Source organism: Corynebacterium guangdongense (assembly GCF_030408915.1).
Classification (GTDB): domain Bacteria; phylum Actinomycetota; class Actinomycetes; order Mycobacteriales; family Mycobacteriaceae; genus Corynebacterium; species Corynebacterium guangdongense.
Genome location: NZ_CP047654.1, coordinates 1,358,334 through 1,414,624 on the forward strand (window position 1 = coordinate 1,358,334; position 56,291 = coordinate 1,414,624).

Here is a 56,291-nt window from a genome sequence, read left to right on the forward strand (position 1 = left end):
GGAGGGGGCGTGATATCGCTCATCAGGGGTGCCATTCTACTTCCGTATAGTGAGACCTCATGAGTCGACTACCCTCCCCGGACGATCCGCGCTGGTTACTCAAGACAGTGTTCTCCCGGTGGCGGTGGACCGGCCCGGCCGCCGTCCTGATGACCGTCGGTTTCCTCATGAACGGACTGACCCCCGTCATCATCGGCCGGGCCATCGACGAAGCGATCGCCCCCGGCGACGGCCAACGCCTGCTCCTGTGGATGGGGGTGCTCGTGGGCACCTTCGGCACCAACATCGTGCTGACCTACTGGGGCCGACGGCTGATGCAGCGCGCGATCCTCGAGGTCGGCCACGACCTGCGTATGGCGGTTACCGACCGCGTCCAGGATCCGAAAGGACTGGGCGGGAACAAGCGCACCGCCGGGGAGCTGCTGTCCATTGCCTCCGCCGACATCCAGCGGGTGGCGGACGCGGTCTTCATGACGGTTTTCCCCTTCGCCGAGGTCGCCTCCATCGTCTACGTCGGCGTCGTGCTGCTGGGCATCCACGTGCCGCTGGGGGTCGCGGTCCTCATCGGTGGACCGACCGTCGTGTGGATAGCGCTGAGGGCGTCGACGCCCCTGCGTACCGCGTCCGGACGCCGGCAGCGCTCCCTGGCCACGGCCTCGGGCATGGCCACCGACGTGGTGCAGGGGCTGCGCATCATCAAGGGGCTGGGCGCCGCCGACACCGTGCGCACTCGCTACGGCCGGCTCTCCGACGAGGCCTACCACCGCACCATCGGCGCCAACGCGGCCCAGGCCAGGCTCAACGCCGTGACCGAGTCGGTCGGCGCGGTCTACGTCATCGCGGTGGCCGTCCTCTCGGGCTTCCTCACCGTGCGGGGGACGATGTCGGTCGGTGAGCTGATCACCGCCATCGGCCTGACGCAGTTCATCATCTTCCCCATGACGATGCTCGGACGAAACTTCGCCAACCGCTGGGCCCCGGCCCAGGCCTCGGGCGAGCGCATCCGGTCCGTCCTCACCGCGCCCGCGCGATTCAGCGAGGAGGCCGAGACCATGCCGCCGACCCCGGCCGGGCTCACGGTCATCACCGCCGAGGCCCCCGACGACGTCGTGCTCTGCTCCCGCGACCGGGTGGTGGTCGCCCCCCACGGGGCGCACCTCTTCGAGGGCACCGTCGCCGAGAACGTGCACCCGGACCCGGCGCGCGCCGGGGCGGCGCTGACGGTGGCCTCCGCCGACGACATCCCCGGCGGGCCGGGGCGCGAGGTCGGGGAGAACGGGCGCAACCTCTCGGGCGGCCAGCGCCAGCGCGTGGCCCTGGCCCGAGCGGTCGCCAGCGACGCGGAGGTGCTCATCCTCCAGGATCCGACCACCGCGGTGGACTCGGTGACCGAGCAGCGCATCGCCCGCCGCGTCGCCGAAGCCCGCGCCGGGAGGCCGACCATCGTCTTCACCGACGCCCCCGCCTGGAAGGCGCAGGCGCAGCGGGTCTGGGACACCGTCCAGGAGGTGGCCCGATGACCGTGCCCGACAAGCAGTCCCTCCGCTTCCCGCTGGCCGACGCCGCGCAGGTCCGCGCCCAGCTGTGGCGCCAGCTCAGACGCTGTCCTGGCGCGGGCCGGCAGAGTCTCGGCGCCCTGCTCCTGCTCGTCATCGGTTCAGCGGCCAACATCACCGTGCCGCTTCAGCTGGGCCGGCTCGTCGACATCGTCATCGCCGACGCCCCGGGCACGACCGCCCGGCTGTGGACGGCGGGCGCCTGGCTCGTCGTGGCCGCGGTGGTGGCGGCGTCCTTCTCCGCGGCGGGCTTCTACCTGGTCTCGCGGGTCAGTGAGCGGGTGATCGCCAACCTGCGTGAGGAGATGATCGGCACGGCGCTGGGCCTGCCCGTGCACCGCGTGGAGGACGCCGGCAGCGGTGATCTGGTCTCGCGCTCGACCGACGACGTGGCGCTGCTGTCCTCGGCGGTGACGGAAACGGTCCCGCTGATCACCAACTCCGCCTTCACCCTGGCGGCGACGGCGGTCGCCCTGGTCGCCCTGGACTGGCAGTTCCTGCTCATCCCGCTGGTGACGATCCCCATCTACGTCGTCTCGGCCCGCAGCTACCTCCGGAACGCGCCGGGCCGCTACGCCCGGGAGCGGGCGGCGGTGGGTGAGCGGGCCCGGCGCGTGCTCGAGGCCATTCACGGGCGCGAGACCGTGCGCGCCTACCGCTGGGAGGAGCGGATGCACGACAGCGTCCAGGCGGCGTCCCGGGACGTCGTCGACAAGGGCTTCCTGGCGCGGCTGACGATGATCACGCTGCAGATCACGATGACTTTCGCGGATTTCGTGCTCGTGGTCCTCGGCCTGGCCGTCGGGTTCGTGACGGTGTCCTCGGGCGATCTCAGCATCGGCGCGGTCACCGCGGCGATGCTCATGCTCATCCGCCTGCACGGACCGGTCGCGTCGATCATGCGCGTGCTCGATTCCATCCAGTCCGGTTACGCCTCGCTGGCGCGCATCGTCGGGGTGACGCTGGATCCGCCCCGCGCGGTGCCCGACGCCGGAGCGCCCGCTCCGCGCGGTCAGGTCGACATGAGGGGCGTCTCCTTCTCCTACGGCGGCGGCTGGGCGGTGCGCGACATCGACCTGGGCATCCGCCCGGGTGAGACCGTCGCCGTCGTCGGCGCCTCCGGAGCGGGCAAGACGACGGTCGCCGCCCTGCTGGCCGGCCTGCGGGTTCCCGACGAGGGGCAGGTGCTTCTCGACGCCGTCCCGGTCACCGAACTCTCCGACGCCGAACGCGCCGACCGTCTGGCCATGGTGTCCCAGGACGTCCACGTCTTCTCGGGCACGCTGCGCGAGGATCTCTCCCTGGCCCGGCCCGGGGCCACCGACGAGGAAATGATCAGCGCCCTGGCCGCGGTCCACGCCGACTGGTTCGAGGACTTCCCGGAGGGGTTGGACACCCAGGTCGGCGGCGGCGGCCTTCAGCTCGAGCCGGTGGAGGCGCAGCAGCTGGCCCTGGCGCGCATCGTCCTGCTCAATCCCCGGGTGGTCGTGATGGACGAGGCCACCGCGGAGGCGGGCTCCGCCGGCGCCGGCGACCTGGAGGCGGCGGCCGAGCACGTCACCCACGGGCGCAGCGCCCTGATCGTGGCGCACCGGCTGGACCAGGCGGCCCGGGCGGACCGGGTCCTCGTCATGGACGAGGGACGGATTGTGGAGTCCGGGCCGCATGAGGAGCTGGTTGCGCGGGGCGGTCTGTATACGGAACTATGGGACGCCTGGAGTATCGGGCGGGGCGATGAGGCCTCGAGCGAGCCAACATCAAAGGGGAGTACGTCGACGTGATGTCACCGTGGGCGAGGGGCGGGTCGGCGCGGCGGCGGGTGGCGCTGTCCGCGGCGGCGACCGCCGTCCTGTTCGGCGTCGTGGGATGCGGCGCGAGCGACTCCGCGGGCGGCACGCCGGAAACGCTGACGACGGTCAGCCACTGGTCGGAGACCAGCAGCGCGGCCACGACGGCGACCTCCTCCCCGGAGGCGGCCACCCCCGCGCCCACCACGACGGCGCCGGAGCACCCGCCCATCGCGGCCGGCGAGTCGGCCAACGTCGAGGTCCGGGTCGGCGAGCGCACCCGCACCTTCATCCTCTCGGTGCCCGAGGGCTACTCGAGCAAGCAGTCCTGGCCCGTCATCTTCGTCTTCCACGGCAAGGGCGAGCGCCCGGAGCACCTGCGCGACTACACCGGCCTGGACAGGGCCACCGCCCTGGTGGTCTACGGCCAGGGCGTCGACGATTCCTGGGCGCCCGCCCCCTACGCGACGACCACGCTCGACGAGGACCTGGACTACGTCCGGGCGACGCTGGACAAGGTGCGGGAGCAGTACCACGTCGACGAGGAGAAGACCTACGCCACCGGGTTTTCCAACGGCGGGGGATTCGCCGCCGCCGTCGGCTGTCACATGACCGGGGAGTTCGAGGCGGTCGCCCCGGTCGGCGCCGCCTACTACAAGGACGTGTTCAAGGGGTGCTCGAAGGAACCGATGCCCTTCTTCACCATCCACGGCACCGCGGACGACGTCATCCACTACGGCGGCGGCAACCGCCACGAGACGGACTACTACAGCGTCGACGAGGTCCTCACCATCATGCAGCAGCGTAACGGCTGCTCCGGCCGGGGCTCCATCACCCCGGAAAACGAGGCCGCCCTCTACGTCTCCTTCGTCGACTGCGACACCCCGCTGGAGTACGTCCGCAACGGCGGCGGTGAGCACCTGTGGCCGGGCACCGGCCGGGACCGGAACGCGAAGATGCCCGACGGCTACGCCACCTACCGGATCCTGGAGTTTTTCGGCGTCAACTGGATCTGGACCCCGGAGACCCGCTGAGCCGTTTCACCCCGACACCGGAGTGAGGTGCCGGTAGAGTGGCGGGCATGGACGACCCCCACCACGATTCCGCAGCTTCCGCCTCCGGTGACGCGACCGGCCGGACGGCCGTCGTCGTCTACAACCCGGTGAAGATCGACGCCCAGCTCCTCGAATCGATGGTCAGGTCGGCCGCCGACGCCCATCAGTGGGGAGAGGTCCGCTTCGTCGAAACCACCGAGGACGACCCCGGCTACGGCCAGGCCCGGGAGGCTGTCGAGGCCGGTGCGTCGATGGTCGTCGCCTGCGGCGGCGACGGGACCGTGCGCTCCGTGGCGGCCGGTGTCCGCGGTTCGGCGGCGGCGCTGGGCATCATCCCCGCCGGGACGGGCAACCTGCTGGTGCGCAACCTCAAGCTGCCCCTGGATCAGCCCCGCGCGGCGGAGGTCGTCTTCGGCGGCCAGGACGACGCCATGGACATCTGCGTCGCGCAGGTCACCCGCCCGGACGGCAGCACCGAGGAGATCGATTTCGTCGTCATGGCCGGCGTCGGCATCGACGCGCAGATGATCCTCAACACCGACGACACGCTCAAGAAGCACATCGGTTTCCTCGCCTACGGCATCGCCATCCTCAAGTCCCTGCGCGGCGGCAACCGCATCAAGATCCTGCACCGCATGGACCAGGGCAGGGAGTACCGCACCAGCGTCCACTCCGTCATCGTCGGCAACTGCGGCGAACTCATGGGCAACATCGCGCTGCTTCCCGACGCCAAGGCGGACGACGGCCTCCTGGACGTGGTCGCCATGCAGCCGAAGGGTATTTTCGGCTGGTTCCAGATTTTCGGCAGGCTCCTGCGGCAGGCGGCCCAGAAGTTCGCCCAGAAGGCGCGCAAGGGACGCCGCCCCGTCACCGGCACGAACCAGGACCTCAAGTCACTGCAGTACGTGACGGGCACGTCCTTCGAGGTGACGCTGAGCGCGCCGGAGGATTTCGAGGTGGACGGCGACGAGGCGGGCCGGGTCACCGCCTTCACGGTCACCGTCGATCACCTGGGCCTGAAGGTGCGCGTCGACAAGCCCGCCCCGCCGGAGCATCCGGGTGAGCCGCGGGAGTCGGCCGACCTCGCCCCGGGGTACGGCGTCGAGCACTCTGACCTCGATGAGCCTGCCGAGTAGCCTGGTCCCCATGAATTTTCCTGCGCTCGAGGGCGTCGGTGGCGTCCTGCTGGTCATCGGCGCCATTGTGGTGGCCGCCGCCGTCACCGGTGTCCTGACGATGGTGCTGGCGGTGGTGATGCGCCGCCTGCTCGGCGTCCCCGTCGGCTGGCCGCGCACCGTCGCCGTCGCGGCGCTGGTGGTTCTCTCGACCGCGGGAATATTCGGGGCCACGCTCTGGGATCTCTCCGTCACGGTGGAGGGGGTCTTCACCGGCGTCAACTTCGGGTCGACTCTGCTCATCCTCGCGATCGCGACGATGTGGATGCTCGCCTTCGGCTCCGCGGCGCTGACGATCCTCGAGATTCTCGCGCCGACCGGTTCCCTGCCGAACCCCCTGCGCGTGGCCGTGGGGATGCGCGGGCGCCGCCACCGCAACCGACGCTACCGGCAGGTGATCTCGATCTTCGCCCGGCACGGCCTGGCGGTGCCGTTCACCCGGTCCCGTGATTCCGCCACCGAGGAGGTCGCCCGCCGATTCCGGCGGGCCCTGGAGGAAGCCGGCACGACCTTCGTCAAGCTGGGCCAGAACCTCTCGACGCGGAGCGACGTCCTGCCGGCTGCCTTCACCCGTGAACTCTCCAAGCTGCAGTCGGACGCGACGCCGGCGCCCTGGCCGGACATCGCGCAGGCGCTCCAGACGGAACTCAAGGACGACCCGCAGCGGCTTTTCGCCTGGATCGACCGCGAGCCCTTGGCGGCGGCGTCCATCGCCCAGATCCACCGGGCGACGCTGCTCGACGGCACCGAGGTCGTACTGAAGATTCAGCGCCCCGGCACCCGTGACGAGGTGATGCGCGACACGGACATCCTCGTCGAAATCTGCGACTGGCTCGACCTCAACACCCCCTGGGGCGCGGACATCGGCATCGCTGACCTGGCCCGCAGCTTCAGCCTTTCGCTTCGCGAGGAGCTCGACTACCGCGTGGAGGCCCGCAACATGGAGGACATGAACCGGGTGCTCGCCGACGGCCCGGTCATCGCCCCCACGGTCTACCCGGAGATCTCCACCCAGCGGCTGCTGGTGATGGATTACTTCGACGGCGTCACCGTGGGGCGGGGCCTCGAGGTGCTCGCCCAGCTGCCCGCCGAGACCCGCGCCCGTCTGGGGGAGGTTCTCATGACCTCGGTCATGCGCCAGGTCATGGAGTCCGGTATCTTCCACGCCGACATCCATCCCGGCAACGTCATCCTTCTCCAGGAACGGCGCGGCTGGCGCCTGGGCCTGCTCGATTTCGGCGTCGTCGGACGGATCGACCGGGGCACCCAACAGAATCTCACCCGAATCTTCGCCGCCATCGACACGGGGGACACCGGCATCCTCTCAGCGTCCGTCCTCGACCTCGTCGGCCGACCGACCGGTTTCGATGAGCAGGACTTCAACCGGCAAGTGGGGCAGATGCTGGCGAAGTACCGTTCGGGCCTCGGCGGTTCGCTGACCGGCCTGGTCACCGAGATCATGTCGGTGGTCGCCGATTTCCGTCTGGCCATCCCCGCCCCGGTCGCCTTCGCGATGCGCAGCCTGGCCGGGACCGAGGGCACCCTCAACCTCATCGACCCGGAGGTCAACATCGTCGAACTGGCCAAGCGTGAGGGCACCGCCACGGTCAAGCGCTGGCTGCGGCCGGGCAACCTGCGCGACAGCGTCGAGGCCACCGTCATCGAGACCATCCCGATGCTGCGCGAGCTGCCCCGCAACGTCAACGCCACGCTCGGCGATCTCCACGCCGGACGCCTGACCATCAACATGCGCTTCTTCAACGACGAGGGTGATCGCTTCTTTATCACCAGGCTCCTCCAGCAGATCACCCTGGCCGTCCTCTCCGGCTTCAGCATCCTCGGCGGCGTCGTGCTGATGACCTTCGGCGAATCCGGCCCCATGGTCACCACCGACATGTCCTTCCTGCAGGCGGTGGGCTTCATCGTCCTGTTCGTCGGCTTCATTCTCGCCCTGCGGGTGGTCACGGCCGTGATCTTCCGCGAGAGCGACCACACGAAAGCGTTCCTACGGCGATGAACGGACCGGCCCTGCTGTGGCTCCGAGACGACCTCCGCGTCCACGACCACGAAGCACTGATCGCCGCCTGCCAGGCGTCGACGACCGTCGTCGCGGTGTGGATCCGGGAGGAGCGCGCCGACGACGAGGACGGGCCCCGGCCACTGGGCGCCGCCGCCCGCTGGTGGGCGCACCGCTCCCTCGAGGCGCTGCGTGGGCGGCTGGCCGAGTTTAACATCCCGCTGGTGTTCGCCCGCGGCCGGGCCGACGACATCATCCCCCGGCTCGCCGGGGACCTCGGGGCCGCTGAGGTGCACTGGCACCGTCGCTACGGGCCCCGCCCGCGCGCCCTCGACGCCCGGGTAAAGGCCATGCTGCGGACCGCCGGCGTCCCCGCACATTCGCACCCGGGATTCACCCTCGTCGAACCCTGGGAAGTGCAGCCCACCACGGGCGCCGACTTCTACCGGGTGTTCACCCCGTTTCACCGGGCCGCGCGGCAGGTGCCCCTCGGCGATCCGGCGGGCCCTCCCGCGCCGCGCCCCGATCTTCCGGTCGTCGAGTTGGGACTGCTGTGCACCCTCGACGAGCTCGGTCTGCTCGACGGCACCGCCCATTCCGCGGGTCCTCACCTCCCTCGGTGGTGGGAGGACACGGTGCAGCGCCACTGGCGACCCGGCTGTGCGGCCGCGGACCAGGCGCTGGCGGAGATCGACCTCGGCGTCGACGGTTACACGACGTCCCGGGATCGGCCGGCTGACCAGGATTCCACGACCAGGCTCAGTCCGCGATTGCGCTTCGGCGAGCTCAGTCCCCGTCAGGTCGTGGCGCGGGTCGTCACGTCTCCCGACCTGTCCGTGGAGGACCGGGAGGCCTTCCTCCGCCAGCTCTACTGGCGGGAGTTCTCCTGGCACCTGGCTTATTGGCTCCCGGGCATCGAGACCGAACCCCTGCGGGCGGAATTCACCGCCTTCGACTGGGAGCCCGACGAGGAAACCGCGGAGGCCTGGCGACGGGGACGCACGGGCATCGCCTACGTCGACGCCGGGATGAGCCAGCTCTGGCAGTCCGGCTGGATGCACAACAGACTCCGCATGGCCACCGCGTCACTTCTGATCAAGAACCTGCTCCAGCCGTGGCAGACCGGTGAGCAGTGGTTCTGGGACACACTCGTCGACGCCGACGAGGCCAACAACCCGGTCTCCTGGCAGTGGGTGGCAGGCAGCGGCGCCGACGCCGCCCCGTATTTCCGCATCTTCAACCCGGAGCGGCAGGCTGAGCGCTTCGACCCGGACGGGGCCTACGTCCGCCGGTGGCTGCCTCCCCACTGGGTGGATGAAGCGCTCGTGGACCTGAAGAAGTCCCGACAGGAGGCGCTGGCGCGCTACCAGCTGATGCGCGCACGGGCCGCCCACCTGGGCCAGGCTTCCGGGGACGACAGGTAGCCTGGGGTCCATGAGTGCCCGTGACACAGACCGCTGTTCCGACGTCGTCGTGGAACCCCTGCCGGGTTCCGCCAAGCAGGAATCGCTGTATGTCGTGCTCGAACACCCCGGCGGCTGGAGCCACGACATCCTCGACGGCGACACTTTCGGCGAGGAGCTGACCGCTCGCCTCAAGGCTTTTCTGAAACGGAACGGCGCGGGGCTGCAACTGGCCCGCCACCCCGGACGTGACGGCCACCGGATCACCCGGCCGCGACTCTTCCTCGTCTGGGCGGAGCTCGGCGTCACCGAGATGATGGTCGTCGACGGTCCGGGAGACATTGTCCGCCTCGACCTCAGCGGGCCGGGACGCAACGCCGGGTTCGGGGCGCAGGAGATCGACCAGCCGCTGATTCTCGTCTGCACGCACGGTAAGCGAGACGTCTGCTGTGCGATCAAGGGCCGACCGTTGGCCGCCACGCTCGCGGACGCCGCCCTCGACGTCAGTCCCATCCCCATCGTTTGGGAGACCTCGCACACCAAGGGACACCGCTTCGCGCCCTCGATTCTTTTGCTCCCCTGGGGCTACAGCTACGGCCGGCTCAACGAGGAGGCCGGCCTGGCGATGCTCAACGCCGTGCGCTCCGGATTCTACTTCTGGCCCGGCAACCGCGGCCGAGGTCTCTACGGCCCCCGCGGCCAGGTGGCGGAGTTGGAAATCGCTCGGCTGCTGCTGGCGGAGGGGGAGCGGCTGCGCTTCGGCGAACTGCAGGCCGAGGACGAGGTCGTCACGCACAGTGACGGCAGGCGGTGGCGCGTGGAGCTCGCGGAGCAGGAGGTCCACGGCCTGGTGGCCTCATGCGGAAAGCCACCCAAGGACGGGAGAGTCTGGGTGGCTTCGTCGGTGGCGGAACTGGATTAGCGGTTCGCCTTCGGGCGGATGAGGGAGCCGCCGAGGATGAGCAGGGGCCCGATGACCAGACAGGCCAGGCCGGCCCAGGTGGCGATGGTGCCGATCAGGCCCCAGCCGTAGACGTTGAGCAGCGTACCGACGAGCATGTTGCCGTTGAACATCGTGTCGAAGCGCAGGGCCTTCAGACCCGCGGCTTCCCGGGCCGTCTCGTAGTCGGAGGTGGGGTCGGCGATTTCCTTGGCGGTCAGAGCCGCGACCTCCTCCTCGGAGGCCTTCGGATGGTCCGCGGCGATCTCGGCGGTCAGAGCCGCCTCGACCTCACCGTAGGCGGCGCCGATACCGGAGTAGGTGGCCTGCTCCGCAGGGAGGCCGGCGGCCGCGCCCGCAGCGGCCATGTGGTCCTGGATGTAGCCGGCGTAGGCCTTGGCGTGGTTTCCGTCGGCCATCTGGAGGTCGGCGTAAGGGCGCAGTTCGTCAGCGGTCTGCTGATCGATGCGCTGGGAGGCGAGCTGGGAGTCGATGGCCTGCTCGCTCGGCATGGTGATGTTCTGGCGTGCCATTTCTTCGGCGATGAAGCTGTCGGCGAAGCGCCCGCCCCAGAGGGCACCGACGCCGACGACGAGGACGATGGCGCCGACGATTAGTGCGAGGGTGCGGTACACGGTGGCCGCGGTGGACGAGCCGGCCGTGGCCAGCGGGGTGGAGGGGGACTGGCGAACCGGTGCGGCGGATTTGGTGATGGTCATACTTTAAAGTTAAGGAGCAAAAACCATGCAATGCAACATTTGTGACGCATCTCTCTTGGGGAGGATTTTAGCAGTACAAGCGGTATATTTACTGAATATCGATAAACCTGCAGGTGGGCAACGGCACCCTAAGCGGTGTCCGATTGGTTTTGGATCCCCGTCCGGTGGGTGCCCGGCCCGCGGGCGGCGACGCGCATCGGCAATGTCAGGGCCGAGCGCGCCGGGCATTTCCCTGACCTGGATTCCCGAACGGGTACCCTGTGCTTTCGCTGGAAGTTTGTTGTGGAATCATCTTGTGTGTCGTATCGATCGAACACAAGGCGATTATTCATGACCTTCGACACCTTCATGCAGTACGCGGAGCCGGCCTTCGTCGAGGAGATCGTGCGCATCGCGGTCTGGGCCAGCGCCGGCCTGCTCAGTTCTCTGTCCGCCGCCGGGTCCGCGGCCCCGCTGCTCGAGGCCGTGCTTCAGTCCGCCGTCGTCAATTAGGCGGGCTCACCGCCCGGACAACTGCGGGGTCGGTCACCTGTGGCGACACCCGTGGACCCGGTCGGGAGGGGGTGGGCGCCCGGCGGGAATGACCCGGCGGGCGCCCACCCCCTCATCTTTGGGCAGGGCCTTCATCCCGGAAAATAAAAAGAGGCCATGGAAACCAGTGGTTCCCATGACCTGTAATTGGTCGGGCTAACAGGATTTGAACCTGCGACCCCTACACCCCCAGTGTAGTGCGCTACCAAGCTGCGCCATAGCCCGTCCGTTGCCCCTGAGGTGCAACTTCTTCAGGTTACAACAACGTTATTCCCGAGGGCGAATCCGCAGGCCACACGGGGGCACACGCTAGGAAACCTCTCCGGTGCCGTAGCGCCAGGCCCCGTCGGAGCCGCGCTGAAAAGTGGAGCGCTCGCGCTGGGATCCCACCGCCCCGCCCTTGTAGAACGCTTCGAACTCGACGACGCCGATGTCGTCGAGCGGGCCGCCGGCCACGATGTCGAGAATGTCGAGCCGGTAGAAGCGAATGGGGGAATCCGTCAGGTCGAGCTCGGCCGGGCGGGTCAGCGGGTCCCAGGTCCGGAGCAGGTAGCCCTCGTCAGCGGTGACGAAAGCGGTGAAGCGGGACCGCATGAGCGCCTCGGCGGTGGGGGCGTTCTCGCCGGCATGGTAGCGCCCGCAGCACTGCCCGTAAGTCAGGCCGGTGCCGCAGGGGCAGCGGGAATCGGAGTCGAGGGCGCTCATCAGCGCACGTCCATGATGTCGGCGTTGCCCGCCAGTCGCTGGATCGGGTTGGACCTGGCGGCGGCCAGCAGCTCGGCACGGTCGGCGTCGGAGATCTCTCCGTCGATGGTGATGCGGCGCTCGAAGGTGGTTCCGTGGACGTGGGCGACGCGCACGCGGACGTCGTCGAGCTCGAGCCGCTTCCGCGCGGCCAGGCCCTGGATCTCTTCGCTGGTGGCGGCGGCGACCGCCATCATGAACAGGTCCATCGGGGAGTGACCCTGGCCCTTGCCGCCCTCCTTGCGGGGCCGGTCCGTCGGAATGCGACCGTAGGCGGAACGGGCGTCGGTGCCGAATTTCTTGCCGCGGGCGCTGTGGGTGACGATCAGGCCCGGCTCGATCTCGTTGGGCACGTACTCCGCGACGAGGTACTGCTCGACCCAGTGGCCGATGATGTCGGCGGCACGCACCGCGCTGCCCTGCCGGGTGACCAGGTGGTCCGCCCTGTCCAGCGCCACCAGGGACTTGGGGTAGCGGGTGATCTTGAAGATCGTCTGCGCATTGTCGATGCCCACCGTCTGGTCGATCGGCGAGTGGACGAGCATCAGCGGCTTGCGGATCTGCGGCAGGTAAATCTCCGGGTTGGTCTCCGCCAGGTCCTCGAGAAACCCCCGCGAAATGGTCAGTTCCTGGCCACCGAGGACGACCGGGACGGAACCGTTCTCGTCGGCCTCGCCGATCTTGTCCGCGTAGTGCAGGACGGAGTGCGCCGGATCGAAGGGCGCACCGATGGTGGCGATGGCCCGGACGTTGCGCAGCGCCGGGTCGGAGCCGGCCTTGAGCACCGCCGCACCCCCGAGGGAGTGCCCAACCAGCAGCTGTGGGGCGGAGTAGTTTTCCTCCAGGAAGCGGTAGGCCGCCTTGACGTCTTCGACGTTCTGACTGAAGGAGGTGTCCGCGAACTCGCCCTCGGACTGGCCGAGGCCGGGGAAGTCGAATCGCAGCGTGGCGATGCCGTACTCGGTCAGGCGCTTGGACACCCGGGAGGCGCCCGGGGTGTGGCGGGAGCCGGCGAAACAGTGCGCAAAAATGGCGAAGGCGACCGGGGGAGTCGACGGGAAGTCGATGGTCGCTGCCATCTGTAGGCCGGTCGAGGACGGGACCTTCAGGTTCACTGATTGCACGGGGCGAGCTCCTTTGGGCGGGCGGGAGGATGCGAGGAAATGCATCCTCCAGGATAGGTCCACAATAGGACAGGTTGGGGCGCGGCTCCCGTGCGCCGCTCAACTACAGTCGATGGGACAGCAAGAACCCGCGCCGATGACGGAGCGGGGCGTATCCCCGGTGGGAAGGACGATAGTGGGAGCATTCGACTGGTTCTGGAAGGCCATGGGCGCCCAGGGCGACCGTAACGACAAGCGCTCGAGGGGGCTCGTCGACGACGCCGAGGCGCGCGCCGAGGAGCTTTCCGGGCTTGACGACGCCACCCTCGCCACCCTCGCGCGGCAGACCGTCGACGACGGCGCGATCACCGACAAGGCCACCTTCCTGGGGATCCTTTCCGTCGCCTCGACCCGGACGCTCGGAATGAGGCCCTTCACCGTGCAGCTCCAGGCCGTGCTGCGCCTGCTCGAAGGCGACGTCATCCAGATGGCGACCGGCGAAGGCAAGACCCTCGTCGGCGCGATGGCCGCCACCGGATTCGCGCTGACCGGTCGTCGCGTGCACGTCATCACGGTCAACGATTACCTCGCCGGCCGGGACGCCGAGTGGATGGCCCCGCTGGTGGAGTTCTTCGGGCTGGGCGTCGGCTCGATCACCGAAGACAAATCCGCCGACCAGCGACGCGAGGTCTACCGCCGGGACATCGTCTACGGCCCGGTCAACGAAATCGGCTTCGACCACCTGCGCGACAACCAGATCACCCACCGCGACCAGGCCGTCCAGGCGCCGGCCGAGGTGGCGCTGGTCGACGAGGCCGACAGCGTGCTCGTCGACGAGGCCCTCGTCCCGCTGGTGCTCGCCGGATCCGAACCGGGCATGCGCGCGACCGGTCAGATCACCGCCGTGGTCGCGCACCTGGAGGAGGACACCCACTACACGGTCGACGACGATCGCCGGAACGTCTTCCTCACCGACGAGGGCGCCCACGCCGTCGAGGAGGCCCTCGGACTGGACTCCCTCTACAGCGACGACAACATCGCCACAGTCCTGGTGCGCGTCAACCTCGCGCTGCACGCCCGGGCACTGCTGATCCGCGACGTCCACTACCTCGTGGACGAGGGCAGGGTACAGCTCATCGACGCTTCCCGAGGCCGCGTCGCCGACCTCCAGCGCTGGCCGGACGGACTGCAGGCCGCGGTGGAGGCCAAGGAGGGGCTCGCGGTCTCGGACGGGGGACGCATCCTCGACCAGATCACCCTGCAGGCGCTGATGCGCCGCTACCCGATGCTATGCGGCATGACCGGCACCGCGGTCGAGGCCACCGACCAGCTCAGCCAGTTCTACGGGCTGGGCGTGTCAGTCATCGAGCGCAACAACCCGCTGGCCCGCTTCGACGAGGAGGACCGCGTCTACGCCACGATGAAGGAGAAGAACGCCGCCCTGATCCGGGAGATCGTGCTCATCCACGAGACCGGGCAGCCGGTGCTCGTCGGTACCCATGACGTGGCCGAATCCGAGGACCTGGCGGCGGCGCTGCAGGAGCGCGGCATCGAGGTCAACGTGCTCAACGCCAAGAACGACGCGGAGGAGGCCCGGATCGTCGCCGAGGCCGGTGACGTCGGGCGGGTGACCGTCTCCACCCAGATGGCCGGCCGCGGCACCGACATCCGCCTCGGCGGCGCGGACGAGAGGGATCGTGCCGAGGTGGCCGAACTCGGCGGCCTCGCGGTCATCGGCACCGCCCGTCACCGCACCTCCCGCCTGGACAACCAGCTCCGTGGCCGCGCCGGGCGTCAGGGCGATCCCGGACTGTCGCTCTTCTTCGTCTCCCTGGAGGACGACGTCGTCGCCTCCGGCGGCGCCGGCGAGGAAATCTCCGCCCGACCGGACGCGGACGGGCGCATCGATTCCCGGCGCATCCGCGACTTCGTCGCCCACTGCCAGCGCGTCACCGAGGGGCAGCTGCTCGAGATTCACTCCCAGACCTGGAAGTACGGTCAGCTGCTCGCCGACCAGCGCGTCATCATCGACGAGCGCCGCGCCGACCTGCTCGACACCGACAAGGCCTGGCGGGAGCTGGCGCGGCGGGCGCCGGAGCGGGCGGGTGAGCTGGCGGACCTGGACCCGGCCGTGCGTGAGCAGGCCGCCCGCGAGATCATGCTCTTCCACCTTGACCACGAGTGGTCCGAGCACCTGGGGCTGATGGATGACGTGCGGGAGTCCATCCATCTGCGTGCCATCGCCCGGGAGACGCCCATCGACGAGTTCCACCGGATCGCCGTGCGTGAGTTCAAGGAGCTCGCGCAGCGCGCCGTGGACAAGGCGGTCGAGACCTTCACCCGGGTCACCATCGACGCCGAGGGCGTGCACCTGACGGAGCAGGATCTGGCCCGCCCGTCCGCCACGTGGACCTACATGGTCTCCGACAATCCCTTGTCCGGCTCCGGCAACTCGGTGATCTCCGGCATCGGAAATATCTTCCGGTGATCACCTTCGGATGTCCGGATTCATCCCCTGCACGGGGGAGATCACATTGATCACCCCCCACACCCGGGCATCCTCCCACAGCCCGGGGCCGTAATGACTATGATGATCTGAAGTAACGAATTTACTTCTAGAACCGGAGGCACGTTCATGAGCGACAACAACGCCAACCCTGAGGTCCAGGTCGAAACCACCTCGGTTTTCCGCGCTGACCTGCTCAAGGAAATGGAGTCCGGCGCGCCTGCGTCCGACAACACCGCCGTCGACAACCTGCCGGAGGGTGCGGCGCTGCTCGTCGTCAAGCGGGGCCCGAACGCCGGCGCCCGCTTCCTCCTGGACCGGGAGACCACCACGGCCGGCCGACACCCGGAGGCCGACATCTTCCTCGACGACGTCACGGTTTCGCGTCGTCACGCGGAGTTCCGCACCAACGACGGTGAATTCGAGGTCGTCGACGTGGGCTCCCTCAACGGCACCTACGTCAACCGTGAGCCGAAGAACACCCAGGTCCTCTCCACCGGCGACGAGATCCAGATCGGCAAGTTCCGTCTGGTGTTCATCGCCAACCCGAGCAAGTAAACCGGCCTCCCGTTCGCCGACGGCCCCTGTGCCCGCCTTCCCGGTCCCGATAGAGAAATGACTGGTGGGGGCGGTTTCATTGTCATGGTGAACGGCAGGCGGTGCCGTGTGTCCGTCTTCCCCGAGTAGAAATACAGCCGACCAGAACCGTGAGCGCAGTACGCAAGCCATCAGCAGCTAAGGCGGTGTCGCCGGAACAGTCCGGCGCCCCCGCAGCACGCCCGACCCAGAAGAAAGCCAGGACGATGTCCATCGGCGTCGTCCTGGAACGTCTGCGTCAGGAGTTCCCGGACGTCACCGTCTCCAAGATCCGATTCCTGGAGTCCGAGGGTCTGGTGCATCCGCAGCGCACCGCGTCCGGCTACCGCCGTTTCACGGATTCCGACGTGGAGCGTCTGCGCTACATCCTGGTCACCCAGCGTGACAACTACACCCCCCTCAAGGTGATCCGTGATCAGCTGGACGCGATGGACTCGGGCCAGGTCACTGCACTGCTTTCGGCCGGCGACGCGGAACCGATCGTCTCCCCGGAGAACTTCCGCAAGCCGGTCAAGACCCGGCTGACGGACACCGACGTCGCCGATCAGGCCAATTGCGACGTCAGCTTCATCGCTGACCTCTCCTCGGCCGGCCTGGTCACCCCGGACACCTCCGGCTTCTACACCGCCGATGACGTTCGCGTCGCCTCCACCGCCATCGCGCTGCGGGAGTTCGGCTTCGACTCCCGACTCCTCAAGCGTCTGCGCATGACCGCGGAACGTCAGGCGGACCTGCTCAGTCAGGTCGCCAAGCCGGTCGCGCGCAAGGGCGATGACACCGCCCGCGAGCGGGCGGAGGAGATGGGCCAGCAGATGACCGCGTTGGTCGTCTCCCTGCACGCGATCCTGGTCAAGAACGCGCTGAGAGCTGAGCTGGACAAATGAGCCTGATCCCCGTCGAGTATCACGGCGTCCATGTCATCGGTCCAGAGCAGTTCACCTGCGCCATCCTGCGGTGGGCCGAGGAGGACCGCATCCTGCCGGTGTGGCTGTCACCGATCGAGGGCGGCCAGCTCGCCGCGGTCGAGGAGGAGTCCGTCTCGCAGCGCCCGACCACCCATGACCTGCTCGCCGACGCCCTGGGACGCATCGATGGGGGAGTCAGCAGCATAGGCTTGACCAGCTACCACGAGGGCGTCTTCATCGCGACCCTCGTAGCCGGTGGGGAGGAGATCGACGCCCGCGCCTCGGATGCGCTGGTCCTCGCCATCCTCCTGGACATGCCGATTATGGTCGACGAGGACGTCCTGACCCAGGCCTCCCTGTTCATCCGCGATGATGAACTCACCGAGTACCTCGACATCGACGTCACCTCGCTGTCCGGTCGACTCCCGGTGGTGCCGGACGAGGACACGGTCTCCGCCTCCGGGGATGACGACGCGGATGCGGACTTCGAGGCGATGATGCGCTCGCTCGGCATGACCGAAGAGGACTTCGAAGCGGAACTGGGCATCGACCTGGAGGAGAACCTCGACGACCTCACCGACGACAGTGGCCGGGGCCTCGACGACGACGACCTGGGCAACCCCTACCGCGACGACGACAACTGAGGTTTCAGTTCCCGACTCCGGCCCACCCTGTCAATGACGGGCCGAGGAATGTGCTCCCCCTGGGGGTGGTGGTGCGGATGACACGACTGTTGTTCGGTATGACACCGGTGTGATATGGCTTAAAGTGAAAGTCAAGGCTCAGGCCTTCGGCGTGTCGCCCCTTCCGGGGTTGACCGAACGATAACCTTGACCTTTAATAAACATCACAGGCCCACCGCCTAAACCCCATGGGAGTAATTACGTGAGCACTACCCACCATACCCACCATACCCACCAGGACACCGAACGTCCGGCCACGGCCGTCCAGGAATCCCTCTTCGACATCGGCCCCGGAGAGGAGGTCGGCTACCGTGTGCCCATCGCCTGCCAGGTCGCCGGCATCACCTACCGGCAGCTGGATTACTGGGCGCGCACCGATCTGGTCAAGCCCTCCATCCGCGGCGCACGTGGTTCCGGCTCTCAGCGTCTTTACTCCTTCCGCGACATTCTCGTCCTGAAGATCGTCAAGCGTCTGCTCGACACCGGTATCTCCCTGCAGAACATCCGTCTCGCCGTCGACAAGCTGCTCGACCGGGGCGTCAACGACATCGCCGAGATCACGCTGGTCTCCGACGGCACCACCGTCTATGAGTGCCGTTCCGACGAGGAGATCATCGACCTGCTCAACGGCGGGCAGGGTGTTTTCGGCATCGCCGTGCCCGGCATCGTCAAGGAGCTCACCGGCACCATCTCCGCCTTCCCCTCCGAACGCGTCGCGGACGAGGGCAACGTCGTTTCCATGAACGAGCTCGCGGAGCGTCGTCGCCTGAGGACTTCCTAGCTCTCCACCACCACGAACGCCCCGCCTTCCCACGGTCAGCTCACGGACCTGGGGGAGGCGGGGCGTTCGTCTATTTCCTTTCTACACGCCCGATGCCTGGCGCAGCGCGTCCGGCAGGCCGCCGAGGTCGGCGACCTCGATGGACCGGTCCGCCGCCCCGGCCAGGACCGGGTCGACCGGGCCGCCACCGACGTGGACGACCACGAGATCGACGGACTCGTTCGGCCTGAAGCGGTCGGCGAAGACCTCGTCGGACATGTCTGCCTCGGTGCCGGTGGTGACCACGATGACGCGGACCGGCTGGCCGGTTTCCTGCGCCCGGGCGGTCGCGGTGTTGACCGAGGCGACCACGGCGGAACGGGACTGGGGGACCCCGGCGGTTCCGAAGCGGCCGATGGCCCGGCCAATCTCCTCCGGGGACGCGCCGAAGTCCAGGTTGGAACGGAATCCCTGGGTGACGCCGGGGTTGAGCGGGGAGGAGAAGTTCCACAGGGCGGAGCCTTGACCGGCCGCGGCCAGCGCCTCGGCGGAACCGCGGACGGCCTCACTGAGCTGGCCCATGGTGTTGGCCATGTACTGGGAGGTGTCGACGACGAAGAGGGTGCTCACCGGCGCGGCGGCGACGGGGGCCTCCTCCTCGGGGGCCGGCGCCGGAGCCGGTTCAGCCTCGGCCGGGGGCGCGTTTCTGACGGCGGTGAGAATCTCCTGGTCGACGGGCTGAACGCCCTCGGCTGGGGCGGAGTATTGCTCCTCGGCGTGGTCGACGAAGACGGCCGCGGCGCGGGACTGCTCTTCGGAGACCTCACCCGCGGCGGTCAGCGCGACGGCCCGTGCCTCGACCACGCCCAGCGCGCTGAACTCCGCGCCCGCGGCGGCCTCGGTGGCGGCAAAGCGCTCGGCCGCCGCGGCCTGCTCGCTGGTGACGTCGCGATCCCTGGCCAGCGTCGCGATGACCGCGTCCCGGTCCCCGGAGAGCGCGGAGGCCACGACCTGCGCCACCCCCGGGGCGTCGGCGACGGGGAACGTCACGGATTCCAACGTCGCGTCCGGGGCGCCGGCGACGCCCACCGGAATAGCGGCGACCGGGGTGGTGTCGGCGGTGGCGGTGCCGCGGTTCGCGTCGGCGAGGGGTCCGTCGGTGATTCCGACATAGACGGCGGCGAGGGAGACGTCGTCGACGTAGGTGGGCTGGACGCAGTAGTCGCGGACGACGGGATCGGTGGCGGCCCAGGACTCGACGAGTTCGCGGGCGGCCTGCTCGGAGGCGGCGTCGGCGGCGACCGGCAGCGTCATGTCACCCTGGATGCACTCGGTGGCCTGAGCGCCGTCGGCGTCACCGGCGAGGTCGTCGGCGCTGCCGCCGGGCCACAGCCACCAGGCGAGCAGTGCGAGGAGGGCGACCACCGCGACGACCGCGGCAATCACCCAGCTGGCCACCGAGAAGTTTTCCTTGCCGTCAGAATGACGTCCCACACTCAGCCCCTATCGTCCAGAGTTAACTAGGTCATGAGTCTAATGTCATCGGCGGTGTCGATGGCGTCGACAAGCCGTGCCCGCAGCACCTCTCCGCGGGCGGCGAGCGCGCGCTGCCTCTCGACGTACTCGGCCTTGCCCTCCGGGGTCTCGATCGCGACGACACCGAAGCCCAGTCCGCGACAGTCGTAGGGGGAGGCCTCCATGTCCAGGGTGCGGGCGTCGACCGCGAGGTCGAAGCAGTCCAGGAAGAGTTCGCCCGGCACCAGTGGCCCCAGCTTGGCGCACCACTTGTACAAATCCATGTTGACGTGGACGCAGCCAGATTGGTCGGTGGCGGGCTGGTCCACGCGCGTGAGCACCGTCAGGTTGAGGGGACGGGCCGGCTCGGTGAAGAAACGGTAGGCGTCGTAGTGCCGGCACCGGATCCGGTGGGACTCGACGACCTCGTCGGTGCCCGCCTGTCCCAGCCGCAGGGGCAGGTCGTGTCGCTGGCCGCCCCGGTAGCACATCGCCCATTCATGCAGCCCGAAGCAGTCGAAATGGGCGGGGTTGGCCCCGGAGGAGACGAGCAGGTGGCGCATGTAGGCCAGCGACTCCCCGCGGCGGGCGTGATGGGAATCGACGTCCACGCCCACGAGGTCCCCGTCCATGACCCGGTAATCGCGCCACCGCCGGTGCGGCGCCAGCCCCTCCGGGTCATGGAGCAGGACGCCGGCCCCCGGGTGCCAGCGCTTCAGGTGGGCGGGCCGGACCGGGTAGTACTCGAAGAGGAAGTCGTAGACGGGGTGCCTGCGCTGGGCGGCCCGGCGCGCCAGATGGGCCGCCGTGCGCTCGTGCGCCGCCCCTTCATGCCGGGTCTGCGCCTCCAGCCACTGCGCCGGGTCCAGGATGATCCGGTCGATCGCTGCCATGTCTCCTCCTGCCGTGCGCCTAGGAATCCTCGTGGGTCCAGTCGTTGACCGTACCGACGTACTCCTCGATGAGATCTTCCAGGGTGATCAGCCCGATCAGCTCGCCCCCGACGCGGACCTGCGCCATGTGCGCGGAGCGGCGGTGCAGCGTCCGCAGCGCCTCGTCCATCGTCGCGGTGCCGTCGACGATGCTCAGCGGGCGCAACTCGGAGCGCGGGATATGGGCGGTCTCCTCGTCGAGGGTCTCGTCGGCCATGCGCCCGAGCACGTCCTTGACGTGGATGTAGCCGAGGAGGGCGTCGTTGGTGCCGGTGACCGGGTAGCGGGAGTAGCCGGTCTCCGTCACGGCGGCGGAGACCTGCGCGATGGTCGGCCCCTTGCTCCCGTAGTCGAGGGTGCGCACGTCCGCGATGGGGATCATCACTTCGCGCAGGGAGCGGGACGCCGAGCCCAGGGCGTTGGCCAGGCGGGAGTACTCCTCGGCGTCGAGAAGCCCCTCCTGGCGTGACTCGCTGATCATGGCGGCCAGCTGCCGCGAGTCTACGGTGGCGTCGAGCTCGTCCTTCTGCTCGACGCCGACGGCGCGCAGTGTCATCCGGGCAATCCAGTTGAGCGCCTCGATGAGCGGACGGGTCAGGCGCACCCACCAGATCATTGCCGGGGCCAGCCACATCGCCAGGGATTCGGGGCCGGCGATGGCGATGTTCTTCGGAATCATCTCGCCGAAGAGAATGTGCAGCCAGGTGATGATCGCCAGGGCGATGACGAAGGAGATCGGATGGATCAGGTTCTCGGGGACGCCGAGACCGGTGAAGGGTTCCTCGATGAAGTGGGCGACGGCCGGTTCCGCGACCTTGCCGAGGACGAGGGAGGCGATGGTGATGCCGAACTGCGCGCCGGCCAGCATGATGGACAACTGCTCCGTGGCCGAGATGACGGTCCCGGCGCGCCTCCTGCCCTGGGCCAGCAGGGACTCCAGACGGTCCCGGCGCGAGGAGATCAGGGCGAACTCGCTGGCGACGAAGAAGGCGTTGAGGGCCAGGAGGACGACGACGAGGATGACGGTGGTGACGATGCCCATGACTACTTGTCCTCCCTGGTGGGTGCGGCGATCTCCGCGGCCTCCCGGTCACTGACCGGAGCCAGGATGACCTTCTCGATGCGGCGTCCGTCCATCACGGTAACCCGGGCGATCCAGCGCCCGGAGTGGGCGGCGCCGAACTCGGCGAGCAGCTGGTTGTCCGCGACCGGCAGCACGACGACGTCGCCGACCTCGGGGATGCGGCGCAGCGTGGTCATGACCAGGCCGCCGAGGGACTCGTACGGACCGTCGGGCGCCTCGTAGCCGGTGCGGCGATCCACCTCGTCGAGCCGGGCGAGTCCGGAGACCTCCCAGTTCGCGCCGAAGCGCTGGAAATCCCGCTCGTTGTCCGGCTCGTCGTGCTCGTCATAGACCTCGCCGAGGATCTCCTCGACGACGTCCTCGATGGTCACCAGGCCCGCAGTGCCGCCGTATTCGTCGGCCACGAGGACGAACTGCGAACCGGCGGAACGCACCTGCTCCAGGACGGCGTCGCCGTCGAGGCTCTCCGGAACGACGGGAACCGGCTTGGCGATGCTCCCCAGCAGCACCCTCGGTCGCTGCTCCATGGGAACGGAGAAGGCGTCTTTGACGTGGACCACGCCGATGGTCTCGTCCAGATCGCCGCGTACCACGGGGAAGCGGGAGTGCCCCGTCTCCAGGGCGATGGTGATCAGGTCGACGATGCTGTCCTCAGCACGCAGGTACTCCACGGTGGCGCGCGGGGCCATGAACTCGGCCGCGGTGGTCTGGCCGAAGCGCAGGGAACGGTCGATCATCCGCGCGGTGGCAGGTTCGAAGCTGCCGGACTCCGCCGAGGTGCGCACCAGCGACCCCAGTTCCTGCGCCGAGCGCGCCGAGGCCAGCTCATCGGCCGGCTCAATGCCGAGACGGCGGACGAACCAGTTGGCGGAGCGGTTCATCGCCTTGATGAACAGGGAGAAGAACCTGTTGAACCAGGACACCGGATGGACCACCAGGCGGGCGGTCCGCAGCGGCAGCGTGATCGCCAGATTCTTCGGCACCAGTTCACCGAAGACCATGGACAGCGTCGTCGCCACGATCAGGGCCAGCACCAGCGCGACAGTCGTCGCCGCCTCCGCACCGAGTCCCACCGCGTCGAGCAGGGGCACGAAGTATCCGGCTAGCACCGGTTCCGCGAGGAAACCGGTCGCCAGGGTCGTGACCGTGATGCCCAGCTGGGCGCCGGAGAGCACGAAGGAGAGGTTCGCGTGAGCGTGCTCGACCGCCCTGGCGGTCTTGTCGCCCCTGTCCCTGACATGTGCGTCGACCGTCGAGCGCTCCATGCCCGTCAACGCGAACTCGATGGCCACGAACAGGCCGGTGGAGGCGGTCAACAGGATGAACAGGAGCAGAGCCAGGATCGAGGTCAGGATTTCCATGGTGATGTCGTCTGCCTTCCAGAGCGGGCCGGGAGCCTACCAGCTTCGTCGGGTACGGCGCCGGCCCTGGCGTTCGTTGTTCCGGGAGGAGGAGTCGGACGTGCGCCTGTCCTCGCCGGCACCCCGACGCCGGCCCTCGGCCTTGTCTGTGCCGCCGCTTCGCGACGCCCGGCCGCCGTCACGCTGGCCACGCCCGCCGGCGTCGGCACCCCGGCGGCCACCGGCCTGGCGACGGCCACCGGCCTTCCCCTGGGCCGGCTGTCCCGGAGGCGGCAGGGGAGCACCCTCCTGGACGCGGGCCCCGGTGATCTCGGCGAGTTCGCTGGAGTCCGGCCCCACCCGGACCTCCTCCGCGTCGACGCCGGCCTTCTTCAGCAGCTGGGTGACCTCCCGGCGCTGCTCGTCCATGACGAGCGTGACGACGGTGCCCTCGGTGCCCGCGCGGGCGGTGCGGCCCGCCCGGTGGAGGTACGCCTTGTGCTCGGCGGGCGGGTCGACGTGGACGACCAGGGAGACGTCCGAGATGTCGATGCCGCGGGCGGCGATGTCGGTGGCCACCAGCACCGGAATGGAGCCATCCTGGAATCCCGTGATGGCCCGGGTACGCGCACCCTGGGACTTGTCGCCGTGGAGCCCCTGCGCCTCGATGCCCACACGGCGCAGCTTTTTGACCTGGCGGTCGACGCCGTGCTTGGTGCGCATGAACAGGATCGTCTTGCCCTCGCGCGCGGCGATGCGCAGGATGATGTCGTTCTTGGTCTCCCGGTCGCCGACGAGCAGGCGGTAGTGGGTCATGGTGTCGACGGAGGCCTGGGCCGGGGCGGTCGAGTGGGTCACCGGGTCGCGCATGTAGGCGTCGACCAGCTTCTGGACCTCGCCGTCGAGCGTGGCGGAGAAGAGCAGACGCTGCCCGCCCTTCGGGGTGAGGTTGAGCAGCTTGCGCACCTGCGGCAGGAAGCCCATGTCGGCCATCTGGTCCGCCTCGTCGAGGGCGACGAACTGGACGTTGTCGAAGAAGAGCTTCTTCTGGTTGACGAGATCCTGGGCACGGCCCGGGGTGGCGACCAGCAGGTCGACCGGGGCGGCCAGGGAACGGATCTGGTTGTTGATGTTGACGCCGCCGACCACGTCAAGGACGCGCAGGCCCAGCGAGGCCGCCGGGTCGTCGAGCCTCTCGCGGACCTGGGAGGCCAGCTCACGGGTCGGGACGAGGACGAGGCCGCGCGGGTGGCCGGGGCGCGAGGCGCCGGACTTGGCGAGCCGGGAGAGCATCGGCAGACCGAAGGTGAAGGTCTTTCCGGAGCCGGTGGGGCCACGGCCCAGCACGTCTCTGCCGGCGAGGGCGTCGGGGATCGCGGCTTCCTGGATGGGGAAGGGCTCGGTGATGCCCTGGCGCTCCAGCACCTGAACAATCGGGCGGGGAAGGCCGAGGTCGGCAAAGGTTGTCATTGCCACCACTTTAGACCGGCTACCCGAATCTGCTGAAAAGGGCGCTGTTGCGGCCCGCCCGGGCGAGCGGGCACGGGCAACGGCCCCGGGCATCGCGGTGATGCCCGGGGCCGGTTCCTCTCAGGTGCAGACCGGGTTGAGAGGGTGTCAGAGGGGGAGATCGACACCGAGACGGGCGGCGACGTCGGTGGAGGCGCCACCCGCGAGGAAGAAGCCGCCGATGAGGCCGAGGACGGCCAGCAGCGGGGCCAGGATACCGCCCACGCTGGAGAGGCTGGCCGTGGCGGAACCGTCGTCCGTGGACGGGGTGCCGGTGGAGGACAGGTCACCCTGGGTCGGGTCGACCTCGGACTCCAGCTCGCGGTCCTTCTTCGCCAGGGTGAACTGGTCGACCAGCTCGCCGGAGACCGCGTCCTTGGTGGTCACGGTCAGGCCCTGCGGAGTCACCTCGACGTTGGTGTAGTCCTGGACGTAGTCCTGATCCCAGAGGGCGGTGTAGGTGCGGATCTTCTGCTGGTCGTAGGTCTCCTGGAAGGTCAGGCCGGTATCGAATCGCGCGCCCTCCTCAAAATCGTAGAAGTCGTAGAACTTGGATCCGGAGGAGGAGTTCGCGGCGACGTAGACGACCTCGCCCTGCTTCGGGTACAGGACGTCACCAGCCTCACCGACGCCCTCGGTGACCGGCGTGAAGCCGTTCATCAGGTGGGAGCGGGTGTAGATGTGATCGTGACCGCCGAGGACCAGGTCGACGTTGAGCTCCGAGATGACCGGGGTCAGACGTTCCCTCTGATACTTGATGCGGGCGTCATCCATGTGGTACGCCTGCGAATAGGTGGAGTGGTGGTAGGTCAGGATGATCCAGTCCTTGCCCTCGCCGTGCTCGGCGACGGTGGTGCGCAGGAATTCGACGTCCTCGTCCAGGTCCTTGTAGTCGTTGGAGTCCAGCGAGAGGAACAGGGCGTTGTTGTACTCGAAGAAGTAGTTCTCGTCGACCGTGTTCGGGCGCGGGTACATCGTCTCGTAGGCGTCGATGTTGTAGTTGTCGTGGTTGCCGTTGTTGACGGCCAGACGGTAGTTTCGCAGGGTCTCCGGGGAGATGTAGGCGGAGTGCTCGTCCCAGTTGGAATGGTTGGCCTGGTCACCGGCGGAGAGGATGAAGGAGGTCTCCGGGTTCTCGGTGGTGGCTGTCGCGAGGTTGGCCTCCCAGGCCGCCAGTTCCTCGGCGCGGTCGTCGTGGGTGTTGTAGAGCTGGGTGTCGCCGAAGAAGAGGAAGTTCCACTTGTCGCCGTAGGTGCCGGTGTTGAAGGTCTGCACCTCCGACCAGCCGTCCGCCTCGGAGCCGACGCGGTAGGAGTAGGTGGTGTTCTCCGCGAGGTCGGCGACGGTGACACGGTTGACGGCGCCGGCCCGGTACTCGATGTACGCGCCCTCCTCCTTCTTGCGGGAGTCCCCCTCGGTGTTGACGATGTCGACGTTCTCGGTCTGAGCCTGGACGGTGATCGCGTCATCGAAGCTGCCGTTGACGGAGAGCTGCGCGGCCTGGCCGGTGAGGCCCTGCGCCGTGATCCAGTTGAGCATGATCTCGGACTCGCTGGCGCCGACGCCGAGGACGACGTCGTGGGGCACCGCGGTGAACGGTGCGTCACGCTCGATGCCGGAGTCGAAACCCACGGCCGGGGCGGTGAGCTCTGCCCCGAGGGTGACGTCGGCGGTGACGCCGGGGGCGGGGGACAGCCCGTCGACCGCCATCGCCGGAGTGGCGGTCAGGCCGAGGGAGACTGACGTGATGCTGGCAGTGAGCATAAGCCGAAAGCGACGGGAAAGCATGGGGAACTCCTGGTCAGATTGAATACATGACGCACCCTTTGGTGCTACGAAATATAAACCTAGTAGATTCCTGGCAGTCGCCCGGGCTTTAATTGTGGGTTGGTTGTCAGTCACCTGGCGGTTTAGTCAGTCCGTGGCCAAGAGTTCATTCGGTGGTCAGGTGGAGGACACCTCGCGGTAGCCAAACGGGGCCCTCCTTCCGTGGGGGTTCAGGACTCGGCGCAATCCGGTGGTCCGCGCAGCCACCGCGCAGCCACCGCGCATCCCGCGGCGTGTGCGCGACGGCGAAGACGTCGTCACGGCGGGCGTCGTCAAGCAGGAAACCAGAAACTCCCCCGCACCCGCCGGTGAGGCTGGGTACGGGGGAGTGGCGGGGCGGTGACTAGTCGAGCGCGGTCTCGCTGCGGTCGCCGGTCCACTCGATGTGGAAGGTGCCGTCCTTGTCGACGCGCTGGTAGGTGTGGGCGCCGAAGTAGTCGCGCTGACCCTGGATGATGGCGGCCGGGAGCCGCTCGGCACGCAGGGAGTCGTAGTAGGCGAGGGAGGAGGTGAACACCGGGGCGCCGAGGCCGAGCTGGGTGGAGTAGATGACGACGTTGCGCCAGGAATCCATCAGGCCGGCGAGCTCGCCGTTGAAGTAGGGGTCCAGCAGCAGGGACTCCAGCTCCGGGTTGGTGTCGTAGGCGTCCTTGACCTTTTCCAGGAAGACCGCGCGGATGATGCAGCCCGCGCGCCAGATCATGGCCATGTCGCCCGGGTTGATGTCCCAGTTGTTCTCCAGGGAGCCGGCCTTGATCTCGTCGAAGCCCTGGGCGTAGGCGACCAGCTTGGAGGCGTAGAGGGCCTTGCGGACCTGGTCGATGAACTCCTCCTGGGAGATGCCGAGGTCCTCGAAGCTCTTGAGGGATCCGGTGGGCAGGTTGCCCTGGGCGGCCGTGCGCTGGGACAGGGAGGAGGACAGGGCGCGGGCGAAGACGGCCTCGCCGATGCCGGTGGTCGGGACGCCCAGGTCGAGGGCCTCCTTGACGGTCCAGCGGCCGGTGCCCTTCTGGCCGGCGGCGTCGAGGATGACGTCGACGAGCGGCTTGTCGTCCTCGACGGTCTGGCGCAGCACCTCGGCGGTGATCTCGATGAGGAAGGAGTTCAGGTCGCCCTTGTTCCACTCCTCGAAGATCTCGGCGATTTCGACGGGGGTCAGGCCGGCGCCGTAGCGCAGCAGCTGGTAGGCCTCGCCGATGACCTGCATGTCGGCGTACTCGATGCCGTTGTGGACCATCTTGACGAAGTGGCCGGCGCCGTCCGGGCCGACGTGCGTCACGCACGGGGTGCCGTCCTCGGCACGGGCCGCGATCGACTCGAAGAGCGGGCCCAGGGCCTCCCAGGACTCCTTCGGGCCGCCCGGCATGATGGAGGGGCCGTTGAGCGCGCCCTCCTCGCCGCCGGAGATGCCGGCGCCGACGAAGTGCTGGTTGCGGGAGGCGATCTCCTTCTCGCGGCGAATGGTGTCGGTGAACAGGGCGTTGCCGCCGTCGATGATGATGTCGCCTTCGTCCATGGCCTCGGACAGCTGCTCGATGACGGCGTCGGTGGCTTTGCCTGCCTGGACCATGATGATGGCGCGGCGCGGCTTCTCCAGGGAGGCGACGAACTCCTCGATGGTCTCACCGGAGACGAAGTCGCCGGTCTCGCCGAAGTCCTCCATGAACTTTTCGGTCTTGCCGAAGGAGCGGTTGTAGACGGCGACCTTGTGGCCGCGGGAAGCGAAGTTGCGGGCGAGGTTGGAGCCCATGACGGCCAGTCCGACGACGCCGATCTGTGCGAGGTTCTGTTCAGTGGTCATGGTCACCATGGTAGTCACATATGGGGATCGTGTCACCAACAAAAGGCAAATAGATAACACCAATCACATCCAGATTACCCCCGTTTGGAGAGGGTCGGCAACGCTGGCCTCTGCCGTACCCTGGTGAACCATGAATCTTCAGGACTATCTCGCCACCGCAGCGCAGCGCCCCCTGACCCAGGAAGAGCTGCTCTCCCTCAACGAATCCATCCAGGGGCTCGACAAGACGCTGGGAATGCGCTACACCCACATCAGCCACGGCAGGGTACGCAGCGCGCTGCGGGTGGGCCCCCACCTGCTGCAGCCGGTCGGCCTGGTCAACGGGGGAGTCTACTGCGCCATCGGCGAGTCCACGGCGTCGGTCGCGGCCATGGTGGCCACCGGCGGACCGGTCGTCGGCGTCAACAACAACACCGATCTGATCTCTTCCGTGCGCTCCGGACTCATCGAGGCCGAGGCCCGTGCCCTCCAGACCGGCCGACGCACCCAGATCTGGGTGGTCGACATGACCAATGAGGGCCGGCTGGTCGCGCGCACGACTCTGCGCACCATGCCGGTGGGCTAGGCGACCGCCGCCGTCAGAGCCAGTGGTTGCGGCGGAACCACCACACCAGCGCCGCCATGATCACGACCATGACGGCCAGCGCGCCGTAGTATCCGTACTCCCACTCCAGTTCCGGCATGTTTCGGAAATTCATGCCGTAGATGCCGGCGATCAGCGTCGGCACCGCCGCCAGACCGACCACGGCCGAGATCGTGCGCATGTCCTTGTTCTGCTGCATCGTCACCTTGGCGACGGAGGCGTCGATGAGCGAGCTCAGGCGCGCGTCGAACCCCCCGATCCGGTCCTTGACCTGGAGTTCGGCGTCCAAAACGTCACGGAAGTAGGAGCGGATCTGCTTCGGGATGATGTCCTTGTGGTCCCGGATGAGAGCCTGCAGGGCCGGGGCCAGCGGATCGGTGGCGTGGCGCATCTCCAGGACCTCACGCTTGTACAGGTAGATCTTGTCGATGTTGAAGTTGGTGCCCGGGGTGAACACCGTCGTCTCCAGCTCGTCCACCTCGTCCTCGAGCAGCAGGCTGATGCGGACGTAATGGGCGACGAGCCGGTCGGCCAGGAGGTAGGCCAGGGCGGCCGGGCTTGTCGACGCCAGCTGCCGGTGGCGGTCCAGCTCATGCGCCCCCGGCAGCGGGGCGCTGTGGCGGACGGTGATGATGAAATTGGGCCCCAGCAGCATCTGCACCTCACCGAGCGTCTGGATCACCTCGTGCGTGTCGTCGACCTGCTCGTCGTCGGTGAAGGTGACCGAGCGGATGACGATGAACAGCTGGTCGTCGTAGCGCTCGACCTTGGGGCGCTGGTGCGCGGTGACGGCGTCGTCGACGATCAGCTCGTGGATGCCGAAAGCCTCCGCGATGTTCTCCATGTGCGCCTTCTGCGGCTCCCGGAGCCCGAGCCACACGTACCCGCCGCGTTCCTTGGCGACCTGGATGGCGTGCCGGACGGTGTAGTCGCCGGCCAGCATGTCGCCGTCGGCGAAGACCCGGCAGTGCTCGATGGAACGCTCGACGGGGACCCGAAGACGGTCACCGCGCTGCAGACCTGTGGCGGCAGACTTCTTCGCATCCGGCATGGTCGCTCCTTTACGCGGGCTGCACACTTGACTCGTCACCCGGCGGGGGACCGGTGACTCATCCTAGCCCCAGTCGGGAGGGACTACCTATATCCTGGGTCCATGCCCACTTGGAAAGAAGTCACCTCCGCCAATCCGGCACATTCGGAAAACTACGCCCGCAAATGGAAGATTCTGGAGTCCCAGGGCCAGGACATTCACGGCGAGGCACGCTTCGTCGACGCGCTCGCGGAGCGGCACTCCCGCATCCTCGACGCAGGCTGCGGCACCGGCCGACTGGGTGGCTACCTGATCAGGCAGGGCCACACCGTCGTCGGCACCGACGTCGACCCCGTTCTCATCCGCCACGCGGAAACTGACCACCCCGACGGCACCTGGTACGTCGGCGACCTGTCCTCGGATCCGATCGCCGAGGACGAGTTCGACGTCGTCGTCTCCGCCGGCAACGTCATGGGTTTCCTGGCCAAGGAGGGCCGCGAGTTCGCGCTGCAGAACATCTACGACTCCATGCGCACCTCGGGCCGCTTCGTCACCGGCTTCGGAGCCGGCCGCGGCTGGGAGTTCACGGACTTTCTGGCCACGGCGCAGAAGATCGGCTTCACGCTGGACTACCGTTTCGGCGGCTGGGATCTGGCCCCCTTCGACGAGTCCTCGACCTTCCTGGTCGCGCTGTTCACCAAACCGGGAGCGGGCGGCCACCTCCTGGCTTAGCCGCCCGGACGGCTACCAGGCGAGGTCGGCCTGGTCGAAGAATTCGCGCTCGTGCGCGCAGGCGGTGAGATACGCCCGGCGCGCCCGGGCGCGTTCCTCGTCGCTGGCCCCGGCCAGCGCCTCTTCCGCGAGGCGGATGAAGGATCGTGCCTCCGCCAGGAACTCTTCCCCGCCGTACATCGCCAGCCACGCCCGGTACGGGTGCCCGGGCCCGTTGTGTTCGGCGATGGCCAGGCCGATCTCCGCGTACAGCCAGGCGCAGGGGAGCACGGCCGCCACGCCGACGGCATAAGGTTCCACGTGTGCGGTGGCCACGAGGAAGTCCGTGTAGGCGGCGGTGACGCGGGAGAGCGGGGTCTCGGTGATGCCACGCTCGGACAGCCAGGTGTCGTGCAACGCTTTCTCGGACACCGAGCAGCCCAAGGAGGCCCGGTTCCAGGCGATCTGGCCCGGCAGATCCGGTGCCGTGGTCGCCAGCTGGCTCAGCGCCCGGGAATAGTGGTGAAGGTACTCGGCATCCTGCGCCAGGTAGAACGCGAAGTCCTCCTCCCGCAAGGAACCGTCGGCCAGGCCCGTGATGAAGGGCAGGCCCATGATCTCGGCCCAGAGATCGCCGGTGTCGTTCCACAGCGCCTCGGTGTGCGGGCCGGCGGGCCGGAGGCGCGGGATGGGCGGGGCGAGAGCGGAGACGTAGTCGGCGGTCATTTCCGGCCACGGGACGGTGCTGGCGGCGTCGGCGAGCCTGCGTGCCCGCCGTGCGTGATGGACGGGACCGTTGCCGAGTCCGACATGGAGGGAACCGGCGGCGACGATGGCCTCGTGCAGCCAGCGGCTCGACCACTCCAGCGCCGTCGCGGTGTCCTCCCCCCGGCCGAGGCGGGTCGCCAACGCGGAGGACAGCGAGCAGCCGGTGCCATGGGTGTGCGGCGTGTCGACGCGCGGAACGTGGACCCGGTGCACCTCGCCGCCCGGCGTGACGACGGCGTTGTCGGCGAGCGGGCCCCGGAGGTGACCGCCCTTGACGATGACGGTCGCGTCGACCTCCCGGGCGAAGGGCAGCGCCTGCCCGACGGCCTCCTCGAAGGTGGCCGCCTCCGGCCGGCCGGTGAGCACGCCCAGCTCCTTGAGGTTGGGGGTGATCAGGTCGACGTCGCGACAGAAATCGCGGATCTCGGCCTCGGCGTCTGCCTCCAGGAGCCGGTGCCCGCTGGTGGAGACCATCACCGGATCCAGGACGACGACCGGTGGGCGGGTGTCCGCCAGCCACCCGCGAACGGTCTCGATGGCGCCGACGCCGCCGAGCATGCCGATCTTCACGGCGTCGACGGTGACGTCCTCGGAGACCGAGTCCAGCTGCTGGCGCAGGAACTGCTCCGGCGGGGTGTGGATGCCACGCACGCCGAGGGTGTTCTGCGCGACCAGCGCCGTCACCACGGTCATGCCGTACCCGCCGGCGGCCTCGATGGCCTTCATGTCGGCCTGGACGCCCGCGCCGCCCGTCGGATCCGTCCCGGCGATGGACAACACCCGGGGAATGGCCCGCCCCCGGGTCTCGACGGCGGTGGTGGTGGCTGACGGGGAAAAAGCAGGTGTGTCACTCATGACAATCCCTTCGCTAGTACGAACTAGAGCAGGTTCAATGGGTGTGTTCTCAGCCCGGGGAGACGTCGATGTCTCCCCGGGCACCCCAATGTCCGTGGCACCGACGATAACAAAGAAGGAAAAAGCGAGGCGCGCCTCCACCGGGTGGTACCCCCGGGGAAGCGCGCGACGACGGGCGCCTAAACGGTGGTGGCGCGGGCCTCGGCCTCCAGCTTGTTCTGACGGCTGATGTTGCGGCGGGCGATGCGCTGCTGCTTGGTGATGTTGAAACCCGGACGGTCACGGGAGACGACGTTCTGGACCCAGTTGATCACGGCGACGAGACGGTTGCGGAACCCGTAGAGGAAGCCGGCGTGGACGACGAGCCAGCCCAGCCAGCCGATCAGGCCGGTGAACTCGACCTTGTCCATCTTGATGACCGCGTTGCCGCGGTTGATGATGGCCATCGATCCCTTGTCGAAGTAGGAGAAGTCCTTCTCGGCTGCCGGGAAGGTCTCCGAGTCGCCGGCCTCGAGGTAGGCCATGATGCGCTCGGCCGCGTACTCTCCGGACTGGATGCCGCCCTGGGCCAGGCCCGGGGTGCCGTTGCCCATCATGTCGCCGGTGATGAAGACGGTCTTGTCCTCGCCGACGGTGAGGTCGCCGTTGACCTTGACGCGGCCGGCACGGTCGGACTCGGCGCCAAGCTGGTCGGCGACCATCTTGCCCAGCGGGTTGGCCTGGACGCCCGCCGACCACACCTTGGTGTAGGCGGTGATGGTGTGCTCCTGGCCGTTCTTGTCCTTGTAGGTGACGGAGTTGTCGTCGACGTTGGTCACCAGGGCGCTCAGGCGCACATCGACGCCGGCGCGCTCCAGGGTGCGCTGCGAGTAGCGGCCCAGACGCTTGCCGAAGGGCGGCAGCACCTGCGGGGCGCCGTCGAGCAGGATGATCTTCGCGTCGGACGGGTTCAGACGCGTGTACTGGTCCTGCATCGAACGGCGGGCCATCTCGCTGAACTGGCCGGCCAGCTCGACGCCGGTGGGGCCCGCGCCGACGATCACGAAGGTGAGCAGACGTTCGCGCTCAGCGGGATCCTCGGTGAGTTCCGCCTCCTCGAAGGCGTGCACGAAGGCCGCGCGGATCTCGAGGGCCACGTCGACGGTCTTCAGCCCCGGCGCGAACTCGGCGAAGTGGTCGTTGCCGAAGTACCCCTGGTCGGAACCGGCGCCGAGCAGGAGGTAGTCGTACTCGTAGCTGTGCTCGAGATCATCGAGGTTGGCCGTGACCACCTTGGCGGTGGTGTCGATGTCGGTGACGGTGCCCTGGACGATGCGGATATTGTCCTGCTTGCGGAAAATCTGGCGCAGCGGGGCGGCGACCTCCGAGGAGGAGAGCAGACCGGTGGCAACCTGGTAAAGGAGGGGCTGGAACAGGAAGTAATTGTTGCGGTCGATGAGCGTGATGTCGATGTCGGCGTCCGCGAGCTTCTTGGCGGCGTAGACCCCGGCGAAGCCACCGCCGACGATTACGAGGTGCTTCCGATTTCCTTCGGGCCGGTAAGCCTGCTCAGTCATGGATCCCTTGCTCCTTATACTGGATTGTCACGTGCTGTAGTTCAGTGTGCCTGAGACGAGATGCGGGTGTGCTCGATCGTCCTTATACAGAACGAGCATACTCTTTTAATGGTAATACGCGATAGGGGACAGAAGATGACGCTGGAACACCTCGTCACGATCAACGCCGAGGAGTGGCCGGGCGTCGCTTCCGTGCCGACGGGAGTGTGGATGCCCGTTCGTGCCCGGAAAGCTGAAGCTAATTTTGCCCGCGTCTGTCGCACATTGGAAATCACGTTGTCGGGGGACGCCGACGTCCGCGTCGAGCACGAGGCGCTGTTTCTTCGAATCGCAGAATCGGGATGGACCGGATTCGCGGAATCCTACATGGCCGGCGAGTGGCGCACCCGTGACGACAACACCCTCGTGGAGGTGCTCGCGAAACTCATCGCGCACGGCTACCGGCCGAAAACCCCCACGGTGCCGACGCTGCGCGCCCTCGGGCAGTTGCCGCCGGCACTGGTCCGGTTGTTCTCCGGGGATGGCACGAGCGCCTTCAACGCCACCTACGCATCGGGGGTGGCCACGACCGTCCGACATTCAGTTCCCAGTCATGTTCCGGGGGCAGGCAGGGGGCAGGAGCCCGCGCACCATTTTGTCGACGTGACCACCGTGGGGGAACCCGTTTCGGTGGAGCGCGCGGACCTGGCCGACGGTCAGGCGCGGGCCGCGGAACGGCTGCTGGCCCAGGCGCATGTACGGGAAAGCTCCCATGTTCTCGTTTTTCCGGCCTCGGGCGGCCAGGTGGAAATGGCCGCCGTCTCCGCCAGGGCGACCGTCGACGCCGTCACCTCCGATCGTCCGATGTACGAGGCGATGGGCGAAAGGCTCGTTCTCTCGGGGATTGCTGACGCGGTGCACCTCGAGTTCGTCGACGACCTTCGCCTGTGGCGCGGCCGCTACGACTCCATCGTCAGCGCGGAGGCGCTGGAGACGATGGCCGGCACCCAGCGCGACGAGTATATCCGGGCGATCGACCGCATGCTGGCCACCGGAGGTCGGGCCGCCCTGCAGACGACGGTCGCCACCGAGACATTCTCAAGGGCCGCCAGGGACGCGGTCCAGGCCCTGCGCGCCTACATCTGGCCGGGCCTGGAAATGTCCACCGAGGAGGAACTCCACCGTCTCGTCGACCGCCGGACGAATCTGCGTATCGTGAGCCAGGCGCACCTAGGGCGGCACCACGAGCTCAGCGTGGCCGCCCAGCGTGAGCAGTTCGCCAGCCGCTCCCGCGAGGCGGCCGCAGAGGGTTTCGACGTGGTGCTCCGTCGTCTCATGACCTATCAGTTCGCCCTCCGTGAGGCGCTGCTGAGGCTGGACATGATCGACGGCGTGGTGCTGGGACTGGTTCACCGCAACCGTGGCGGCAGGCGTTAGCGCGGACCGCTGAACGGAAAACGGGGCAGGAGTCCTCACAGTCTTCTGTGAGGAGATGCGACGGTGAACCCCGGACAATGGGCATACGCTGAGATGCAGGACACATTTCCGCCCGGTCGGTAGCAGAAGGAGTTCACCATGGCCCCAACGGATCAGCCCTACGTCATCGTCGGCGGGGGAGTCGCGGCCGACAAGGCGGCGCGTGCGATCAGGGAGAGGGACCCGGAGGCTGACATCGCCATCTACACAGAGTCGGTCTACGGCCCGGTGTACCGTCCCGCGCTGAGCAAGGATCTGTGGGTTGGCGACAAGTCGGACATCGCGTCCCAGGACCTGGGGACCGCGGAGGTCGCGACGCTGCACACCGGGGTGAGGGTCACCGATCTCGACCCGGACACGAAGACTGTGACACTGGATTCCGGTGAGGCGGTCGCTTACGGCAAGCTCCTGCTGGCCACCGGAGCCTCCTCCGCCAACTTCTTTGACGAGGTCGATGGAGCGGTTCTCTTCCGTACGGCGGAAGACTACGAGGCGCTGCGCGCGAGGGTGTCCGAGGGTACCGAGGTCGTCATCGTCGGCGGCGGTTACATAGCCACTGAGATGGCGGCGGCCCTGGCCACCGTCGGCGCGAAGGTCACCGTCTACTTCCCGGGCGCGAAGCTGCTGGAACGGCTTTTCCCGCCGAAGCTGCTGGATATCATCGAGACGAAGTATGTGGACAAGGGCGTCACTCTGGTGCCCGACGCCTTCGTCAGCGAGGTCACCGAGGGCCCAACCCTCATCTTCCGGAACGGCGACACCGTCACCGCCGACCTCGTCCTCCTTGCCCTGGGCGCACGACTGAACACCGGCCTGGCGGAGAAAGCGGGGCTGCGGATGGTGGACCGTGCCGTCGAGGTCGATGACCACATGCGCTCCTCGGCTCCGGACGTCTACGTCGCCGGTGACCTGGCCAACTATCCCGACGTCCGACTCGGCCGCCGCCACGTCGAGCACGTCGACCAGGCGGAGCGCACCGGTGCCCTTGCCGGTGCGAACATGGCCGGCGGTGACGAGACCTACGATTACACGCCCATCTTCTGGTCCGACATGTTCGACCTGGGCTATGAGGCGGTCGGCGACCTGAATTCCTCGCTGACCATGCGTGAGTTCCACAACGAGGAGGATTCCTCAGCAGTCGTCTGGTACCTCGATGACGGGAACGACGTCCGGGGAGTGCTGCTGTGGAACACCTGGGGCAAGACCAAGGTCGCGCGCCAGTACCTGGGTAAGCCGGCGCCGGCGGACCTCGGGGAAATCATCATCCCGGGGGAGTGATGAGGAGGGGCGGGGACGGGCCGGCCCCGGCAGCGTTTCAGCCGAGCCGCAGGTTGTCGATCAGGCGCACCGGGCCGACCCGCAGCGCGCCCAATGCCAGGGCCGGGCGCTTCGTCGTCTCCCCGAAGTCCGCGGGATCCACGACGACGAGGTAGTCGAGTTCGACGTTGGCGTTGGCGTCGATGAGCGCGCGTGCCTCGTCGACGGAGGAGCCGTCGGCCAGCAGTCGCAGCGCCTGGGGCAGGACCAGGGCGGCGTCCCGTTCGGCGGGGGAGAGCCGCTGGTTGCGGCTGGATTCGGCGAGGCCGTCCGGGGCCCGGACGATCGGCGCGGCGACGACCTCGACGTCCAGGTTGAGGTCGGTGACCAGGCGCCGGATGATCGCCAGCTGCTGGGCGTCCTTCTCTCCGAAGTAGGCGCGGTGCGGATGGATCAGGGTGAATAGTTTGGTCACCACGGTCGCGACGCCATCGAAGTGGCCGGGGCGGGAAGCTCCCTCCAGCACCGTTCCCATCGTTCCCGTCGTCACGCTGATCTGCGGGGTTCCGCCAGGATACATGTCCTCGACGGCCGGGGCGAAGAGATAATCGGCCCCGTAACGCTGCGCCAGCTCCGCGTCGGCGTCGAGATCCCGGGGATAGTTCACGTAGTCGTCCTCCTCGCCGAACTGGAGGGGGTTGACGAAGTCGCTGACGACGACGACGTCGTTGTCTTCCCTGGCCAGCGATATCAGTGAACCGTGGCCGTCGTGGAGCGCGCCCATGGTTGGCACCAGACCAACGGAGCCGCCGAGGGCACGGAAATCAGGGAGGTCGGCGAGAGAGCGGATGATCTGCATGTTCGGCACCTACCTGTCGAAAGACTCATCGGCGGCGGGGAAGGTACCCTCGCGCACGTCGCGGGCGTACTCGCCGGCGGCCACCCGAAGCTGCGCGCCGAGGTCGAGGTACTTGCGTGCGAAGCTGGGCGCGAAACCGTCAGGGGAGAAGCCGAAGGGATCGGTCCACACCAGGACCTGGCCGTCGGTGCCGTTGCCCGCGCCGATGCCGATGACGGGGATGTCGAGGGCCTCGGACAGCCGGGTCCCGACCTCCGCCGGGCACATTTCGACGACTACTGAGAAGGCCCCGGCCTCCTGGACGGCGAGGCCGTCCTCGATGAGCTTCTCGGCGGCGTCGCCGCGGCCCTGGACGACGGTGCCGCCGAGGGAATGGATGGACTGGGGCGTGAAGCCGATGTGGCCCATGACCGGAATGCCGGCGTCGACGAGCGCGCGGATGGTGCGGGCGCGGCGGGTGCCGCCCTCAAGCTTGACCGCGGCGACACCGGCCTCCTTCATCAGACGCATGGCGTTGTGCACGGCGTCGATGTCGGAGGCCTCGTAGCTGCCGAAAGTCATGTCGGCGACGACCAGGGATCGTTTTGCGGAGTGTGCAACTGCACGGGCCATGGTGATCATCTCGTTGATGGTGAGCGAGACGGTCGTGTCGCGTCCGTAGACGACGTTGGCGGCTGAATCGCCGACCAGGAGGACGTCGATGCCGGCCTCGTCGAAGATGCGGGCGGTCATGGTGTCGTAGGACGTCAGCACGGTGATCTTGTCGCCGTCACGCTTGGCGGCCTGGAGGTGGCGGGTACGGACGCGGCCGATGGAGGGCAGACTCATGCCTGGAAGCATAACCAGTGACGGGGAACGTTCCGGAATCCGCGGTGAGGGGCCAGCCACAAAGTGGGGTAACGGCCCCACGCCTAAATGACATAATGTAGATTATCGGACATTTACCTGGAGTCCACAGGACGGTGGGATGTGGCACCTCACGGGTTCCTATGGCTCCCGCGTCCCGGCCCCGGGATCCTGCCCCGCGCGCCGACGGTCCCACCCAACCCCGGCGCACGCCGCTTCCTGCGCGCGGTGCCCCTCGTCGTCGGCCTGTGCGCCGCGCGCTGCGCCGAGCGCTCCCGCGCACGCGGACACGCGCCCCTCCGAAGCCTCACTGCGGTCTTGGTCCGAGCGCGGCCTGTGCCGGACCCGGGGCCACGGCGGCCTCGCGACCGGCTTGTCCCGCCGGGCGGGCGTCGACAGGCGGACGGGCCCCCGGGGTCGGAAACCCGGAAAATGACCGGGAGGCCGCGGCTCCGCCCCGACCTCCCGGCTGACTTATTTTCGTCACAGTGATGAAATTAAGGGTGGTGACGGTACGCCGCCACCAGCTGCCAAATGGTCAATCCGATGACCAGAATTGACACTCCGACCAGCAGCCACATGTCCTGGACGCCCACGAAGATGGCGAAGGCGATCACCGCGATCAGGCGGACCCACAGCGCGATTGTCATCCCGGCGCCTACCCGGCAGTCTTCTCGAAGACCAGCAGGACGTTGACTTCCCCCTCGTCGGCGATGGACGCGGCGATCATCTCCGGGGATTCGACGCCGTAGTCGTTGCGGTTGATTGGGATGTCGCCGGAGACGATCAGCCGTTCACCGTCGCGGACGGCGTCGAAGGCGTGCGTGACCTCGTGGGTGTTGCCCTTGATGGTCAGGTCGCCGGTGAGTTCGACGACGCCGGCGCTGCCGTCCCCCGGCAGGTGTGACACGTCGGCGGGTTCGGTGATCTGGAAGGTCGCCTCCGGGAACTCCTCCGTCATCAGCAGTTTGCGGCGGACGTTGACGTCGCGGACGTCGCGGTCGGTGGTGATGTTGGTGAGATCCACGACGACCTCGCCCGCGGTCAGTGTTCCCTCCTCGATAACCAGGTCGCCGGAGACGGTCTGGGTGGAGCCCGAGGTGGACTTGCGCTCATTGGGAAGCACCTCGTCGAAGGTGAAGCCGGCGGCGGTGAGGTTCGGCGGGACGCCCTGCACGACGGACCACTCACCGTCGACGTCGGTGGCCGCAGCCTCCGCCTTCTCCGTGTTGAGTCCCTCGGTCTTGGTGCCCGGCCCCAGGTAGAGCGAGGCCAGCATCGGCACCACCGCGTACAATGCGAGCGCGACGATCAGCACGATGAAAATGCTGACGACGATCTTCTGCTGGGTGGGCATCTTATTCACAGTGACTCGCCTATCTCATTTTTTCGATCTTGCGCGCCAGGGCCACGAGTTCTTCGGCCAGGCCGCGAACCTCATCGCCGTCAGCGCCTTCGCTGACCGCTGTCGCGATGTCCTCGGCGGAGCATCGCAACTCAAAGAGCTGATCCCTCAGGGCGTCAGCCTTATCTGGATGAATGATAACCGCCTGGGCGGGAATAGCCGAACCCGATACATTATGGCGTTGCTCATAGGCTCTCTGGCGGCAGGACGGGCTGCAGTACTTGCGCGGCCGCCCGCGCCCCACCGGGGCAAGCTCCGCGCCGCACCAGCCGCATGCCGGGTTTCTGCGTGGTCTGGTCATCTCCGCCCCCACCCTAGTCTTTCGGGGACCCGCCGGGAACATTTCGCGGGTGGGGCGCGTTATACTCTTATAGTCGCTTGAATAAGCAATATCCATTGAAAGGATTGATGACGCATGGCAGATCGCGTCCTGCGCGGCAGCCGAATGGGTGCCGTCAGCTACGAGACGGATCGTGACCACGATCTGGCTCCACGCCGGATGGTCAAGTACAAGACTCCGTCCGGCGAGGTCTTCGAGGTCCCCTTCGCGGACGACGCTGAGATCCCGGAGGAATGGGTCGTCAAGAATGGCGAGACCGGTGAGCTGATGGAGGGCGAGGGCGTCGAGTCCAAGCCGACCAAGCCACCGCGCACCCACTGGGACATGCTGCGTGAGCGCCGCTCGCTGGAGGAACTCGACGTGCTTCTGGAGGAGCGCCTCGAGGTGCTGCGCAAGAAGCGTCGTTCCGCCGCCCGGCTGCTCAAGGAGCAGAAGGAGCAGGAGGAGGCCGCGGCGGCCGGCCAGTAGTCCCCCGCCGAAAAGCCTGGTGGCCCGGACACCCTCAGGGTGTCCGGGCCACCAGGCTTTCTCCTGCCTTAGCGCTTCTTCTTCAGCAGGCCCGCGCGGCCGGCCTCGTAACGAACAAGACCGTTGATGGAGCCGGCCAGGTTCTTGCCCAGGTCCACGCGCTTCTTGAGGCGGCTGGCCGTGCCAGGCAGGGCGGAGCGCCCGTATTCAAACTTGACGAGCCCGACAATCGACTCCGCAAGGTTCCTGGCCTGCGAGCTGTGGTGCTCGACACCCCAGCGGGTGACGTCGACGAGCGAGTCCTTGACGAAGCTGCCGTCGAGCTTGGACTCGCCGTACTCGCGCTCGGTGAAGGTGATGGGCACCTCACGGACGTCGAAGCCGGCGTCGACCGCGCGGCGGGCGAAGTCGACCTGGAAGATATACCCCTTGCGGGAGAGCTCGCCCAGGTCGAGGGTCTCGAGGACCTCCCGGCGGATGGCGCGGTAGCCGGCGGTCATGTCGGTCAGGCCGGTGCCCAGCATGACGCCGATGTAGGCGTTTCCGCCCTTGGACAGGAACAGGCGGTCCTTCGGCCAGTTGACGACCTTGCCGCCGTCGAGGTAGCGGGAACCGATGACGACGTCGGCGCCGTCCTCGATCTGCGCCAGCAACAGGTGGAGCTGCTCCGGGGCGTGGGAGCCGTCGGCGTCCATCTCGACCAGGACCTGGTAGTCGCGCGCCAGGCCCCACTCGAAGCCGGCGAGGTAGGCGCCGAGGAGGCCGGACTTCTCGGTGCGGTGCAGGACGTGCACGGCGGCGTCGGCGGCGGCCAGTTCGTCGGCCTTGTCCCCGGTGCCGTCCGGGGAGTTGTCGTCGACGATCAGGACGTCGACGTCCGGCTGGGCGGCCCGGAGACGGCCGATGATCAGCGGAAGATTCTCGATCTCGTTGTAGGTCGGGATGATGACGAGAGCTGTGTCAGCCGGATTATTCACCAGCGGGACTCCTTCAGGTGGCGTTACTTGGTGCGCGTGCGTCGCGTGGACTTGTGGGCGGTTTTCCGGGCCGCTGCCGGCGCCGTCTTTTTCGTTGCCGCCCGCGGGCCGGTGCTCCGGCCCCGGTTGAGGAACAGTGCCGCGATGCCCAGGACGAGACCCATCATAACGATCGCGATCTGGATCCAGTCACCATACCGTACCGCTAACGTCACACCTTCCCGCAACGGCAGGGTTTCCACCAGCGCGTTCGGCTCGAAAATCCTGGTCTTCTGGCTGACGCTGCCGTCTGGATGGACGATGGCGGACACGCCGGAGGTGGCCGCGACGACCACCGCACGGTCCGTCTCGATGGCGCGCATGCGGCTCATGGACAGCTGCTGGTAGGTCATGTCGGTGAAACCGAAGGTGGCGTTGTTGGTCGGGGTAGTCAGCAGCGTCGCGCCGTTGCGGACTGCATCGCGGTAGGCGTCGTCGAAGATGACCTCGTAGCAGGTGGCCACGCCGAGCGTGACCCCGCCCATGGTCACGGTGCCGTCGCCGTCGCCCGGCTTGAAGTCGCCGGCCGCGTCGACGTAGGGGCTGAAGATCCGGAATACCTCGCGGAAGGGCATCCACTCGCCGAAGGGCTGCAGGTAGATCTTGTTGTGGTACTCCCCGACCCCGGTCTCCGGGTCGAACACCTGCATGGTGTTGCGGTCGCCGACCTGGTCACGGGTGATCGTGCCCACCAGGATGGGCGCGTCGATCGCGTCGACGGCGCGGTTGATGAGACGGGCCGCCTCCGCGTCGGCGAAGGGGTTGACGTCGGAGGAGTTCTCCGGCCAGATCACCAGGTCCGGCCGGGCGCCGGAGGCGGCGAGCTCCTCGGTGACCCGGACGTGGTTGCCCAGGACGGCGCGGCGCTGCGCGTTGAAGTCCAGACCCATCCGCGGGACGTTGCCCTGGATGGCGGCCACCTCGACCTCGCCGACGGTGGCGTCCGGCCGGTTGACTCCGAGCCCGGCGACCAGACCGACCGCGACCAGCCCGAGGGCGGTCACGCTGCCCACGGCACGCTGATCGCGAAGGAAAGCGGCGACCAGGCCGGTGGCGACGAGCGCGGCCGCGAGGCTGACCAGGGCCGGACCTCCCCAGGCCGCCAGGTTCGCCAGCGGCCCGTTGATCTGGCCCCAGGCCAGGCGGACCCAGGCAAAACCGCCGAAGGGCCAGGAACTGCGGGCGAATTCTACGGCCACGTAGAGAAAGGGGAAGGCGGCCCATCCCCAGCGCCAGCGGGCGATGGCGGTGCCCGCCCAGCCGGTGATCAGCGCGTAGAGGGCGCAGGTCACCGCCAGACCGACGTGGGCGATGGTGCCCACGAACTCCCCCACCCACGGCAGCAGCATGAGGTAGAGCACCAGCCCGTGCACGAACCCGAGGAGCGGGCCCTGGCGCAGGGTGGGACGGTCGCCGCCCCGCCACGGCCAGCGCATGAGGGTGAAGTACAGTAGCGCGATGCCGAGGACGCCGCACAGCCACCAGCCGATGGGCTCAAAGGAGGCGAAGACGAGGACGCCGGAGGTGGCGGCCAGCGCCAGACGCGCGAGAAGGAACCACATCTACTTGGATTCTCCGTTGTTGAAGTCCTCGGGGCTGACGTCCCGGGTCCACTGACGGATCTCATCCTCGTCGATGACCGAGGAGTCCGGCGTCGCGCCGTCCGGGCGCGCTCCCTGGGGGGTGATGAAGGATCCGTAGAAGTCCTGCTGCTGGGCCATCGGCGAGCGCTGGTAGAGGCGGGCGCCGAAGTCTTCCATCTGGACCTTGATCTTCTTGGCGATGAGGTTCATCAGCAGCTGTCGGCTCAGCGGAATGATGAGCAGCCATGCCAGCATACTGGTCAGATAGCCGGGGATGGCGGACAGCAGCATGGCGACCATGAGGATGCCGGTCGTGGCCGCCTGCTCCATCGGGGTGCCGCGGGGGCGGCGCAGCTGGGCGGCGGCGAGGACGGAGCCGCCGCCCATCAGTGCGATCATGAGCAGTAGCGCCCATCCGAATCCGAGCCAGGAGGACATGCCCACGAAGGCGAGGACCTCGGCGATGACGTAGAGAAAGACCAGCAAAAACGGCATGCCGACAGCCTACCTGCGCACCTGCTCCAGCAACCAGCCGACGTCGTCGGTCAGTCCCTGGAAATACGGTGCGAAATGGTTGAGGCCCGTGCGTCCCGGAATGTTCGGCAGCGTGCGGGTCTGCCACTCCAGCGTCGTCCCCGCCCCGAGCGCCATCCAGGAGCGGTGGACCTGGGACACCGTGGCGAAGGGGACGATGTCGTCGTGCAGCGATCCCCACAACCGCACCGGGACCTCGGGAGCGGCCGCCCCCAGCCGACGGCGCCGTATCTCCGCCATCGTGTACGGCAGATCCTCGGCCACCTCCGCCAGCGGCCGGCCGTCCCTCGACCAGGATGCGGTGGAGGTCCATCCGGAGGAGGCCACCGAGCCGCCGGCGCAGAGCGCGGCGTTGGCGATGAGCTCATTCAGTCCGTGGTCATTGAGCTGGTCGAGGACCTCCGCGAGAATCTCCGGGGAGGTGACCATGAGCCCGGCCACCGTATAGGCGATGACGCCGGTGACCATGGAGCCGTCGACGTGGCGGAGCACCGCGTGCAGATCCGAGGGTGGCGCGCCGATGACCGCCGCCCGCGGGCGCACGTCGGGGGCGTAGTCCGGCTCCTCCAGCAGCTTGCCGGCCGCTCCCCCGCCCTGGGAGAATCCCCACAGCCCGAGCGTGGAGTCGTCGACGCCGAACTCCCGGCAGGCGCGGACGGCGTCGGCAAGCGCGCGGGCGCTGGAGGGGTGGTCGCAGTAGAGCTGCACCCCGAGCGTCGGATCCCGCGGATAGTCGGTGAGGATGACCTGGCAACCGGCGGCGACGAGATAGTTGATCGTCGGCTGCTCATAGGTGACGACCAGGTCGTACGGGGCGCGCCGCCAGGCGTTGGCGCCCACGGTGCAGCTCAGTGAGGGATCGCAGTGGCGAGCCACGCCCTGGGTCGACGGGGCGAAGGCGACGACAACGCCCGTGCGCACCTTCGGCTGGAAGAGCGCGCCCGTCGCGGTGATCAGACGGCCGGAGGAGTCGCTGGTGACGTACTCGAAGCGGAGGCTGTCGGCGGGGTTGAGACTGCCCGCCAGGCCGACGGTGCGCATCCGCCGGGACCGCAGGAGGCTGCCCGGCTTCAGGCCCGTCACCCAGGTCGCGGAGCCGAAGGAGGGGCTGCGCGCGCCGTCGCGTCTCTCCTCGTCACGCCAGGGCATCGGCGCCAGGCCGAGGGCGCGACGGGCGCCGCCGCTGAGCGTGTCATGCAGCAGGGGGAGCAGGGTGCGGGCGAGGCGTCGCGTGGTGCCGGCTCGCCAGGGTCTGCTCATGGGCACCACTGTAGACTTCCTGGACCATGGTTGATTTCTACGACGCGGCCGACGGACCGGCGGCGTTCCTGTCAATTCCCGGTGGCCGACTCGAGGGTGAGGACGCGGCCCGGGTCTTCGCGGCGGCCGCGGCGCTGGGCGGGGAACTGTCCGTCACCGCCCGGGGCCGGCTGCTGCTGCGCTCGGTCGGCGACGTCGAGGCGCTGCGCGCGGCCTGGCGGGAGCATGGCAGCCGCCACCGTGTCCTCGCGACGCCCCGCTCCGCCGCGGCGCTGTCGCACGCCCGCGAGATTGCCCGCCTGCTTGACGACGCGGGCCTGCCCCGGACCCTCACCGTTGGCATCGACGACGGCACCGGGGACGTCGCCACGCAGCGGCTCCACGCTCTGCTCACCACCGACGTCTCCCCGGCGGAGGCGCTCGCCCGTATCGTTGGGGCGGGCCCGGCGCACCGGCGCAGCCCCGGACCGGTGACCCCGCCCATCGGCTGGCTGCCGCTCGAGGACGGCCGCGTCGACCTGGCCGGGGTGCTTCCACTGGGGATTTTCCCGCCTCGGCTGGCGGAACTGCTGGCCGCCCTGGCCCGCCCGGTCACCCTCACCCCCTGGCGCTCGCTCATCATCCATGACCTGCCCGAGGGGGACGCCGACGCGGCGGTGAGGATTCTCGCCCCCTGGGGCGTGGTCTTCGACGCGGGGTCGCCCTGGCTGAAGGTGACGTCGTGCGTCGGCAGGCCCGGGTGCGCGCACGCGCTCTCCGACGTGCGCGCCGACGCCGCCCGGCTGGCCTCCGCAGGCCCTGCGGAGCGCGTCCATCTCATCGGCTGCGCGCGCGGCTGCGGGCGCCCTTCCGGGCACTTCCTCGAGTACGAGGCGCACGCGGAGGGTGAGTACGAGACCGCCTACCGCGGCATGTGACGCCAGATCGGGCGCGGGACCAGCCGCATCACCCCCGCCAGGACGCGCAGCGCACCGGGGACCCAGAAGGTGCCGGGCCGGCCAGCCCGCACGCGGGCGACGACTGCCTCGGCGACCTGGGCCGGGGTCACCGACATCGGTGCCGGCGTCATTCCCTCGGTCATGGAACCGATGACGAAGCCCGGGCGGGCGACGTAGAGGCGCAGATCCGTGCCGTGGAGGCGATCCGACAGGCCCTGGCAGAAGGCGTCCAGGCCGGCCTTGGTCGAGCCGTAGACGTAATTGGCCCGGCGGGCCCGCCAGCCGGCCACGGAACTGAAGGCGACGATGTCGCCGGAGTCCATGTGATCGGCCAGGACGGTGAGCATGGACACCTGGGCGGTGTAGTCGACGGTCGCGATCTCGGCGGCGTGGGCCTCGTCGGCTTCCGCCCGGGCCTGGTCGCCGAGGATGCCGAAGGCGACGACGGCGATGTCGACCTTCTCCCCCGCTGTTCTCTCCGCCTCCTCGACGAGGCGCCGGTGACCGGTGAGGTCGGCGGCGTCGAAGGGCAGGACATGGCGGGAGGCCGCACCCGGGAAATCGGGTACGGCCTCGGGGCGCCGCGCCGCCGCGACGACCGTGCGCCCCTGGCACAGGCGCTGCACGGTCTCGGTCCCAATGTCACTGGTGCCACCAAGCAGGAGAATCATGGTGACCGATCGTAGCGTCCCCGGGCGCCGGACGCCTCCTAGGAGGCGATCTGGTAGCCGGTCATCGACAGCGAACCCCAGGTGCGCATGTCGTTGAAGGCGGAGACGGTCTGCGCCCTGCCGGATTCGCTCATCCCGGCGGTGACGCCGGCGACGTAGGCCAGCGGCAGGAAATGGTCCGGGGTGGGCACTGCGGCCTGGAAGGCCTCATGCTCCAGGAGGGTCTCGAAGCGTTCCGGGGACGCCAGCATGATCTCCTTGGCGGACTCGTCGAAGGCGTCGGCCCACTCCATGCCGGTGTCGCCGTACTTCGGCGCGGCCATGCGCAGGTTGTGCACGACGTTGCCGGAGCCGACGATGAGCACGTTGTTCTCGCGGGCCAGGCGGGCAAGCTTCTGGCCCAGCCGGAGGTGGTGGGAATAGGGCTTGGTGCCGTCGATAGAGAGCTGGACGACCGGGATCTTCGCCTCCGGGAACATGTGCTTGAGCACGGACCAGGTGCCGTGATCCAGGCCCCAGTTGTAGTCGGACTCGACGAGGTCGGGCTTGGCGACGTCCTTGACCAGCTCGGCGATCTCCGGGTCGCCCGGGGCGTCGTACTGCACGGCCATGAGCTCCGGCGGGAAGCCCCAGAAGTCGTGGATGGTCTTGGGGTTGGTCATCGCGGTGACGCCGGTGCCCCGGGTGTACCAGTGCGCGGACACCGAGAGGATGGCGCGCGGCGCCTGGTTGGTCTCGATCTCCTGGCCGAGCTTCTGCCAGGTCTGGGTGAAGGTGTTGTCCTCGATGGCGTTCATCGGGGTGCCGTGGCCGACGAACAGTGCGTTGGTGGTTGTCATGGTCGCTACCCTAACATCTTTGGTTGAAAATTCAAGGGTTTGGCGCCCGCGTCGGAGACGACGACGATGTCCTCAATCCTCATCCCCCACTCGCCCGGGCGGTACATCCCCGGCTCCACCGAGAACACCATGCCCTCGGCCAGTTCCAGGTCGTTGCCGGCGATGATGAATGGCTGCTCATGGAGGGAAAGACCGATGCCGTGACCGGTCCGGTGCGTGAAGAGGTCACCGAAGCCCGCCTCCGCGATGATCTCGCGGGTGACCCGGTCCACCTGCTGCGCCGTCACGCCCGGGCGCACCGCCGCGACACCGGCCGCCTGCGCCCGCTCCAGCACCGCGTAAGCCTCGAGGAAATCCGCGGGCGCCGGCGCTCCCGGGACGACGTAGGTGCGGGTGCAGTCCGAGTGGTAGCCCACTCCGACCGAGCCGCCGACGTCGACGACCACCGGATCCCCGGCCCGGAGCACCCGGTCGGAGAAGGAATGGTGCGGGTTGGCGCCGTTCGGGCCGGAGCCGACGATGATGAAGTCCACCGCATCGTGCTCCGCCAGAATGAGGTGGCTCAGCTCCGCGGCCACCTCGGCCTCCGTGCGCCCCGCCCGGAGCAGCTCCGGCACCCTGGCGTGCACCTTGTCGATGGCCCGGCCGGCGAAGGCCAGCTGTTCGATCTCGGCGACGTCCTTGACCGTGAACAGTTCCGCCAGCACATCGGTGGCCAGCACGAAATCTCCGCGCAGACGCGAGCGCAGCGCGATGACGTGGTCGGCGGTCAGGCTCGAACCCAGCCCGACGGGGCCCTCGGCCAGCAGATCCGCCACCAGCTGGTGCGGATCCTCACCATCGGACCAGGCCCGAATGTCGAGCTCCAGGCGTCCGGCCTCCCCGAGGTCGCCGAGGTCGGTGCCGGGAACCACGACGGCCACCGAGCCCGGGGTGACGACGACCGCCGTCAACCGCTCGTGGGAGGAGACCCAGCTGCCGGTCAGATAAGCGAACTCCGGGCCGGTGCCGATGAGGATGCCGGCCAGCCCCTTGTCGCCGACCAGGCGCTGCGCCCGCCGCAGGCGATCGGCGTACACGGAGCTGTCAAACGTTGCTGCAATCATGTGGCCCACTGTACGGGCAACTAGGCTCGGGCCCCATGGCCCGACCCGTCACCGTGAAGTTCACCCAGCACCAGTCCTACTGCTCCGGCGTGCTCATCGCCGACGACCTCGCCCCCGCCCCCGCCCGGGCCAGCGACCTGGTCCTGACCTGTGGACATTTCTTTCGCGGTCGCCGTGTCGAGGACGGTATCCGCGCCGCCAGCGGCCCAATGTTCACCAGTGACGTCGTCGACTGGGCCAACATCCCCGGCACTGACCTCGCCGTCGTCCGGCTTGCCGCCCCCGCCCCGCCCCGGGACCTGCCCGGGCTGGCCCACCGCCGCCCTCGCCCCTTCAGCGCCTGCGCGACGCACGGCTTCGGCGGCGGGCGCCGCACCGCGGTGGAGAAGATCGGCTGTGTCGTGGGCTGGCTGCCCTTCTCCATGTCGCGCGATCTGGGCACCGTGGTCGCCCACCCCGCGCTGACCTACAGCGCGCCGAAGGTGGTCAAGGGCGACTCGGGCGCGCCGGTCATCGTCGACGGCGAGGTCGCCGCCGTCCAGTCCTTGGTGCTCGATCCCCTCGGCCGGAATCTGGGCGTGGCCACGGTCGGCATGGTCGGCCCGATGCGCCGACAACTGGCCGCGGCCGTGGAGATACTCCGGGCCCGCCAGCGCGCCTAGGTGCCGATCGCCACCACCCCGCGACGGGCGGCGTCGATGGCGCGCCGGGCCGTGCGCCGGGTGTCGTCGGAGTAGGCGGTCTTGGCCACCTGCTCCAGCAGATCGATGACCTGCAGGACCGACCGGACGAAGTCGCCCGGGGTCAGCTCCGCGCCGGATTCGGCGGCCGCGGCCAGGCAGTAGCCCAACGGCGCGCCCGCGGTCCACTGGTGCATGGCCAGGGCGAACTGCGCCTCCGGCATCGGGGAGGTCGGCAGCTGGTGCCGGCGCTCGTCCGAGGCGAGCTGTTCCCACACCCGCTCGGTGCCGTTCATGGCGTCGACCATCGGGTCGGTCGGCGCGCTCGGCTCACCGTGCGTGGTCTTGCGCGGCTCGAAGGCGCACATGGAGACCACGCCCGCCAGCTCCGCGGGGTCCAGGTCGTCCCAGATGCCGCGCTTGAGGCACTGGGCGACGAGCAGGTCCGAGGCGTTGTGGATGAGCGCGAGGCGCTCGCCCTCGTCGGTGACGTGCGGTTCCCCGCTCTCGACGCCCACGTAGTCCAGCTCCGTCAGCAGGTCGATGATGCGCTCGAAGTGGCGGCCGAGCGTGTCCGACGCCTCCGAGACCTTGCCGCGCAGGCGGGCCAGATCATTCTCCGCGCGGTGTATCTTCGCGCCGAGGTGGGCGGCCTGCTCGCGTTCCACGGCCTTCCAGTTGTGCACGGGGTGGTTGTGCAGCGCCTCCCGCAGCGCCACGACCTTCTTGGAGTCCCGGACGCGCGCTTGGGTGCGCATCTTCTTCGGGCGGTCAAAACTGTCGCGCCGAAAAGCCTCGACGACGAAGCGGGTGTTCTTCCGCGGGTGATGGGTGACGTTTTTGGGCAGCCGCATGCGCCCGACGACCACCGGCGGGTTGGCGAAGCCCGCGGCGTCGATGCGCCCGGACCAGCCGCGTTCGGTGGTCACCCAGGGTCGCGGATCCCTGGCCTGGCTGGCCGGGGTGACGACGGTGGCCAGAATCGGGTGCTTCTTGCCCGGCATGGCGATGACGTCCCCGACCTGGAGTTTGGCCAGCACGGTCGTTGTCTCCAGCTCCCGCTGCTCCATCGAGTAGCGGCGCTGGGCCTTCTCCTCCGCAGAGAGTTCGGCGCGCAGATCGACGTACTCCATGACGGCGTCGACGTCAGCGTCGTCATAGGGTAGCTGGGCGCGCAGATCGCTGAGCTTGCGCTCGGTGCGCTCGATGGTGCGCACGTCGTCTACGATGGAGCCGTCCGACTGGTACTGGGCGAAGGACTTCTCCAGCAGCCGCACCGACCCCTCGAAGCCGTTCATCGCCAGCAAGTTGATGGCCATGTTGTAGCCGGGGGCGAACGTCGAGATCAGCGGGTAGGTGCGTGTCGACGCCAGACCAGCCACCGCTCGCGGATCCATCGCCGGGGACCACTGCACCACGGCGTTGCCCATGGTGTCGATGCCGCGACGACCGGCCCGCCCGGTCAGCTGGGTGTACTGCCCCGGCGTCAGGTCGACGTGGGACTCCCCGTCGTACTTGACCAGTTTCTCCAGCACGACGGTGCGCGCCGGCATGTTGATTCCCAGGGCCAGGGTCTCGGTGGCGAAGACGACGCGCACCAGCCCTTTGACGAACAGCTCCTCGACGATGTGGCGGAACGCCGGCAGCATACCCGCATGGTGGGCGGCGAAACCGCGGGAGAGCACGCTGCGCCACTGGCGGAACCGCAGGACCTCGAGGTCCTCCTCCGGGATGCCCTCCACGCCGGCGTCGATGATGCGCTTGATCTCCTCGGATTCCTCCTGGTCGGTCATCACCAGGCGGGAACGGTGGCATTGGGCCAGGGCGCCGTCGCAGCCGGCGCGGGAGAAGATGAAAAAGATGGCCGGAAGCATGTTCTGCCCCTCCAGCACCTTGACCACGTCCGGTCGGCCCACCGGCTGGAACTTGTCCTCCTGGCGGGGCGGGCCGCTGCGCGCGTCGCGCCCGAAACGCCCGGAGTGGCCGTCCGCCTGGCCCCGCGATTGCGCGCTGCGGGCGCGGAAGCCACGCCCCTCCCGGTAATCCTCGCCCGAGGTGTCGGTGGACTGGATTCGCTCGATGCGGTTCTCCAGGGCGATGTTGACGTCGTCGGTGCCCGGCTCGAACAACGGGTAGATGCGCCGACCCACGAGCATCCACTGATCCAGCGGCACCGGGCGATGATCGGAGACGATGACCCGCGTATCGCCGCGGACGGTGGCCAGCCAGTCGCCGAACTCCTCCGAGTTCGACACCGTCGCCGACAGGCCGATGATGTTGACCGACTCGTCCAGGTTGAGGATTATCTCCTCCCACACCGCGCCGCGCTCGCGGTCGGCGAGATAGTGGATCTCGTCCATGACGACGTGGGTGAGGCGATCCAGGGCCGAGGACTGGGCGTAGATCATGTTGCGCAGCACCTCGGTGGTCATGACGACGACCTCGGCTTGCGCGTTGATGGAAACGTCCCCGGTCAGCAGCCCGACGGACTCGGCGCCGTGGACGGCGACCAGGTCGTGGTACTTCTGGTTGCTCAGCGCCTTGATCGGCGTGGTGTAGAAGCACTTCGTGCCCTGGGACAGCGCCAGAGCGACCGCGAACTCGCCGACGATGGTCTTGCCCGCTCCGGTGGGGGCGCAGACCAGGACACCGTGACCCTCCTCGACCGCCTGACATCCCTCCAACTGGAAGTCATCCAGCGGGAACGCGAGACCGGCGGTGAATTCGTCGAGGTAGCTCATGGGTCCCACAATACGTGGGACTAGAGGACGTCGTCGAAAGTACCGGGGCCGAAGGATTCCTGAGCGGCGGGTCCCGCCGCCGGCCTGTCGTCCTGGCGCGACGGCGCCGGTCCCGCACTCGGGCGTGGCGACGCGGAGGCGGGGGTGGAACCGCCGCCGGCGATCGGGGCCGCACGTTCAACCGCATCCGGGGTGTAGTCGAGCTCGGAGGCCTCCTCGTCGTCGAGGTCGCTCCAACCAGCAATTTCGTCGTAGCCGGTGCGCTTGTCGTTGAAGCGCACGAATTGGAAGGACAGCTCCACGAGGATGTTGACGGCCACCGCCATGATGAGCATGGAGAAGGGCTCACCGCCCGGGGTCAGCAGCGCGGCGAAGATGAACACCCCGATGACGACGTAGCTGCGCTTGCCCTGGATGGCGTCGTAGTGCAGCAGGCCGACGATGTTGAGCATCATGATGATCAGCGGCAGCTCGAAGCTCACGCCGAAGATGACGATGAGCGCCAGGACGAAGTTGTAGTACTGGCCGCCCGTCAGCGCCGCGATCTGTGCCTCTTCACCGATGGTCAGGAGAAACTCCAGGCCGATGTCGATGATGAAGTAGGCCAGCAGGGCGCCGGCGACGAACAGCGTGACCGCGATGGCGACGAAGGACATCGTCCAGCGGCGCTCGCCCTTGTGCAGACCCGGCGTGATGAACGCCCAGATCTGGTACAGCCAGACCGGGGAGGACACGACCAGGCCCGCCAGGGCACCCACCTTCATGCGCAGCAGGAACATCTCGAAGGGGCTGGTGGCCAGGAGGCGGCACTCCCCGTCGTTGGAGAAGTCCGCACGCATTTCCTGCGGCAGCGAACAGTAGGGTCCGCGCATGATCTCACCGAGGGTCTGAACCCCCGGCGGGGACCAGGCGTACCAGATGAAACCGAGGATCGTGCCGGCCAGCAGCGCGAGCACGGAGATGATCACCCGGCGACGGAGCTCGCGCAGGTGCTCGACGAGCGCCATGTCACCCGTCGGGTTCGCCTTCCGGCGACGCTTCTTGCGCGCGAAACGACGCCTCGATTCAGCCGAGGCGGAAGCAGAGAGGGACTGCTCGGAGGAGGACATGCAGCAACTACCTTTCCCCGCGTCGGGGCAGGGACTTTAGAGAACCGAACTCAGGGCGGTGGGACTTACTGGTTGTTCTGGTTCGGGTGCTGCTGGTACGGCTGCTGCGGCTGCTGGAGGCGCGGGTCCTGCGCCGGCTGCTGCTGCTCGATCTGGCGGGGCTGGTTCTCCGGGGAGTCCCAGAATTCCGCGTCGTTCTGCTGGGCCGCGGCCGGGGCCTGCGGCTGGTCGTCATTCTTCATTTCCTTGACCTCGGACTTGAAGATGCGTGCGGAGCGTCCCACGGAGCGGGCCAGGTCCGGCAGCTTCTTTGCGCCGAAGAGAAGCACGATCACGACCAGAATGGCGATGATTTCCCAGGGTCCCAAGTTCATGTGACGTAATGCCTTTCGTGAAGCGTGATGCGAAGGGCGGATCACTTTCCGCCCGACGGCTCATAATATCGGTCCAGGCCCGATTGCGCTCGGCGAGCAACCGCCCGAACGAGTGATTCCGGTCCCACCACGGTTAAACGGTCCGCCTGACCGAGGCAGAAACGAATCAACCACTCCTCGGAACCATATCGCAGGTGCGCGTCAAACCACCCATCCCCGCGCTCCTCGCCGAGGGTGATCGGCTCGTAGTGGACCAGCCACGTCGCGTCGGATCGGATCCGGATCTCGGCGACGTGCCCGAAACCGAAATCCTCCCCCAGGGTCGACGGGTGCGACTGCGCCTCCTCGTCGAGGACGACGAGGTCGCCCATCCGGTCGAGGCGGTAGGTGCGGTAGCCGCTGTCCCCCTCCCCGGGCACCACATCAACGTCGACGCCCTCCAGGTAGGTTTCCCCGTCCCGGACGAACACCGACACCGGGTCCACGCGGCGCGGGCGGGAGGTGTTGGAGGAAAGGCTGAAGTAGTCGAAGCGGAGGCGGCGGCCTGATTCCAGCGCCTCGGCGACCAGCGCCTGGTGGGTGGCCTCCTCCGGGTCGGGATCGGCCATCGCGTCATAGATGGCGGTGGCGTGGGTGTCCATGATTCCCCGCAGCTTCCGGGCGGCGGACTCCACGGCCTGGCGGTCGACCAGGCCCGGGGAATTCTCCAGGGTCTCCAGCATGAGCAGCAGCGTGCCGGCCTCGGTCGGGGTCAGACGCAGCGCGTGACCCAGCCCCTGGTCCTCGATGATGGTCACGGCGCGGTAGTCGTAGACGAGGTCGAACATCTCCTCGGTGTGCCGGCCGACGCCGCTGGTGTGGAGGCGGGCCAGGTCCTGGAGCAGCTCCTTGGGCTCGCGGCCGAGATCGCGGGCGGCCTCGAAGACGGAGCGGTGCGGGTGGGCCCGGAAATACGGCAGCAGGTTGAGGGCGCGGACGACGTCGTCGAGCTTCTCGGGCGATTCGCCGCGGCGTGCTGGGCTCGGCTCGCTCACAGGGCCTCCTTGAGCAGGTCCCGGATCTGGTCGCGGAGGTCCTCGGGTTCCAGGACCTCGACGCCCGGTACATAGCTGGCCGCGGTCCGGACCAGCCAGTCGCGCTCCACGTGGGGCATGCGCACCAGCTCAGGGTCGTCCGGCTGACGCGTTCCGGCGTCGGCAAGTTCCTTGGCCGTGCCCGCCGGGACCCGCACCAGCGCGTCGACGAAGTCCCGGCCCTGGGCCAGCGCCGCCTTGACCACCTCGAGGAGATCCTCCGTGGGCTCGATGTGCTCGGCGCTCGTGCGGCGCAGCCCCTTGACGCCGCTGCAGCGCAGGGCCCGGAAACTACGAGGCGCGCCGCGGTCCACGTCCCAGCCGACGAGGTAGATGCGGTTGTTCCAGTGGACGACGCCCCACGGATCCATGGTGCGGCGCACGCTGGGCCGGGTGGGGATCGGCCGGTAGTCGAAGCGCATCCGGATCCGGTGGTGGATGCAGGCGCTGACGTCGCGGAGGAGTTCCGGGGACAGCCGGTCGAGGTCGGTGTCGGCCTGGTAGATCGGCGCGTCGGCGAGATCGCGGGCGGCGCCGGCGGCGGCCAGCTTGGTCCACCCCGAGCGGGCGAACACCCCCAGTTCCCCGGAGCGGCCCATCTCCCCGGCCATCCCCAGCACGCGGGCCTCCTCCGGGGTGAAGGTCACGGCCGGCAGCTCGTAGGACTCCTTCTCCACCGCGTAGCCCGACTCTGTCTGGACGACCGGGACCCCCGCCCGACGCAGCGTTTGGATGTCGCGCTGGAGCATCCGGGCGAAGGCCTCGTCAGACTGCTGCGGCGAATATCCGTCGACGTTGGCGCGAATCCACTCGGACTCGCGGACCTGGCCGGTGCCCAGGAGGGCGAAGGCCAGGTTCGTCAGTCGCTGAATCATCTGCGGGTCGCTCACTACCCCATCTTCTCTAACAACGCGTCGACGCGCTCGTCGACCGCGGAAAAGGGGTCGGCGAGCTCGACCATGCCTCCGCCCTCGCCGTTGAGCTTGAGATGCACCCAGTCCACGGTGACCTGGGCACCGGTCTCGCGGGCCCTGGTGAGGAAGCGGCCACGCAGCGCGGCGCGGGTGCTCTGCGGCGCGGTGGTGGTGGCCTCGAGGATCTCCTCGTCGGAGACCCAGCGATCCACCAGGCCCCGGGCCTCGAGCATCGGGTAGATGCCGTGGGCGGGGCGGATGTTGTGGAAGCTCAGGTCCAGCTGGGCGAGCCGGGGGTGCGCCCAGTCCCCGCCGAGCCGGTCCCGGTACCGGCTGAGCAGATCCAGTTTGATCGCCCAGTCGATTTCGCGGCTGATGCCCGAGTAGTCCTGGCTGCGCACCGCCGCCAGGGTGCGGCCCCAGAGCTCGACGACACGCTCCATCTCCGGATCGCGTTCGGCGGGCCGGTCCTGCAGCCACTGGACGGCGGCGCCGTGGAAGATCTCCTGGATGGCCAGCGCGGTGATCGTCCCGCCGTCGCGCAGCTTGACGGGGGTGGCGCCGGTGATGTCGCGGGCGATGAGGCGGATGTCGCCGATCGGGTCGGCCAGCTCCAGGTCCGGCAGCTGGGCACCGGCCTCGAGCATCTCCAGGACCAGCTGGGTGGAGCCGACCTTGAGCGCGAGCGTGGGCTCGGCCATGTTGGAGTCGCCGACGATGACGTGCATGCGCCGGAACCTCGAGGAGTCCCCGTGCGGCTCGTCGCGGGTGTTGATGATCGGGCGTGAACGTGTGGTCGCCGAGGAAATGCCCTCGAAGACCTGGTCCGCG

General features: G+C 68.3%; 52 protein-coding genes, 1 tRNA gene and 1 riboswitch (2 of these 54 cut by a window edge). Of the genes, 20 read left to right on the top strand and 33 right to left on the bottom strand.

The window, feature by feature from the left end; all coding sequences use genetic code 11:
• A protein-coding gene (locus tag CGUA_RS06435) for a class I SAM-dependent methyltransferase (RefSeq protein ID WP_290198242.1) crosses the window boundary here: on the bottom strand, nt 1-23 show its 5' end (the start). The gene continues 778 nt to the left of window position 1, outside the view; 23 of the gene's 801 nt are visible here — the first part of the coding sequence; it begins with the start codon at nt 21-23; its stop codon lies off the left edge, out of view.
• Nucleotides 24-59: 36 nt separating this feature from the next.
• Here CGUA_RS06435 and CGUA_RS06440 point away from each other — a divergent pair, with 36 nt between their 5' ends.
• From CGUA_RS06440 to CGUA_RS06470, 7 genes are read left to right on the top strand one after another with little or no spacing between them, the layout of a single operon-like run.
• Complete coding sequence (locus tag CGUA_RS06440; protein ID WP_290198243.1) at nt 60-1,520, top strand: ABC transporter transmembrane domain-containing protein; 1,461 nt, start codon at nt 60-62, stop codon at nt 1,518-1,520.
• Nucleotides 1,517-3,337 (top strand): ABC transporter ATP-binding protein, encoded by a 1,821-nt coding sequence (locus CGUA_RS06445; protein ID WP_290198244.1) that lies wholly within the window; start codon nt 1,517-1,519, stop codon nt 3,335-3,337. The genes CGUA_RS06440 and CGUA_RS06445 overlap by 4 nt, the downstream gene beginning before the upstream one ends.
• Nucleotides 3,334-4,377 carry a CE1 family esterase gene (locus tag CGUA_RS06450; RefSeq protein ID WP_290198245.1) on the top strand — a complete coding sequence of 348 codons (1,044 nt, stop codon included), beginning with the start codon at nt 3,334-3,336 and terminating at the stop codon, nt 4,375-4,377. The genes CGUA_RS06445 and CGUA_RS06450 overlap by 4 nt, the downstream gene beginning before the upstream one ends.
• Nucleotides 4,378-4,424: 47 nt before the next feature.
• Nucleotides 4,425-5,534: a diacylglycerol/lipid kinase family protein gene (locus CGUA_RS06455; protein WP_290198246.1), complete on the top strand. Its 1,110-nt coding sequence runs from the start codon at nt 4,425-4,427 to the stop codon at nt 5,532-5,534.
• Nucleotides 5,535-5,544: 10 nt separating this feature from the next.
• Nucleotides 5,545-7,590, top strand: coding sequence for an ABC1 kinase family protein (locus CGUA_RS06460; protein ID WP_290198247.1), 2,046 nt, complete (start codon nt 5,545-5,547; stop codon nt 7,588-7,590).
• A complete protein-coding gene (locus CGUA_RS06465) occupies nt 7,587-9,014 on the top strand; it encodes a cryptochrome/photolyase family protein (protein ID WP_290198248.1) in 1,428 nt (475 codons plus the stop codon). The genes CGUA_RS06460 and CGUA_RS06465 overlap by 4 nt, the downstream gene beginning before the upstream one ends.
• Before the next feature lie 10 nt (nt 9,015-9,024).
• A complete protein-coding gene (locus tag CGUA_RS06470; protein ID WP_290198249.1) occupies nt 9,025-9,915 on the top strand; it encodes a sucrase ferredoxin in 891 nt (296 codons plus the stop codon).
• Here the strand turns inward: CGUA_RS06470 and CGUA_RS06475 are convergent.
• A complete protein-coding gene (locus tag CGUA_RS06475; RefSeq protein ID WP_290198250.1) occupies nt 9,912-10,652 on the bottom strand; it encodes a hypothetical protein in 741 nt (246 codons plus the stop codon). The two genes, CGUA_RS06470 and CGUA_RS06475, sit on opposite strands and share 4 nt — an antisense overlap.
• Before the next feature lie 330 nt (nt 10,653-10,982).
• Between CGUA_RS06475 and CGUA_RS06480 the strand changes: the two genes are divergently transcribed.
• Nucleotides 10,983-11,144: a hypothetical protein gene (locus CGUA_RS06480; protein ID WP_290198251.1), complete on the top strand. Its 162-nt coding sequence runs from the start codon at nt 10,983-10,985 to the stop codon at nt 11,142-11,144.
• A 187-nt stretch (nt 11,145-11,331) separates the two neighbouring features.
• Here the strand turns inward: CGUA_RS06480 and CGUA_RS06485 are convergent.
• The 3 genes from CGUA_RS06485 to CGUA_RS06495 form a co-directional block, all read right to left on the bottom strand.
• Nucleotides 11,332-11,408, bottom strand: a tRNA-Pro gene (locus tag CGUA_RS06485).
• Between the two features lie 84 nt (nt 11,409-11,492).
• The gene (locus tag CGUA_RS06490) at nt 11,493-11,888 is read right to left on the bottom strand and encodes a YchJ family protein (RefSeq protein ID WP_290198252.1); all 396 of its coding nucleotides are present in this window, start codon (nt 11,886-11,888) and stop codon (nt 11,493-11,495) included.
• Entirely contained in the window at nt 11,888-13,051 is a 1,164-nt protein-coding gene (locus tag CGUA_RS06495; protein WP_290198253.1) for a bifunctional alpha/beta hydrolase/OsmC family protein, read from the bottom strand. Before CGUA_RS06495 ends, CGUA_RS06490 begins: the two co-directional genes overlap by 1 nt.
• A gap of 175 nt (nt 13,052-13,226) precedes the next feature.
• Here CGUA_RS06495 and secA2 point away from each other — a divergent pair, with 175 nt between their 5' ends.
• The 5 genes from secA2 to CGUA_RS06520 all read left to right on the top strand — a co-directional run bounded on the left by secA2 (nt 13,227) and on the right by CGUA_RS06520 (nt 18,502).
• On the top strand, nt 13,227-15,518 hold the full coding sequence (gene secA2 / locus CGUA_RS06500; RefSeq protein ID WP_290198254.1) for an accessory Sec system translocase SecA2: 2,292 nt from the start codon (nt 13,227-13,229) through the stop codon (nt 15,516-15,518).
• A 147-nt stretch (nt 15,519-15,665) separates the two neighbouring features.
• Nucleotides 15,666-16,094 (top strand): oxoglutarate dehydrogenase inhibitor Odhl, encoded by a 429-nt coding sequence (odhI, locus tag CGUA_RS06505; RefSeq protein ID WP_290198255.1) that lies wholly within the window; start codon nt 15,666-15,668, stop codon nt 16,092-16,094.
• 245 nt (nt 16,095-16,339) lie between these two features.
• Entirely contained in the window at nt 16,340-17,017 is a 678-nt protein-coding gene (gene ftsR / locus CGUA_RS06510; RefSeq protein ID WP_290198334.1) for a transcriptional regulator FtsR, read from the top strand.
• Nucleotides 17,014-17,682, top strand: a complete 669-nt coding sequence (locus tag CGUA_RS06515) for a bifunctional nuclease family protein (protein ID WP_290198256.1) — start codon at nt 17,014-17,016, stop codon at nt 17,680-17,682. The genes ftsR and CGUA_RS06515 overlap by 4 nt, the downstream gene beginning before the upstream one ends.
• A 241-nt stretch (nt 17,683-17,923) precedes the next feature.
• On the top strand, nt 17,924-18,502 hold the full coding sequence (locus CGUA_RS06520; RefSeq protein ID WP_290198257.1) for a MerR family transcriptional regulator: 579 nt from the start codon (nt 17,924-17,926) through the stop codon (nt 18,500-18,502).
• 81 nt (nt 18,503-18,583) lie between these two features.
• Here the strand turns inward: CGUA_RS06520 and CGUA_RS06525 are convergent, their stop codons facing one another.
• From CGUA_RS06525 to gnd, 7 genes are all read right to left on the bottom strand, one after another.
• On the bottom strand, nt 18,584-19,975 hold the full coding sequence (locus CGUA_RS06525; protein ID WP_290198258.1) for a hypothetical protein: 1,392 nt from the start codon (nt 19,973-19,975) through the stop codon (nt 18,584-18,586).
• 26 nt (nt 19,976-20,001) lie between these two features.
• Nucleotides 20,002-20,889 carry a 3-methyladenine DNA glycosylase gene (locus CGUA_RS06530; protein WP_290198259.1) on the bottom strand — a complete coding sequence of 296 codons (888 nt, stop codon included), beginning with the start codon at nt 20,887-20,889 and terminating at the stop codon, nt 20,002-20,004.
• 19 nt (nt 20,890-20,908) lie between these two features.
• Entirely contained in the window at nt 20,909-21,970 is a 1,062-nt protein-coding gene (locus CGUA_RS06535; RefSeq protein WP_290198260.1) for a hemolysin family protein, read from the bottom strand.
• A 2-nt stretch (nt 21,971-21,972) separates the two neighbouring features.
• Nucleotides 21,973-23,373, bottom strand: a complete 1,401-nt coding sequence (locus CGUA_RS06540; protein WP_290198261.1) for a hemolysin family protein — start codon at nt 23,371-23,373, stop codon at nt 21,973-21,975.
• Between the two features lie 36 nt (nt 23,374-23,409).
• The gene (locus tag CGUA_RS06545) at nt 23,410-24,822 is read right to left on the bottom strand and encodes a DEAD/DEAH box helicase (RefSeq protein WP_290198262.1); all 1,413 of its coding nucleotides are present in this window, start codon (nt 24,820-24,822) and stop codon (nt 23,410-23,412) included.
• A 147-nt stretch (nt 24,823-24,969) separates the two neighbouring features.
• Nucleotides 24,970-26,625, bottom strand: a complete 1,656-nt coding sequence (locus tag CGUA_RS06550; RefSeq protein WP_290198263.1) for a purple acid phosphatase family protein — start codon at nt 26,623-26,625, stop codon at nt 24,970-24,972.
• Between the two features lie 406 nt (nt 26,626-27,031).
• Nucleotides 27,032-28,489, bottom strand: coding sequence for an NADP-dependent phosphogluconate dehydrogenase (gene gnd, locus CGUA_RS06555; protein WP_290198264.1), 1,458 nt, complete (start codon nt 28,487-28,489; stop codon nt 27,032-27,034).
• 130 nt (nt 28,490-28,619) lie between these two features.
• Between gnd and CGUA_RS06560 the strand changes: the two genes are divergently transcribed.
• Nucleotides 28,620-29,054 (top strand): PaaI family thioesterase, encoded by a 435-nt coding sequence (locus CGUA_RS06560; protein ID WP_290198265.1) that lies wholly within the window; start codon nt 28,620-28,622, stop codon nt 29,052-29,054.
• Nucleotides 29,055-29,067: 13 nt separating this feature from the next.
• Here CGUA_RS06560 and CGUA_RS06565 read toward each other — a convergent pair whose 3' ends face one another.
• Nucleotides 29,068-30,123: a magnesium and cobalt transport protein CorA gene (locus CGUA_RS06565; protein WP_290198266.1), complete on the bottom strand. Its 1,056-nt coding sequence runs from the start codon at nt 30,121-30,123 to the stop codon at nt 29,068-29,070.
• 102 nt (nt 30,124-30,225) lie between these two features.
• On the opposite strand from CGUA_RS06565, the gene CGUA_RS06570 reads away from it, so the two are divergent.
• On the top strand, nt 30,226-30,834 hold the full coding sequence (locus tag CGUA_RS06570) for a class I SAM-dependent methyltransferase (RefSeq protein ID WP_290198267.1): 609 nt from the start codon (nt 30,226-30,228) through the stop codon (nt 30,832-30,834).
• A 12-nt stretch (nt 30,835-30,846) separates the two neighbouring features.
• Here the strand turns inward: CGUA_RS06570 and CGUA_RS06575 are convergent, their stop codons facing one another.
• Both CGUA_RS06575 and CGUA_RS06580 read right to left on the bottom strand, forming a co-directional pair.
• Nucleotides 30,847-32,436 carry a bifunctional hydroxymethylpyrimidine kinase/phosphomethylpyrimidine kinase gene (locus tag CGUA_RS06575; RefSeq protein WP_290198268.1) on the bottom strand — a complete coding sequence of 530 codons (1,590 nt, stop codon included), beginning with the start codon at nt 32,434-32,436 and terminating at the stop codon, nt 30,847-30,849.
• Nucleotides 32,425-32,534, bottom strand: a riboswitch (TPP riboswitch). Its footprint overlaps the gene before it by 12 nt.
• A gap of 81 nt (nt 32,535-32,615) precedes the next feature.
• A complete protein-coding gene (locus CGUA_RS06580; RefSeq protein ID WP_290198269.1) occupies nt 32,616-33,992 on the bottom strand; it encodes an NAD(P)/FAD-dependent oxidoreductase in 1,377 nt (458 codons plus the stop codon).
• Nucleotides 33,993-34,127: 135 nt separating this feature from the next.
• Between CGUA_RS06580 and CGUA_RS06585 the strand changes: the two genes are divergently transcribed.
• A complete protein-coding gene (locus tag CGUA_RS06585; RefSeq protein ID WP_290198270.1) occupies nt 34,128-35,408 on the top strand; it encodes an SAM-dependent methyltransferase in 1,281 nt (426 codons plus the stop codon).
• Nucleotides 35,409-35,546: 138 nt separating this feature from the next.
• Nucleotides 35,547-36,725, top strand: coding sequence for an NAD(P)/FAD-dependent oxidoreductase (locus CGUA_RS06590; RefSeq protein WP_290198271.1), 1,179 nt, complete (start codon nt 35,547-35,549; stop codon nt 36,723-36,725).
• A gap of 37 nt (nt 36,726-36,762) precedes the next feature.
• On the opposite strand, the gene panC is transcribed toward CGUA_RS06590, so the two are convergent.
• The 5 genes from panC to CGUA_RS06615 form a co-directional block, all read right to left on the bottom strand.
• Nucleotides 36,763-37,563 (bottom strand): pantoate--beta-alanine ligase, encoded by an 801-nt coding sequence (gene panC / locus CGUA_RS06595; protein ID WP_290198272.1) that lies wholly within the window; start codon nt 37,561-37,563, stop codon nt 36,763-36,765.
• A gap of 9 nt (nt 37,564-37,572) precedes the next feature.
• The gene (panB, locus tag CGUA_RS06600) at nt 37,573-38,391 is read right to left on the bottom strand and encodes a 3-methyl-2-oxobutanoate hydroxymethyltransferase (protein WP_290198273.1); all 819 of its coding nucleotides are present in this window, start codon (nt 38,389-38,391) and stop codon (nt 37,573-37,575) included.
• Between the two features lie 515 nt (nt 38,392-38,906).
• Nucleotides 38,907-39,059 carry a hypothetical protein gene (locus CGUA_RS06605; RefSeq protein ID WP_290198274.1) on the bottom strand — a complete coding sequence of 51 codons (153 nt, stop codon included), beginning with the start codon at nt 39,057-39,059 and terminating at the stop codon, nt 38,907-38,909.
• Between the two features lie 8 nt (nt 39,060-39,067).
• Nucleotides 39,068-39,766, bottom strand: a complete 699-nt coding sequence (locus CGUA_RS06610) for a YceI family protein (RefSeq protein ID WP_290198275.1) — start codon at nt 39,764-39,766, stop codon at nt 39,068-39,070.
• A 19-nt stretch (nt 39,767-39,785) separates the two neighbouring features.
• Complete coding sequence (locus CGUA_RS06615) at nt 39,786-40,115, bottom strand: hypothetical protein (RefSeq protein WP_290198276.1); 330 nt, start codon at nt 40,113-40,115, stop codon at nt 39,786-39,788.
• Between the two features lie 114 nt (nt 40,116-40,229).
• Here CGUA_RS06615 and CGUA_RS06620 point away from each other — a divergent pair, with 114 nt between their 5' ends.
• Complete coding sequence (locus CGUA_RS06620; RefSeq protein ID WP_290198277.1) at nt 40,230-40,622, top strand: RNA polymerase-binding protein RbpA; 393 nt, start codon at nt 40,230-40,232, stop codon at nt 40,620-40,622.
• A 68-nt stretch (nt 40,623-40,690) separates the two neighbouring features.
• Here the strand turns inward: CGUA_RS06620 and CGUA_RS06625 are convergent, their stop codons facing one another.
• Genes CGUA_RS06625 through CGUA_RS06640 form a run of 4 tightly spaced genes read right to left on the bottom strand, consistent with a single transcriptional unit; the run spans nt 40,691 to nt 45,015 of the window.
• Entirely contained in the window at nt 40,691-41,599 is a 909-nt protein-coding gene (locus CGUA_RS06625) for a polyprenol monophosphomannose synthase (RefSeq protein WP_290198278.1), read from the bottom strand.
• A gap of 23 nt (nt 41,600-41,622) precedes the next feature.
• Nucleotides 41,623-43,200: an apolipoprotein N-acyltransferase gene (lnt, locus tag CGUA_RS06630; RefSeq protein ID WP_290198279.1), complete on the bottom strand. Its 1,578-nt coding sequence runs from the start codon at nt 43,198-43,200 to the stop codon at nt 41,623-41,625.
• Nucleotides 43,201-43,716 carry an FxsA family protein gene (locus tag CGUA_RS06635; RefSeq protein WP_290198280.1) on the bottom strand — a complete coding sequence of 172 codons (516 nt, stop codon included), beginning with the start codon at nt 43,714-43,716 and terminating at the stop codon, nt 43,201-43,203.
• A gap of 9 nt (nt 43,717-43,725) precedes the next feature.
• Nucleotides 43,726-45,015, bottom strand: coding sequence for a lipase family protein (locus CGUA_RS06640; RefSeq protein WP_290198281.1), 1,290 nt, complete (start codon nt 45,013-45,015; stop codon nt 43,726-43,728).
• Nucleotides 45,016-45,041: 26 nt separating this feature from the next.
• Here CGUA_RS06640 and CGUA_RS06645 point away from each other — a divergent pair, with 26 nt between their 5' ends.
• On the top strand, nt 45,042-45,932 hold the full coding sequence (locus tag CGUA_RS06645; RefSeq protein WP_290198282.1) for a 4Fe-4S domain-containing protein: 891 nt from the start codon (nt 45,042-45,044) through the stop codon (nt 45,930-45,932).
• Here CGUA_RS06645 and CGUA_RS06650 read toward each other — a convergent pair.
• Genes CGUA_RS06650 through CGUA_RS06660 form a run of 3 tightly spaced genes read right to left on the bottom strand, consistent with a single transcriptional unit; the run spans nt 45,917 to nt 48,569 of the window.
• The gene (locus CGUA_RS06650) at nt 45,917-46,624 is read right to left on the bottom strand and encodes an SDR family oxidoreductase (RefSeq protein ID WP_290193975.1); all 708 of its coding nucleotides are present in this window, start codon (nt 46,622-46,624) and stop codon (nt 45,917-45,919) included. The two genes, CGUA_RS06645 and CGUA_RS06650, sit on opposite strands and share 16 nt — an antisense overlap.
• Nucleotides 46,625-46,662: 38 nt before the next feature.
• On the bottom strand, nt 46,663-47,463 hold the full coding sequence (gene ygiD / locus CGUA_RS06655; protein WP_290193978.1) for a 4,5-DOPA-extradiol-dioxygenase: 801 nt from the start codon (nt 47,461-47,463) through the stop codon (nt 46,663-46,665).
• A 5-nt stretch (nt 47,464-47,468) separates the two neighbouring features.
• Nucleotides 47,469-48,569 (bottom strand): M24 family metallopeptidase, encoded by a 1,101-nt coding sequence (locus CGUA_RS06660; protein WP_290193980.1) that lies wholly within the window; start codon nt 48,567-48,569, stop codon nt 47,469-47,471.
• Nucleotides 48,570-48,604: 35 nt separating this feature from the next.
• On the opposite strand from CGUA_RS06660, the gene CGUA_RS06665 reads away from it, so the two are divergent.
• Nucleotides 48,605-49,231 (top strand): trypsin-like peptidase domain-containing protein, encoded by a 627-nt coding sequence (locus CGUA_RS06665; RefSeq protein WP_290193982.1) that lies wholly within the window; start codon nt 48,605-48,607, stop codon nt 49,229-49,231.
• Here the strand turns inward: CGUA_RS06665 and CGUA_RS06670 are convergent.
• The 6 genes from CGUA_RS06670 to pafA all read right to left on the bottom strand — a co-directional run.
• On the bottom strand, nt 49,228-51,990 hold the full coding sequence (locus CGUA_RS06670) for a DEAD/DEAH box helicase (RefSeq protein WP_290193984.1): 2,763 nt from the start codon (nt 51,988-51,990) through the stop codon (nt 49,228-49,230). The genes CGUA_RS06665 and CGUA_RS06670 overlap by 4 nt on opposite strands.
• Nucleotides 51,991-52,010: 20 nt before the next feature.
• Entirely contained in the window at nt 52,011-53,099 is a 1,089-nt protein-coding gene (gene tatC / locus CGUA_RS06675) for a twin-arginine translocase subunit TatC (RefSeq protein WP_374725030.1), read from the bottom strand.
• Nucleotides 53,100-53,164: 65 nt separating this feature from the next.
• A complete protein-coding gene (gene tatA / locus CGUA_RS06680; RefSeq protein WP_290193985.1) occupies nt 53,165-53,473 on the bottom strand; it encodes a Sec-independent protein translocase subunit TatA in 309 nt (102 codons plus the stop codon).
• A 41-nt stretch (nt 53,474-53,514) separates the two neighbouring features.
• A complete protein-coding gene (locus CGUA_RS06685) occupies nt 53,515-54,507 on the bottom strand; it encodes a helix-turn-helix transcriptional regulator (RefSeq protein ID WP_290193986.1) in 993 nt (330 codons plus the stop codon).
• Complete coding sequence (locus tag CGUA_RS06690; protein ID WP_290193987.1) at nt 54,504-55,436, bottom strand: helix-turn-helix transcriptional regulator; 933 nt, start codon at nt 55,434-55,436, stop codon at nt 54,504-54,506. The genes CGUA_RS06685 and CGUA_RS06690 overlap by 4 nt, the downstream gene beginning before the upstream one ends.
• Nucleotides 55,436-56,291: the 3' portion of a Pup--protein ligase gene (gene pafA / locus CGUA_RS06695; protein ID WP_290193989.1), read on the bottom strand. It continues 488 nt past the right edge of the window; the window shows 856 of its 1,344 coding nt (coding positions 489-1,344); its start codon lies off the right edge, out of view; its stop codon occupies nt 55,436-55,438. Before pafA ends, CGUA_RS06690 begins: the two co-directional genes overlap by 1 nt.

Bases quoted from the DNA above. Each gene is read 5' to 3' on its own strand.
- panC (WP_290198272.1), bottom strand. From the start codon at position 37,563: ATGCAGATCATCCGCTCTCTCGCCGACCTCCCTGATTTCCGTGCCCTC.
- CGUA_RS06590 (WP_290198271.1), top strand. From the start codon at position 35,547: ATGGCCCCAACGGATCAGCCCTACGTCATCGTCGGCGGGGGAGTCGCG.
- CGUA_RS06560 (WP_290198265.1), top strand. From the start codon at position 28,620: ATGAATCTTCAGGACTATCTCGCCACCGCAGCGCAGCGCCCCCTGACC.
- CGUA_RS06610 (WP_290198275.1), bottom strand. From the start codon at position 39,766: ATGCCCACCCAGCAGAAGATCGTCGTCAGCATTTTCATCGTGCTGATC.
- CGUA_RS06670 (WP_290193984.1), bottom strand. From the start codon at position 51,990: ATGAGCTACCTCGACGAATTCACCGCCGGTCTCGCGTTCCCGCTGGAT.
- CGUA_RS06490 (WP_290198252.1), bottom strand. From the start codon at position 11,888: ATGAGCGCCCTCGACTCCGATTCCCGCTGCCCCTGCGGCACCGGCCTG.
- CGUA_RS06635 (WP_290198280.1), bottom strand. From the start codon at position 43,716: ATGCCGTTTTTGCTGGTCTTTCTCTACGTCATCGCCGAGGTCCTCGCC.
- CGUA_RS06550 (WP_290198263.1), bottom strand. From the start codon at position 26,625: ATGCTCACTGCCAGCATCACGTCAGTCTCCCTCGGCCTGACCGCCACT.
- lnt (WP_290198279.1), bottom strand. From the start codon at position 43,200: ATGTGGTTCCTTCTCGCGCGTCTGGCGCTGGCCGCCACCTCCGGCGTC.
- CGUA_RS06545 (WP_290198262.1), bottom strand. From the start codon at position 24,822: ATGACAACCTTTGCCGACCTCGGCCTTCCCCGCCCGATTGTTCAGGTG.
- CGUA_RS06620 (WP_290198277.1), top strand. From the start codon at position 40,230: ATGGCAGATCGCGTCCTGCGCGGCAGCCGAATGGGTGCCGTCAGCTAC.
- CGUA_RS06605 (WP_290198274.1), bottom strand. From the start codon at position 39,059: ATGACAATCGCGCTGTGGGTCCGCCTGATCGCGGTGATCGCCTTCGCC.
- ftsR (WP_290198334.1), top strand. From the start codon at position 16,340: ATGTCCATCGGCGTCGTCCTGGAACGTCTGCGTCAGGAGTTCCCGGAC.
- CGUA_RS06475 (WP_290198250.1), bottom strand. From the start codon at position 10,652: ATGACCATCACCAAATCCGCCGCACCGGTTCGCCAGTCCCCCTCCACC.
- gnd (WP_290198264.1), bottom strand. From the start codon at position 28,489: ATGACCACTGAACAGAACCTCGCACAGATCGGCGTCGTCGGACTGGCC.
- CGUA_RS06465 (WP_290198248.1), top strand. From the start codon at position 7,587: ATGAACGGACCGGCCCTGCTGTGGCTCCGAGACGACCTCCGCGTCCAC.
- CGUA_RS06575 (WP_290198268.1), bottom strand. From the start codon at position 32,436: ATGAGTGACACACCTGCTTTTTCCCCGTCAGCCACCACCACCGCCGTC.
- ygiD (WP_290193978.1), bottom strand. From the start codon at position 47,463: ATGACAACCACCAACGCACTGTTCGTCGGCCACGGCACCCCGATGAAC.
- tatA (WP_290193985.1), bottom strand. From the start codon at position 53,473: ATGAACTTGGGACCCTGGGAAATCATCGCCATTCTGGTCGTGATCGTG.
- panB (WP_290198273.1), bottom strand. From the start codon at position 38,391: ATGAGTCTGCCCTCCATCGGCCGCGTCCGTACCCGCCACCTCCAGGCC.
- CGUA_RS06460 (WP_290198247.1), top strand. From the start codon at position 5,545: ATGAATTTTCCTGCGCTCGAGGGCGTCGGTGGCGTCCTGCTGGTCATC.
- CGUA_RS06665 (WP_290193982.1), top strand. From the start codon at position 48,605: ATGGCCCGACCCGTCACCGTGAAGTTCACCCAGCACCAGTCCTACTGC.
- CGUA_RS06540 (WP_290198261.1), bottom strand. From the start codon at position 23,373: ATGGAAATCCTGACCTCGATCCTGGCTCTGCTCCTGTTCATCCTGTTG.
- CGUA_RS06660 (WP_290193980.1), bottom strand. From the start codon at position 48,569: ATGATTGCAGCAACGTTTGACAGCTCCGTGTACGCCGATCGCCTGCGG.
- CGUA_RS06570 (WP_290198267.1), top strand. From the start codon at position 30,226: ATGCCCACTTGGAAAGAAGTCACCTCCGCCAATCCGGCACATTCGGAA.
- CGUA_RS06585 (WP_290198270.1), top strand. From the start codon at position 34,128: ATGACGCTGGAACACCTCGTCACGATCAACGCCGAGGAGTGGCCGGGC.
- CGUA_RS06440 (WP_290198243.1), top strand. From the start codon at position 60: ATGAGTCGACTACCCTCCCCGGACGATCCGCGCTGGTTACTCAAGACA.
- CGUA_RS06565 (WP_290198266.1), bottom strand. From the start codon at position 30,123: ATGCCGGATGCGAAGAAGTCTGCCGCCACAGGTCTGCAGCGCGGTGAC.
- CGUA_RS06445 (WP_290198244.1), top strand. From the start codon at position 1,517: ATGACCGTGCCCGACAAGCAGTCCCTCCGCTTCCCGCTGGCCGACGCC.
- odhI (WP_290198255.1), top strand. From the start codon at position 15,666: ATGAGCGACAACAACGCCAACCCTGAGGTCCAGGTCGAAACCACCTCG.
- CGUA_RS06615 (WP_290198276.1), bottom strand. From the start codon at position 40,115: ATGACCAGACCACGCAGAAACCCGGCATGCGGCTGGTGCGGCGCGGAG.
- CGUA_RS06455 (WP_290198246.1), top strand. From the start codon at position 4,425: ATGGACGACCCCCACCACGATTCCGCAGCTTCCGCCTCCGGTGACGCG.
- CGUA_RS06640 (WP_290198281.1), bottom strand. From the start codon at position 45,015: ATGAGCAGACCCTGGCGAGCCGGCACCACGCGACGCCTCGCCCGCACC.
- CGUA_RS06580 (WP_290198269.1), bottom strand. From the start codon at position 33,992: ATGACTGAGCAGGCTTACCGGCCCGAAGGAAATCGGAAGCACCTCGTA.
- CGUA_RS06480 (WP_290198251.1), top strand. From the start codon at position 10,983: ATGACCTTCGACACCTTCATGCAGTACGCGGAGCCGGCCTTCGTCGAG.
- tatC (WP_374725030.1), bottom strand. From the start codon at position 53,099: ATGTCCTCCTCCGAGCAGTCCCTCTCTGCTTCCGCCTCGGCTGAATCG.
- CGUA_RS06650 (WP_290193975.1), bottom strand. From the start codon at position 46,624: ATGATTCTCCTGCTTGGTGGCACCAGTGACATTGGGACCGAGACCGTG.
- CGUA_RS06535 (WP_290198260.1), bottom strand. From the start codon at position 21,970: ATGGGCATCGTCACCACCGTCATCCTCGTCGTCGTCCTCCTGGCCCTC.
- CGUA_RS06645 (WP_290198282.1), top strand. From the start codon at position 45,042: ATGGTTGATTTCTACGACGCGGCCGACGGACCGGCGGCGTTCCTGTCA.
- CGUA_RS06515 (WP_290198256.1), top strand. From the start codon at position 17,014: ATGAGCCTGATCCCCGTCGAGTATCACGGCGTCCATGTCATCGGTCCA.
- CGUA_RS06530 (WP_290198259.1), bottom strand. From the start codon at position 20,889: ATGGCAGCGATCGACCGGATCATCCTGGACCCGGCGCAGTGGCTGGAG.
- CGUA_RS06470 (WP_290198249.1), top strand. From the start codon at position 9,025: ATGAGTGCCCGTGACACAGACCGCTGTTCCGACGTCGTCGTGGAACCC.